The organism is Bacillus timonensis, from assembly GCF_004799755.1.
In the GTDB taxonomy this organism is placed as follows: Bacteria; Bacillota; Bacilli; order Bacillales; family Bacillaceae_L; genus Ferdinandcohnia; species Ferdinandcohnia timonensis_A.
On record NZ_SLUB01000035.1, the window covers coordinates 1 to 44,972 of the forward strand.

A 44,972-nucleotide genomic window follows, 5' to 3' on the forward strand; every position below is an offset into this window, starting at 1 on the left:
TATTAGCTCCGGTTTCCCGAAGTTATCCCAGTCTTACAGGCAGGTTGCCCACGTGTTACTCACCCGTCCGCCGCTAACCTTTGGGAGCAAGCTCCCTCAGGTTCGCTCGACTTGCATGTATTAGGCACGCCGCCAGCGTTCATCCTGAGCCAGGATCAAACTCTCCAATAAGAGTATTGATTGCTTAAAATACCTTCGGCATTTTTCGCAAAATCCGATGAGGCATTTCAAGAAGCAAAGATCTTGCTCAATAAGTTTGTTACTTAGAATTAACGTTGACGCTTGTATTGTGTTCAGTTTTCAAAGAACTTTTTTTGACTCGCTGTTCATCAGCGACTTTTATAATATAACATCTTTAGAAGTCTATGTCAACACCTTTTAAATGGTGAATCATTTTTTCAAGGCGCTGTAGCAGCGACTTAATTAATATACCAAGTTTAGTTTTTACAGTCAACCTAAATTATTCTGGGATTTTCGACCAATTCCACTGCACTCTCCCACAACCCGACAAATATCGTGAGATCATACTGTCAAAGTTGATCTAAATAAAAAAAGACACCAGATATTTAATCTAGTGTCCCTCGTTTTTTTAAACTAAGAAAATGAAATATAAAATAAAGATGAAGAATAAAGCGTACATGATTGGGTGAATTTCTTTCGCTTTTCCTTTTACCATCATTGTAATTGGATAAAAGATGAAGCCAATCGCAATACCTGTTGCAATACTAGATGTTAATGGCATTGTTACGATTGTTAAGAACGCCGGAACCGCAATCTCGAATTTCTTCCACTCGATATCACCTAAACTTGCAACCATTAGAACACCAACGATGATTAATGCTGGCGAAGTAACGGCTGGTGTTACCACTCCTAATAGCGGAGAAAAGAATAAGGCTAATAAGAATAATACTGCTGTTACAACTGAAGCAAATCCTGATCTTGCACCTGCAGCAACACCTGCTGTTGATTCAACGTAAGATGTAGTTGAAGATGTTCCTAAGATGGCTCCGATTACTGTACCGGTTGAATCTGAAACCAATGCTCTTCCCGCACGTGGAAGTTTATTGTTTTTCATAATTCCCGCTTGGTTTGCTACCCCAACTAATGTTCCTGCTGTATCAAAGAAATCTACAAACATAAATGTAAGGATAACAACCAACATATCCATATTGAAGATTTCTCCGAAGTGCGTAAATGCCACTCCGAATGTTGGTGCTAAACTTGGTACTGAGCTCACAACCTTGTCTGGAGCATCAATTAAACTGAAAAGCATCCCAACAATTGCTGTAATAACCATACCGATAAATACTGCACCGTTAATCTTACGAACCATTAGAATGACTGTAATTACAACACCAAAAACGGCTAATAATGTGTTACCATTTGATAAGTCGCCTAACGCTACTAAAGTAGCAGGATCAGCAATTACAATATTTGCATTTTTAAGACCAATAAATGTAATAAATAATCCAATCCCTGCACCAACTGCTAATTTTAAGTTTTGCGGGATGGCATCGATAATTTTTTCACGAATTCGAGTTAATGTTAGAAGAACTAATACGATACCTGATACTAAAACGCCTGATAACGCTGTTTGCCACGAAATTCCCATTCCTAGTACAACTGAGTAAGCAAAGAATGCATTAAGCCCCATACCTGGCGCTAAGGCTACAGGATATTTCGCAACGACACCCATGATCAATGTACCGAGCGCTGCGGCAAGAGCTGTTGCAACGAACACTGCGTTTGCATCCATTCTTAATGCATCAGGAAAATCTGTTACATCACTTAATGATAAAATTGATGGGTTAACAAATAAAATATAAGCCATCGATAAGAATGTTGTGATTCCACCGATAATTTCTCGTCTATAAGAAGTTCCAAGCTCATCGAATTGAAAATACTTTTTCATATGATTCCCTCTCCCTTTGATCCGTATTGTCGTAAAAGAATTGAGTAACTTATAGAATAAGCGCACAAAAGCGCCCCAGAGAAGCCTCTGAAGCGCTTGACGTTAAGGATAACGATAGAAAAGAAGAATCAAGTTAATAGACTCTCTTCATTATCTGTTATACCTCGTAGTCAAGCTAATTTACGGTAGCCTGGTAGAAACTTTTGGGCCATATCCCCAAGATTATACGACGTATTTCAACAAAATCTTTATTTCGATTTTATTATATGACAATGTACCTAGAGAGTCAATAAAATAAACGAACATTATTTCATTTTTATTTTATATTGTTCGTAATTATTCCCACTCGATTGTTGCTGGTGGTTTACTTGTAATATCATACACAACTCTGTTTACGTGACTAACCTCATTCACGATTCTTGTAGAAATAACTTCGAGAACATCCCAAGGAATACGAGCCCAGTCTGATGTCATTCCATCAATTGATGTAACAGCACGAATTCCAATTGTGTAATCATAAGTTCTTGCATCTCCCATTACTCCGACACTACGGATATCTGGAAGGACGGTAAAGTATTGCCAAATTTCGCGCTCAAGACCGGCTTTTCTAATTTCTTCTCGTAGGATGAAATCTGATTCACGAACAATCTCCAGTTTATCCTCTGTTATCTCACCTAACACGCGAATTCCTAGCCCAGGTCCTGGGAATGGTTGACGCCAAACGATTTCATCAGGAATACCTAACTCAGTACCTAATGCACGAACCTCATCCTTAAATAAAGTATTAAGTGGTTCGATTAATTGAAACTGCATATCTTCTGGAAGTCCACCAACATTGTGATGTGATTTGATGGTTTGTGCTGTTGCTGTTCCACTTTCAATAATATCTGTATAAAGAGTTCCTTGTGCAAGATAATCAATTCCTTCTAGCTTGGCAGCTTCATCATCAAACACATAGATAAACTCATTACCAATGATTTTACGTTTTTGCTCTGGATCACTTACGCCTTTTAGCTTAGATAAGAAGCGGTCCTTCGCATCGATTTTAATTACATTCATATGGAAACCTTCACTAAAGGTCTTCATCACACTTTCAGCTTCTCCCTTACGAAGAAGACCGTGGTCAACGAACATACATGTTAATTGATCACCGATTGCTTTATGAATCAATACAGCAACAACGGAAGAATCTACACCCCCGCTAAGTGCGCAGAGAACCTTTTTATCACCAACAGTTTGGCGGATTTTTTCCATTTCAATTTCAATGAAGTTTTCCATGGACCAGCTTTCTGAACATCCGCAAACTCCGAATACAAAGTTTTTTAGAAGATCATTTCCATAGACTGAATGACGGACCTCTGGATGGAACTGAACTCCATATAAGTTACGCTCTGAATCGCTCATAGCTGAAATGGGACAAGATGGGCTTACCGCATCGACAGTAAAGCCTGCTGGTGTTTCAACAACTAAATCGCCATGGCTCATCCACACCACTTGTTCACTTGGGATATCTGAAAAAAGAGCAGATTCGTTTTGAACATTAATGGTTGCTTTTCCGTACTCACGATTATGTGCCTTTTCTACTCGGCCTCCAAAGTGTTGTGTCATCAACTGCATTCCGTAGCAAATACCTAATACCGGCACGCCTAAATCGAAAATTCTCTCATCACATCTAAATGAGTTTTCATCATAGACACTATTTGGTCCACCAGATAAAATGATTCCCTTCGGCTGCATCGCCTTGATTTCTTCGACTGTTAACGTATGTGGGTGAAGCTCACTATAGACGCCAAACTCACGAATCCTTCTTGTGATTAATTGATTGTATTGGCTTCCGAAATCTAAAACAACGATCATTTCTTGAACGTTATTCACAAAATCACCTCGTTATATTTTTTAATATATCCATCTGATATTATGCAAATCAAATTCGCCTTGGCGAATTTGCGCCCAGATTTTTAGGCTCACACGAGGTGGGTCACAAAGACGTTGCCACAGGATGTGGCGCCATTAGTCTTTGATCCTAAGCTCGAAAACTTACCTTTGAAAATCTGTGGCATCCGCCGGAGGCTTTTTTTTACCTTTATTTTAGTTTGGTACTAAATAAAGGTAAAAAAATAGAATCCTACCTATAAAAGGCAGAATTCTAGTTCACGTACACAAATAGAATAGCTGCCTTCATAGTCAAACCATTTACGGTGGTCTGGTAGAAACTTTCGAACCATATTATCGAGGATATACGAAGGTATTTCTATTGAATTTGTGATAATTTTATCAAGCAGGTATCTATTGGTCAAGATGATATCCTTTTAATTAAATTTTCCCATAATTCGACGGACATTGACCATTCCTTATAGGCGTTGTCTTTACGGTATAAAGCTCGTTCATAGCTTCGTGTTAATTGTTCCATTTCATGCCCTTTGTAAAAGCGATCCACTTGAATCGAATATTCCCTCAAGGTTTGACCGTCTTTTCTTGGGAGGCCGACACGTTCCAGTTGTTTTAGCAACGCATGATAGGCTTTAAAATACACCTCTTCGCCTTTGGCGTTTTTGTACATCCAAATATAAAGATATGGCATCCATTTTTTTCGTGTCTTGAAAAAGACATATGCGATCAAGAAAAGGCTCAAAAAGACAATCAGTACATATTTCCATGAGAAGGCGTCTCCTAGTTTTTCAAAGATGCTGTTGTCCGTGTCTTCTGAAACAGGTGCGGCCACCGTTTCTTTCGCCTCTTTTTCCTCAGGAATTTCCATTGGTGTTGTTTGTGGTGTTTGACTATTTTCATTTCCAGTCATCGTTAAATCATAGGAAAATAGATTAGCGTTACTAAATCCCTTGGTTGGCTCAAATGGTACCCAACCAAACTCTGGAAAATAAACCTCAACCCAAGAGTGGGCGTTATTGTTCGTGATTTCATAGGTGTTTACTTCGACACGCTCACCCTCCGTATAGCCTTTAACCCATCTGGCCGGAATATCAGCCGCTCGCAATAAAACAACCATTGAAGTAGAAAAATTATCACAATAGCCCACTTTTGTATCAAATAAGAACTGGTCTACATAATCTTCGTCAGTTCCTGGGATGGCGACATTTTGGGTATCATACGCAAACCCATTTAACTGAAAGTAATTTTCGATCGCCTTCACTTTGTCATACCGGTTTGTATGTGAACTTGTGATTTCTACAGCAAGTTCTTTTACACGTTCAGGGAGGTTATCCGGTAATTGCATGTACCTTTCTCTAAAAAGGTCAATCTGCTCAATCCTCCCCGGCTCCGTGACCTCTTTTAAGTGGTTAATATAGTATTTCGGATACTCATAACGAAGTGAATAGCGATCCAATTTAACTACATCATTGCCTCTATAGGTCGAGATTTTTTCGGATAATGTATTGGCACTAAAATGGATATCAGGATCTGCCTCTACAGATGTCAATCCTAATGGATATACGATATGTGAATATTTTAGATCCATTTGAATATCAGCATCAAATTCCTCTACTTCTGTTTTTTCCTCATACCACTTTAAAGATGTATTCTCATCATAAAAAATGTCTTTTTCCGGTTGCCCTGATAATCTCCAGCCCTTCCCGGTATAAGTATCCTTGGTTTCCACTCGCCAATAATGACGTTTTTCAGTTTTTGCTGTAAAGACGACTGTATCATCAGCAATAAAGGGGCCGCCTAAATTTTGGTCATTCGTACCATAGCCTATTTTCTTTACCCCGTTAATCGAACCATTGGCATTCTCCTGTCCATATCCCTTTAAAAATGGAACCGGGTCTGGCCATTGAGGTGAAGCCTTCGGGGAGACGTATCCAATAAATGTAGAAAACAGAATAAAAACAGCTAAAGGAACTGCCCATTTTTTACCTATGCTTACATGCTTAGTAAGTTCCTTGTCCTTTAAACGCTCAAATTGCAGGATTCCGAGCATGAAGAAACCGATTAACACAGTTCGAACGATTGCCATTTGGGCATTATATGGGCTGAAAGTATCGATTACCGTGATATAAATGATAGTCAACACGAAAAACAAAAGGATTCTTTTTTGATGAGTAAACCAATAATGGAGGAGATAACTCATTAACCAAAGCAAAATGCTAAAGAGAAGCGTCCGAAAAATCGGCGTCATTCCCCACCAATTCGCTTGGAACATGAGCCCGATATTTTTTATAATATCTGCAACAAGTTCACCCAACCATGTAATATCTAAAAAATCTTCCTTAAAATAGAGCGAATGAATCATATACACGATTAGAAAAACCTTAATAAATGCACCGAGCAAAAACGGCACACGTAAAAATAACAATAGAAAGCATGCCCCAATAAAAATGACAAACCCGGCTGTCTCCTGTGTATCTGTCACGGTTTTAAGCGGTCGCAGCCATTCCCACAATAAAAAAAAGCCAAATACATTCAATAATAGGTTCCGAATATCACGTTGTGCTGGAATTTTAGGCTTCATGATTTTCTCACCTCATGGAAAATGTCTGCAAAATGCCCTTCATATACGACTTTTGCAAATACATTGTGCTTTCGAATGGCTCCAAGGACACTAATTTCATCCTGTGTTAGTTGAGTACCTTTTTCTTTTATGACAAACATTTGCAGATCTGCATTTCGCATTGAAAATCTGCCTACTAAATGAATCGTATCATCGCTTAGTTCACTTGTAACAAGCATGAAGGTTACCGGCTGATAGACTTTTTTCATTTCTGACTCCACAATTTGTGAGAAAGGTAGTGGACTATCGTCTTTTACCTTTGCTAAGTGGTAATAGATCACTTGTTGCTGGGATTCGCCATCCTTTAAAGGAAAAACCGTTTGATCCTCTCCAATCGAGATAAATGCGACCTGGGCCCCTTTTCTCAAAATAGCTTTTGTAAGGGAGGCTGTAAAGGTGACAATCTGTTCAAAATGAGTCGACTTTGTTCGATCCATGAATAAAACAACGTCATGGCTTTGCTGCTGCTCGAATTCCTTCGTCATAATATTATTTCGTCTTGCTGATGCCTTCCAATCAATCCATGAAAAACGATCCCCTGGAGTATAGTCTCTGACACCCACTGCTATTGCTGTATCCCGCTGTAACCTTACAATTGAAGAGGTCATCCCTTGTTCAAACCGGCTTTCAAGCTGTCGGTATACCAAATCTACGTACTGTGGATATACTAGAAACTGGTCACGAACAGGTGCGATCGTTTCCTTTTCTATCAGTCCGAACAAATCTCCCGTCTTGATGCGAATACCTTCTAATAAATGCTCTCCCCTTGAGATTGAATCGAATTCGTATTTATAGGTCAATTCTCTTTTAAACCACGGAAAAAGAAGGACTTTTGACTGCTTGGATTGCTCATATTTTTTAAATTGTGGTGGCAAAAGCTCCTCAATAATTATGTACATTAATGGAAACGGGGCCTTTCGCTTAATCACAATCGTTGCTTCAAATTTTTCCCCTGCCACATATTCAGTTTGGTTCATATGACGAACCAATTTGAAATCCTTAAGGGGATAGATCGTTAAAGCAAAGGAATATAACCCGAACGGGATGAAACTATAAAATAGAAACCAGCTGACAAACCCACCTTGAAACATCGCATATACAAAAGTTGCTACAATGAGAAGGAAGATATTTACGAGCTTACCTGTTTCCTTTAGCTTTCGAAATAGTTTCCTCATCAACGATTCAACGACCTTTGCACAGGAATCGGCGTTCTTTCAATAATTTTCGTCACTACCTTCTCGGTCGTCATTCCTTCGAATCTTGCTTCCGATTTTAAAATGAGTCGATGTGGCAGAACATAAGGTGCAAGGTATTGGATATCATCTGGAATCACAAAATCCCTGCCGTGAATCAAAGCATACGCCTGTGCCGCCTTCATTAATGCGATTGAGCCACGCGGACTAGCCCCTAGATAAACCGAACTATGCTCTCTCGTACGGCTAACTAAATCTACGATATATTCTTTAATGGTTTGGTCAACATAGACTGCCCTTACTTCCTTTTGCAGGTCTATTAATTCTTCAAGATTAATGACTGCTTCAAGGTGTTCAATCGGCTTAGACTTTTCGGCTCGATTTAAAACTTCAATTTCCTCATTTGCGGACGGATAGCCCATTTTCATTTTTAATAGAAAACGGTCGAGCTGTGCTTCTGGAAGTGGATATGTCCCTTCATATTCAATCGGGTTTTGTGTGGCCATGACAAAGAATGGCTTTGGTAATGGTCTTGTTACTCCATCAACCGTGATGCTACTTTCTTCCATCCCTTCTAGTAAGGCAGATTGTGTCTTCGGAGATGTTCGGTTGATTTCATCCGCTAGTACAATATGACCTATAATCGGGCCTGGTCTGAATTCAAACTGGAGTTCTTTTGGATTATAAATAGACGTTCCAGTTACATCCGATGGTAATAGGTCGGGCGTAAACTGAATTCGTTTAAATTCCGCACTCACTGATTTCGCAAGGGAACGCACCATCATCGTCTTCCCTACACCTGGCACATCTTCTAGTAAAACATGTCCTTCCGCTAATAATGCAACCAAGCTTAGTGTGGCTACATCTCTTTTTCCGATCATAACTTTTTCGATATTTTCGATAACTCTTCCTAAAACTGGATGTAACGTGTCAAGCTGCGCCATTTTCCGTCCCCCTAAAAACTCGTATCTCTTACAATATACGTAACTATTATACTATTCACACACTAATTATAAAAGCGAATATAGGCGATTCCTAAATTCAATAAACATCGTTCGATACGTTTTGATAGCTGCACAGTTAATCAGAAAAAGACCCAGATTATTAAAACAATCTGAGCCAGAGTATGCTTGTATTCTATTAAACGAGACTAGAAAGCACATGGACCCTTAGGATGATACCTACTAGTCGTTGGTCTTCATCGACAACAGCTAACGGAAACTTAGTTTCCAATGCCTTCGGAATGATGTCTTGGATATATTCATCCTTTGAAACGGTAAATATATCGTCTCGAATTACATCGGGCAGTGTCTTTTTATCCTTGATCCCATCAATGCAATCGTCAATGGTCACAATTCCCTCTAAGCGTCTATGCTTGTTCACGACGAATACACTTGAGATCCCATTCTTCTGCATTTCTTTTACCGCTACTTGTAAACTGTCCTTTAACGAAATCAAAGCATTCGATTGAATCATAACGTGCTCTGCTTGTAAAATTTTAGAGCGGTCGATATCTTTTATAAACTCCGAGATATAATCATTCGCAGGAGTTTCAATAATTTCCTCCGGTGTACCGATTTGCTCGACTACCCCGTCCTTCATTACCGCAACACGGTCTCCTAGTTTGAAAGCTTCATTAATATCATGAGTGATAAAAATAATCGTTTTTTGGAGCTTGTCCTGCAGTTCTAACAGCTCAAGTTGCATTTCTCGACGAATGAGTGGGTCTAGCGCACTAAAAGGTTCATCCATTAGGAGAATGTCAGGGTCATTTGCAAGTGCCCGCGCAAGTCCAACGCGCTGCTGCATCCCACCTGATAGCTCTCCTGGATATTTATCCTCGTATCCTTTTAAACCAACACTTTCAATATTTTTTAACGCTATTTCTCTGCGTTCTTCCTTTGAAACATTTTTTATCTCTAAGCCATATTCCACATTCGCCAAAACCGTACGGTGACTAAATAGCCCAAAGTGCTGAAACACCATGGCGATTTTATCCTGTCTGAACTTCTTCAGCTGGGATGAGTTATAGCGAACAACATCCTCCCCATCTACATAAATAGACCCGGATGTAGGTTTGTTTAGAAGGTTAAAACAGCGAATCAATGTCGACTTACCACTTCCGGATAGTCCCATGATGACAAAGATTTCACCTTTCTTGATTTCCATTGATGCATTGTACACACCAACGGTATGATTGGTTTTTTCTAAGATTTCCTTTTTACTCATTCCTTTTTCAACCATTGGAATGACTGATTTTGGTTTTGAACCAAATATTTTTGATACTTTCTCTATTTTAATTTTCGTTTCCATTATTCTGACCCCCTGTGTTTCTGGAATGAGCTTGCTACTCCTGATGTCAAACGGTCAATAATGATAGCTAGAAAAACGATACTGATACCCGCTTCAAATCCAAGTGCCATATCAATACGGTTAATCGCGATCAGAACCTGTTCACCTAGTCCCTTCGCACCAACCATTGATGCAATAACAACCATCGCAAGTGCCATCATGGTTGTTTGGTTTACCCCTGCCATAATCGTTGGAAGTGCCTGCGGCAATTGAACCTTCGTGAGCATCTGCCATCTTGACGAACCAAATGATTGTGCTGATTCAATCACATCTTTATCCACATTACGAATCGCTAACTCAGTCAATCGGATAACAGGCGGCAACGCATAAATTAACGTTGCAAATACCGCTGAAACATTTCCTAAACTGAAGAAGAAAATCGCAGGGATTAAATAAACGAAACTAGGCATGGTTTGCATCGCATCCAAAATAGGCCTCATGACAATGGAAAATCCTTTACTAAATGCCATCCACACACCAAGGGGAATCCCAATAATGAGGGAAATGAGAACCGATGTTAAGACAATCGCAATCGTGATCATCAATACATCCCATAATCCAAACGTTCCAATTAAAAATATAAAGAAGGCATATAACACACCGGAAAGAACAGATTTAAAACGCCATCCTAAAAGGAAAATAATAATTAAGAAGAGCCACCATGGAATGAAATTAAGAAATCCACTTATTCCATTGATAGTTTGAGAGGAAATTAGATGTATGAAATCAAAAAACCCTTCGAACGTTGTATCAATCCACTTAATAAATTTTTCTACATATTCACCAATAAATTCCCATCGTATTTCTGGAAAACTACCCATAAGCAGGTTACATAATGTAACCATTCACCTCACTTTTTTTGCAAAATCTCCTATTTAAAATAAATTTGTAGTAGCTGGCGAACACCAACTACTACAACAACGGGATTACTCTAATGATTTTTTCACTTTTTCAGCGACATCTTCTGAAACCCAAGAAGTCCAAACATCTTCATGCTCCTTCATCCACCATTCGGCAGCCTCTTCGGCAGATGCATCATTTTCATTCATATATTTAAGAGCTTCTTCTGTTAAGTCGTTACTTGTTTGATAGTTTTTTAGAAACTCCACAACCTCTGGTGCTTGTTCAGGCATGTCCTTGTGGACAGCTACAACAACATCATTTGGTGGGAATGCAGTGCCAAAGTCTTTATTCCATTGTTCTTCGTTATATTCTGGTTCTTCTAAAAGAGTAAGATCATATTTTGCCGTTACCCATGTTGGTGACCAGTAATATCCGACCCATCCTTCGCCTTTTTCATATGCATCAACTAGCGTTGCAACTGCACTTGAATCTGAACCAGGACTAATATAGTTAAATGTATCTCCTAAGCCATATGTGTCAACCTTAACTGACATTGTTTCCCCAACAGCCCATCCTGTAGGAGCACCCACGATAAGACCTTTGCTTGAATCCTCTGGGTCAGGGAATACTTCAGGATACTTCTTCAGGTCCTCAACCGTTTTTAAATCCGGCGCTAACGGCTCGATTCCTCTTTCTTCGTCCCCTTCAATCACATAAGTTGGAACATATAACCCTTGGCTGTTGTCATCAAAGTTAGTAGATACTGTTTCAATATCCCCAGCATCTGTCATTTCTTGATATAGCTCTTTGACATTGTCAGTCCAAACTTCCATATACACATTGATGTCACCTTGACGTAAGCCTTCAAGTGTTGCAGCAGTCGATCCCGCTGTAACATCTGTTTGATAGCCAAATCCTTCCTCTAGGATTCTTTGTGCAATACTGTTATGAAAGCGAATGCTATCCCAACCAGCATCAGCAAGCACAATTTTATCTAATTTTTCTGGTTCTCCATCTCCTGAAGACCCCTCACTACTACATCCAACTAACGCGAGTAGTAAAACGGCTACTAGTATTAATAATTTTCGACTCATTCTTCATTTCTCCCCTTTTTTGTTTCATTTATTAGTAAATGGATTTATTTACTAAAATTTAATAGAATGAACAATTCACCAAAAAATGAATATCCATTCATTTTTTGATACTACGTATTTCTCCAAACTTATACAACAATTGCACGATGTGATTAGATTAATAGAAAGGTGACAATTAATTAATCAGTCAGGTGAAAAATGCAGAAGATATATATAGGCTACATTTTTCGCAAGATTTCGAGGATACTTCTTTTGAACTATTGATCTTGGAGGGAAAAGATATTTGTTGGTTTCACAGTGGTGAACCCAAGGGCTATATTAAAAGTATAGAGGAATAATAAAATCAGGACAAACCTGATAATGTAGCGTATCCCGTGATAAACTAGCATATTTCATGATTTCCAAACCTCAGGTTGCCGAAATTATTTATCCTTCAAAAATCCTCCCATATCCTTTCATATCCTCCAAATATGAAGAAATTTTCAGTATTTTTATCAAAATATGCTATATGTAGTATTTCAATAGGACCTTAGCCCCTTATTTAGTAAGATATGAGCGAACACATGCCAATACGTATGGAAAACATCTCGAAAAATAGCAAAAAACCAGATGTGAGCATCTGGTTTCCATTTTCCTTCTATTAAAAAACTACCTTTTTTTCTTCTGTAAGTATTTTTCGTTGATCACAAGCACTTTTCCATCCTCAGCCGGTCTGTATTTACGAAACTTAAATTTATTTTTTTCAAACAGGATATTCCCAATGATATAAATAGGTAAGATGATAAACAAGTTAATAAGCATTTGAAGCAATAGGTTTAAATCCTTCTCAAATATATAAATCGTAAATACAGCATAAAACGCAAATGACACCATTAATACAATAAGTACATTACATATATGAAAAGCGATCACACTTGTTTTTTCACGAAACATTCGCTCTAGTTCAAGCTTTAAAAAAAGTGTAATAAACACTGAAATCCCTATTGAAATAAGGGTAACAATATATGTAAAAACAGTATGCATATTTGCTAATCCCTCACCCTCATTTTCCTTATCAGTTATAAGCCCAAGAGATTTGATTACCTACCCATATTGTAACACATCAGCTAATGAAAGCAGTTTTATTAATAGAAAAACCTCAGCTTTCTTCATTGAAGAAGGAAACTAAGGTTTTTGTAAGATGAGAGTGTGTAATACCTATTAATGTTTAGAACTGGCTTTAAGTTGCTAGCTGGACTTTATCTGTAACGTCCTATCTGCTATACATTACGACCTAGGCTCGATCGTTGACTGTTTCTTGGGTCCCATCTTTCGTAATTTTTCCAAAAAAATCCAACACATCTTCAAGCTTCATCCCCATGTTTTTAGCTTCGATGATTAATTCTACCCATTCCCCGTCAAGTTCCACTAGATCGCCAATATTTGCCGTTTTAATCTTACTCATCCCCCAATATATAATTAGTTGGTTTCGTGATTTTGTAAGCCATACAAATAGATATCCACTATTTCATTTGCTAGTTGTTGTGGATTTTTTTCATCTGTGAATAATTTCGTGATGGTAAGTCGCTCAATGGCCCCAATTAAGCACTCTGCAACGGTTTGCATTTCTATGTCTTGTCTAAAGTAGTTATCCTGTTGTTCTGCTAGAAGATTCTTAGTGATATGATTTACAATAACTCGCTTAATTTCCTCCGATTCACTTGCGATAAAAAATCCTATCTTCGTCAAATGTCGATGGTCGTTAAAAAATTCAAAGATCCCACTTAGACCTTTAGCTATTTTAGAAGGAAGTATGTTTTTATCCAAATCGGGTTCAAGTCTGCTACTCTGGGTTAGCATGATTAATTTGTTACGAAATGTATGTACGATCTCTTGAAAAATAGCTTCTTTACTTGAGAAGTAGAGATAAAAACTTGGCTGTGTGAGTCCAGCCCTTTTGACAATCGTACTGACCTTTGTTTCATGAAATCCATGCTCTGCGAATTCTTCTGCTGCAACCATAAGGATTGCCTCTTTGCTTTTGATCCCAACTGACCCCTTCTGTCTCCCACGTTGTCCCATGATAATGCCGCCTTTTATCTTTTTTGAAATTATAATACTCACGAGTATTATCTCTTACAAAATACCACCCGGTCAAGTAGCCTATTGCCAGTTTTAACCTACAAAAACTGACAAATTTTCACGAAAAAAAGACTACCTCCTTGAATTCGGGAGGTAGCCCTTAGACTAACAACTAAAATTCGATGTATGTTAGAATAGGCTAAAGCAAACATACACTACAACGAAAAGAGGCGAAATTATGTTTGATAAAATCAAAAGACAACTAAGAAATATTGCACGCGGAAGCAGTAGCAGAAGGCACCGTTACTACGGAGGAAGCAGCAGTAACAGAAGGCATCGTTACTTTGGAGGAAGCAGTAGCAGAGGGCATAAATATAATCCATTGAGTGGCAGTAAACGCTACAAACGAAGAAGCTGGGGGAGCAGTAGCTAATTACCGTTCAATCACTATTTTCAAAAGCTCTAACTGCTTTATAAAGGTCGTGTAAGATTTGCTCAATTGTCGAATACGGTTCAGTTATTCCTAGCAATTTTTTCAATATAGCTTCCGTTTCCTGCCTTAGCGAAAGTTCTTCTGTCCACGGGAGGGCTTTTTTCGTTTTTAAAGGATACGTTGTATAAAGCAAATATAAAAGGATATCCCCTAAATCATAATAGTCTTGGAGTTTCAATTCTTCACTGTTAGTTTCTCTGAATTGAGTCGATTTCACCTGTCTTGCTAAGCCAAAATCGATTAAATATGGCTCATTTTCTTTTATTATGATATTTGGTATCCGCAAATCAAGATGATACATATCATTATTATGAAGGTAATCAACTAATTTAATTATTTTCGCTAAAAATAGTAAAGACTCTTCCTCATTAAACACCTTTTTATTTAGAAAAATTTCGTCCTCGAGGTTTACCCCATCCATATAGCTCATTGCATAAAAATAATGACCTCTTTCCGAAAATTCCCCATAGAACAACGGCATTTGCTTATGTTTCAATCTCTTCATGATCGATATTTCATCTTCAAACAGCTTGATTTCATTCCTATTTTTACGTTTACTTGGTCTTAGTTGCTTTACGACTTTGTACTCCTTATTTTGTAAATCATGACAAAGGTATACGATCCCATAGCTTCCAGTCCCAATCATATCTATAACCTGGTACCGATGATTTAAGATTTCTGCTGCTTTTATAGGTTTATCTACAATAAACTGATACATTCTTCGAATGGGTCGTAACATGATTTACTCCTTTAGCCGTTTTAAGATTTACCATATTGAGTTTCGTTGTCACAAAAAAGTCTATAGAAGAAAAAATGCTTCTCCTATAGACTACTCAAAAAGATAACTTTTTTCTACAAAAGTATTGATATCGTTATTAGCTTTGTTTACACTTATAAACGGCAAAACACTTGGTCGCAACAAGTGTTTTGGGTTGTCGTTTTGGGTCTGTCTTACTGTCCTATTTCAACTTACCAGGTTAGATTGCTAGGATTAGACACCTGAAACTTCAACTTCACCCGTTTCATCCTCTTCATTTGTTTGTGCTTTTATATAATCAATTGTGACGATTGTTTCATCATCTTCATGCTTGATCGTGCAGTTACTATATTCCTTTTTAATATCTGCTACTCGAACAGAATGGCCAATTTCAAATCCAGTGATGTCAATTTCAATAAAATCAGGGAGATCATTCGCTTTTGCTGTGATATCCAATTCGTAAAGAAATTGTTTCGCAACTCCTCCAGATTTCTCTCCAATTGAAGTTCCCTTTAAAATCACACTCACTTTAGTATCGATTTCAGTATCCTCATCAACATGAAGAAAATCGACATGAAGGACATCCTTTGTTACAGGGTTATGTTGGTAATCTCTTAAAATAACATTCTTTGATTTCCCATCAACATGTAGTGAGAAAATACCATTTCTCCCCACACCCTTTATTACCCTTCTTAAATCCACGTTGTTAACCGCAATGGATTCTGTTTGAATATCACTTCCATAAACAACAGCAGGGATTTTCCCATCACTTCTCAATTTTTTCAAAATAGACTTTTTCGTACTATTTCTTTTTTCTGCTACTAACGTATTCATTTTAATTCCACCTTTCTGATTTTTTCTTAGACATTAGTTTTTATAGGAACTATATTCTAAAAAACATTAGAATTAGTTATATCTCTAGTATATCGAATCTATCATTTTATTTCACACTTTTGGCTTACTAAGTGAAGAAATGAGTTCGTTGACAATTTATCTATGCGTTTCCATTCAACTTATAATAAAAAAGGCCTCCCACAAGTTTTATCAACTTATGAGAAGCCCATATAACCTTATAAAATGGTCTACCTTTTTCCTTTGTCATAAATTTCACCCAATGCTCTTGGAGCACGATTGGATTTAGAGAAAAAGATTAATAACAATAACGTTAATACATACGGTAAAATCATGAATAAATCCGTGAAACTACTTGGTAATGCCATTGACTGAGCAATATACGAGCCCCCAGATTTTGCAAAACCAAATAATAGACAAGCCGCTAACGTTGGGAGAATCCGCCAGTTCCCAAAAATCAATGCAGCGATGGCTAAGAATCCATATCCCATATAAATATTAGAAGAAAAGTTAGCTGAAATGGAATAGGCAAAACACATCCCACCTAGACCTGATAGTAGCCCCGATATCAAAACCGCAGAAAATCGAACTTTTGCTACATCTACACCGGCTGCATCAATCGAATGTGGATTTTCCCCGCTCGCTCTTAGACGCATACCGAATTTTGTTTTATATAAAAGATACCAAGCAAAAATAGCAATCACGATGATAATCACTTCGAAGGGATACACATTCGTAAAGACCGCGCCAAGCACAGGTATATTGGCTAAACCTTCAATTGTAAATCGCTCTGATACGCCTAATCGAAACTTGTCCGAAGCTGATCCAAATACGAGTGCATTAATTTGGGTTGTTAAGAAAGTCGTTAAGGCTAGAGCCAAAATATTAATGACCACACCACTGATGACTTGATCAGCCTTAAACTTAATACTTAGAACCGCATGAATAATGGAAAATGCCATTCCACCAATCATTGAAAATAGTAAAGCTACGTAAAATAGATTTTGAATATCTGTACCAGAAGCATTTGCGATTAAAACAGCTGACAGCGCTCCGATGAACGCTCCGAAACCTTGAAATCCTTCAAGTGCCAGATTAGTAATACCACTCTTTTCACTATATATACCGCCTATTGCGATGATAAAAAGAGGCAGAGCAAAGGATAATCCATCAATAATTATTGTATCCATTATGATTCAATCTCCTTTCGTTCCACTTCTTTTTCCTTCAAACGGCTAACTTTATATTTCATGTATGCACCACATGCACTAAACAATAGGATTAATCCGATGATTACAGAAGAAATCTCTTGTCTGATACCCGCCTGTGAACTCATATATGTGCTTCCCTGATCAATGATAGATACTAAAAATGAAGAAAAGATAATACCTATTGGATGAGAGTTTCCTAATAGTGATACAGCAATGGAATCAAAACCGATACTTGATAGCACTTTTGGTTGAATGGAAGCAAAGTAACCTAAATAATAAGTGACACCTGCAAGACCAGCCAAACCTCCCGAAATCGTCATGGCTAAGACTGTGTTTCTTCCGACATTAATACCTGCATATTTTGCTGCATTTCGGTTAGACCCTACTGCTTTAATTTCAAAACCGACCACTGTCTTATCTAAGAAGAACTTTATTAAAATAGCAATAATAATGGCCAACAGAAAGCCTAATGGGATATCCATTTTTAGGTTCGCAATATCGACATTAACTAATGTCAGTCTTGCTTCATCTGAAATATATTTGGATTGTCTTGAAATAGGATCGACATAATACATTTGAATAAAAAAGCTTATGACATATTGAGCAATATAATTTAACATAATCGTTGATACAACTTCATTTATATTAAACTTATATTTGAGCCACCCTACTAATCCTCCCATTAATCCTCCAGCAACAATTCCGATTACTAATACAAGCGGCTTTGCAATGAAAGCATCTAAACCACTGTAACCAACGATAATCGTTGCTAAAAAACCAGAGACAAGCATTTGACCGGAAACTCCAATATTAAATAGCCCCGCTCTAAATGCAACAGCAACCGCTAAGCTGGCAAACACAAGTGGCGTCATCGCATTTAGCAAACTTAAAAAATCCGTTAACATACTCTTGTAGCCTGCATAGGAAGGCTTTGGCATGATCCCTGCCCCTTGAAGTAGATTATAAAATGCTTGTAATGGATTTTTACCAATTAAAAGGATAACAATCGCTGCCGCAATAAAGCTTATCAGGATGGAGACTAACGGAATTGTAATAGGTTGCCATTTCTCATTACTTATAGGTCGAATAAGACGATAACTTAAGTTGTTTTTCATTTTATCTTTACTCATGCTTTGCCCCCATCATATATTCGCCTACTTCATTCGTCGTTAGTGATTCACTACTAGCAATCTTTTGAAGTTGGCCGTTATATATCACTCCTATGGTATCCGCTACATTCATAATTTCATCTAATTCCAATGAAACAAGTAAAATCGCTTTTCCTTGATCACGTTGTTGAATGATCATTTTATGGATGTTCTCAATCGCGCCAATATCTACTCCTCGAGTTGGCTGAACGAAAATCATGAGTGGCGATTGTAATTCGATTTCGCGAGCAATGATGGCTTTTTGCTGATTACCGCCACTCATCGAACGAACTTGTGTCTTATTACCTTGACCACTTCGAATATCAAATTTATCAATCAACTGGCTGCCAAATTGCTCAAATTCCTCCGTTTTCAAGATTCCTTTACTAGCAAATGGCTCCCGATAGTACTGCTTTAATGCTAGATTCGTTGATAAATCAAAATCCAAAACAAGTCCAAAGCTTTGTCTATCTTCAGGGATATATGAGATTCCCGCTACTGTTCTGTTTCTTATACTTTCGTTTGTAATATCCTTACCTTCAAGGAATATTTTCCCACCGCTAACCTTGGTTAAGCCAGCAATGGCATCCGCAATTTCAACCTGTCCATTATCGGCGACTCCAGCAATAGCAAAGATTTCGCCACCGTGTATGGTAAAGGACACATCTTTCACGACTTCAAATCCATCTTCATTTTTAATGGTTAGATGCTCGACCTTCAATACTTCCTCTTTAAACTGAGCAGGTGCTTTTTCAGATTCAAAGCTTACCTCTCTACCAACCATTAATTGAGCCATAAGAGTAACCGATGTTGTCTTTACATCCAACACATCAATTAATTTGCCTTTGTTCAATACTGCACATCGGTCTGCCACTTTTTTAATTTCATCTAATTTATGAGTAATTAAGATGATGGTTTTTCCAGCATCTCGAAGACCCTGGATAATACCGAGTAGGAATTCAATTTCTTGTGGTGTTAGAACTGCAGTTGGTTCATCAAAAATAAGGATTTCGGCTTCACGATAAAGCACCTTTAAAATTTCCACCCTTTGCTGCATGGAGACAGTAAGATCGGCAATCTTTTTCGTCGGATCCACCTCTAAGCCAAAGTTTTTAGATAGCTCTTCAATTTTACGATTGGCATTTCGAAGATCTACATATGGAAAGAGCCCTGCAAATTTTTTAATGGGCTCAACCCCTAGGATAATATTCTCGGTAATCGTATAATCGTAGACTAACTTAAAATGCTGATGGACCATTCCTATGTTAAGCTTCGCTGCATGGTTAGGCGAGCTAATTTGCACCTTTTTTCCACGAATAAAGATTTCTCCCTCATCAGGTTCGTACATCCCGCCTAAAATACTCATTAATGTTGATTTACCTGCACCGTTTTCTCCAAGTAAAGCAAAAATTTCTCCTTTTTTAATACCAATGGATACATCATCATTCGCTACTATTCCAGGAAATCGTTTGGTTATATGTTTCATTTCTACAATATAATCAGACATCGTTCTTCTCCTTTATCACAATAATAGGAAATAAAAGAAGTTCATCATTCACCTAAAATGAGGAAATGATAAACTTCTATTAATTTATTTCGTTATTGTGCTCTTTTAATCTTATAGTCCTGGAAACTCTTCTGGAGTATGATCATTGAAATTAGATGCAGGTACGATTGTACCTTCTTTCACTAATTCGTAAGCCTCATTCATTTTGTTGAGTGTATCCTCTGATAATTGGTGACGACCTTCTTCTTTAATAAAACCAGTTGAATCTGTGTCTGCATAAAGAACGACATTTCCACCTTTAAAAGTTCCATCCTCAACAGTATTTAATGTCTTTTCGATATTCATCGCCATGAATTTTACCGCAGATGTTAATACGATGTTTTCAGAACCATTTACACCGTCATCAAATTGGTCAACGTCTACACCAATTACTTTTACGTCATCTTCAGCTTCCTTAACTGCTGTGAATACCCCATTACCAGTACCACCTGCAGCAACAAAGATGACATCCACACCTTGTTTAATTAACGCATTACCGATCACTTTACCAGTTGCTTCATCTGCAAAAGATCCTGCATAGTTACCACCGACATCGGCACCAGTTACATCCGTTCCTGCATAACCTGATAATTCTACCATTTCAACATTTTTTCCAAAAACCTTATTCACGTAATTCACACCTGATTCAAAGCCAAATTGATAATTTACATTTGACGGATAGGCTATACCATTTACTACCGCTACTTTATTCGATTTTGTTTCAAGTGCTGCAGCCATTCCTGCAAAAAAGCCACTTTCTTGTTCAGCAAAATTCATTGCATAGATATTATCAAAATCTGTTTGGTCACCTACAGGTGCTGGCTCAGAGTCATTTAAAATAAAAATTTTATCAGGGTTTTCTACAGCGATACTCGAGATACCTGCAAATTGAAACCCAGGTGTTACAATCACATCATAGTCTGCCACAATATCAGCTACTGCTTGTACAGCCGCAGCTGGATCACCCGTTTCTTCTTTAACAGCTTTTACTGTTGCTGTTGGATGTTCCTCAATAAAGCTTAAAATTCCGTTATAGTTATCTTCATTAAAACTACCATCATCCACGCCTGAAGGGCTTGTAACAATCGCAATTTTTAATCCTTCTTCACCGTTCTCAGACTTAGCTTCATTTCCATTAGCTGAGTCACTTCCACACGCTGCCATAACCGCAGTCATTAAAGCAATAAATAATATCATTACGATTTTCTTTGTGTTTTTCATCGAAATGATCCTCCTCTGTAAGTCATGTTGTATTTTTTCTGTAAAAATTAAAAAAGCACCGAGATATACCGGTGCTTGACTTGTAGGAAGGTAGATAACAGAAACAGAAATAAAGCATGCGCTTATCTCCATTTTTATATACGCAACCTCGTAGTCAAGCTATTTATGGTAGCTTGGTAGAAACTTTCGGGCCATATCCCCAATATTATACGAGAATAATATTTAATTTTTACTCACTCATAGTAGCATCATAAATTGTACCTGTCAACAAAAAGCGGATGTTTTTTCTAAAATAACATTTAACATTCGGAATTGAGAAGGTTTTCATTTAAAAACAACCATCATATTTTGGAAAATAAAGGTGAGTTCTTGTGTAATACTAATGTTTGCCAAATGAACGTATGCTGTGTTGCGATCAGGATAAAATGTTTCAATCCTGTGATAAATATTAAAAGTGAGCACGTACTGTTTATTTTTCATAAGATTAGCTTTATAATGGGACACTAGGTAATTTTAGGAAAAAATTATACATCTAGCTTAAGGAAGGAGATCGATTATGAAAAAAATGATGTTTACATTAGTAACCGGTCTAATGGCCGTTGTTTTAGCAGCGTGCGGAGGAAATGAAGAAAGTAAAGAAAATAATGCAAAAACAGCAGAAACCGTTCAGCAGGATCAACAACAAAATCAAATCGAAGAAATGCAAAAGAAATTAGAAGCACAGCAAATAGATGAAAAGAAAACTGTGGCCATCGTGAATGATCAAAAAATTTTAGGAAGCGATTATAATAGCGCTTTAGCATCTGTTCAAGGATTCATGCAGCAAATGGGACAAGATCCGACTTCTAAAGAAGCTGCAGAGCAAGCCAAAAACCAGACAATTGACAGCTTAATCGGACAAACTCTTCTTCTTCAGGAAGCAGACAAGAAAAACTATAACGTTTCTAATGAAGAAATTAATAAGCAGATAGACGAAATAAAAAAGCAGTTTAAAACAGATGAAGAATTCGAAGCCGCTCTTAAAAAGTCCGGCATGGATATGAAAACATTTGAAACTCAAATAGCTGACGATCTTAAGCTTAAACAGTACGTAGAAAAAGAAGTACCGGTTGGTGAAATAACCGATGAAGAAATTCAAAAAATGTATGACCAGTTTGCGGAACAAGGAAAGAGTACTGGCCAAGAAGTTCCAAAGCTCGAAGAAGTAAAACCGCAACTCGAACAATCTCTTCAACAACAAAAACAGCAAGAAAAACTTGCTCAGCAGGTTGAAGAGTTAAAGAAAAATGCAAAGATTGATATTAAAATTTAAGATGGTACACACAAAAACGAACAAATCTAGGGTTTGTTAACAAATAAAAGAAGATGACTCTCTACAAAACGTAGTCTCATCTTCTTTTTTGTTGCTTTAAAAACGCATTCTGAATACTTTATTAGTAAGTGGATATAGAAATTTAACCCCTTTTTTCGTTAGCATATCTCCTATAATATGCGAAAGATAGGCTATCGTGGAAATAAGAGCCAAACTGTCCACCCCCGTGCTAACTTGTAACAGATAGGACATATACCACCAATAGGCCAATGCCCAAATCGTATGCGTTAGACCCCGGTGCGGAAACCAACCTGCTCCCCCTATGTATAAGGCAAACATAAACAACCACCACAGTTCATTCGTAAATCCATAATATAGAAGGAATATACTTAAAACGCCCATTAGAATATTTTTCAACGTTTCCTGGCTCTTCAGCGAAAGACCGATAATGACTGCTCCCCACCCAAAAAGCAGAAGTTTATTTTGTTCTGTAAACCATTGTTCATTTAGGAAAGACAAGTGTTTTACATCTAAAAAATATGTTACCAAAGCTAGAACCATTAATAGCACACCGACAAATGCCCCTACTTTTTTAATTAGTTGAGCCGTCTTCGTTACACGTTTATTTAATAGATTATTTCCGTCTAAATCAGGAGCAAGCGAAGCTATTCCTGATGCAACTATAAAGAAAGGTATCGTTGCGAGTGATTGGCTAACAGACGCCACCGCTCCTATCCCTAACCCTATTGTTAAATGCGTTCGACCTTTCATGCTGCCACCTCTTTGTTGTTGACTATTTTTCTACTAGAAGTTATCCAAAAATCAAATTATACCACAAAAAACACTAGAGCTTTTCCTGATATAGATTCTTAATACGTAATCTGATACTAGTGCCGTCACAAAGTATTTATCCTTACATAAGATGGCTTATAAGTAGTAGAAGAGAATGGGAGGAAAAAAATGTGCCTTCAGTCATCAATTTAGGAATATTCAATGTCAATTCTCCCCAACCAAGCTCAGTCGTGCAAGTTGGTGAATTAGTCGTTAATGGTATGGATGCAAACAGAAAACAAAATCTAAACCTTGCTGGTATGTATGGTATCGGCAATGCCAACATTGGAAATCTTAATACGATTACAGATAGCTTTGAAGGAATGGACGGAGTAATTTTTGATCAAGATATTAAACCTAATTTTGGAGGAAATGTCTAAGCTGTTTAAAATATAGACTTATACTATCTAAAAAACAACAAACCCTTTTATTAACCAAGGGTTTGTTGCTTTTTTATATTGTTATGAAGGTTTTGGTTTTTCTCTTGTTCTTGTTGCTTTTTTGATGTTGGACTTTGCTCGTATTTAGATAGCGATGCTTTCATATGAGCAAGGTTATTCTTATCACCATGAATATTTCCAAGTCCCTGGTTATGCTGTTTACTATTTTGAAAGTCTTCAATAAAATTGTTACCAATGCTAAAGCACGAGGCACTTTCAATGACGCCAATTTTAATCGTTCCAATCTGGAAAGTTGGAGATAAAATAGCTGATTCCATTATTTTATTCCTCCTCCCATTCTAGAACATCCTTAACCCATTCATTGTTTATCACTGAATTTTCCTTTCCGGATAAGTCTCCAACGATTTCTGTAATCACTTTATTTGTACGAAAATTTTTATGTGTATTCGTTTCCCCAAGAAAAAAACCTGAAGAATCACCAAGACTCGTTATTGTAATGTCCCCCAGCTTTAATTTGAGCATTTTATCCATTTCTCCTTTTACTTGATTGTTATCTTATTGCACGGCAGCCATTTGAAACGTATAGGGTTATTGCCCACTTTTCTTATGTAAGATATTCTAATTTCTAGTGGAATGTCACTCTCTTTTTTTGGGTCATATCACCATCATCATTCCTTAAACATACAGTACAATAAACGAATTAGATTCGATTAAACGTGGTGAACATTAGATGATAAGCTCCAAACATATTAACTTTACCGGCGATATACATGTACAAACGATGCAAAGGCAATCAGGTATATTTATTGGAGAGCGGAACTCAGCGTTCGGCTGGAGTGCACATGGAAAAGAGAATCGGGTGATTGGAAGTATTAGTGGTCAGTCTAATCTGCTTCTTCACAATACGCTAATTTTAAATGATCCTGATATTGTAGATACCCCCATTGATGACCGTGACATAAATTTGCACGTTGAACAACCAAACGACAATCATACAACGAATCTTACCCTTGAAAGCGTAAACGTTAATGCAATGACGAATAATAACTCCTTGAGTATTGGAAAGGGACATATAAATGGAATGGATGGTAATAACAAAAATAATTATTCGATAGGTAATCTATATGGGCATGAAAATCAGATTAGACATAATGTCAATTACGTAGATGACCAGGATGGAGTGGATGGAATTATCAATGACCAAGACATTAAAATTACAAATATCGAAAATGATGAATCTATGTGAAGATCATTGAAGTTTGCAAATCATTTATCTAAGGATCATTTCGGAAGCGATAACCCTTAGAGGTTTTCACAATCTCTTCCTTAGGGGCGGATGTTTCTGATAAAGTTTCTTTTTTCAGCAAATTACTATTCACTTTTAGATCAAGTGATTCAGCCAAATCGCCCTTACTCATAATATTGTTTCCGATCATCAACTTTCCGCTTAACTCGTCAATATCAAGATTATCTAACTGAAAGGTAAGGTTTTCCAGATGTTCAATTTGAACATGTTCAATCTGAATTGATTTTGCTTCACTTCCCTTTTCTTTCTGCTCTAATAACTCAATAATTCGATCTAATTTTGTTAATAACAGAGGGTTTATTTGTTTTTCTTTTTGTTTTTTTATAAAAGAAAAGTATTTAAACATAATTTCCCCCCTATATATAAATGGATTTGACCATAATGACATCTATACTTGCCTTAAGGAATGTTATTGCATTTATACAAACTTTATGCGTTTGCATTTGCAGTTAGTATATAAATCCGAGGGAGATTCGTAAATTCCGATTGTTTTCCGTTTGCATTTGGAAAGAACGTACGGCATCTAACTAGAGGATTCGTAAAAAGACCTTTTATCAGGATGAAAGGTCTTTTAGATTAAGAGTCTAAAGGAAAGTGTGAGCAATATCATTGCTAATAAATTTGAATGCTGTCGAACAAGCATGTAAAAACACGTCAACTTTTTAAAAAACTTTCTTCTAAAATTTTTTGTACTACTTCATCAATAGATAAGTTCGTTGTATTTAATTCAACAGCATCTTCCGCTTTAACAAGTGGTGCTACCTCTCGTTTGGAATCCATTAAATCTCTTTTTTCAATTTCGCTTTTTAATTCTTCCAAATCAGTGGAGATGCCCTTTTGAATGTTTTCCTTCTGTCTTCGCTTGGCTCGTTCCTCAACGCTTGCTACTAGAAATATTTTGACTTCTGCATTTGGTAGCACATATGTACCGATGTCTCTTCCATCCATAACTACACCACGGTTTTCTGCAAGAGTTTGCTGGCGTTTTACCATCTCTTCACGAATACTTGGATGTTTCGCTACAAAGGGAACATGGGCCGTAACCTTTTTGGAGCGAATTTCATTCGTTACATCAACTTCATCGAGTAAAACAATTTGCTCCTTTTCTTTTTGACTTAGTTCTATTTCGGTATGTAATAATAAATGAAGCAGGCGTTCCTCATCCTCTAAATCAATGTTATGATTTAATGCATTCAATGTTAACGCACGATACATGGCTCCAGTATCTATATAAGTATAGGAAAGTATTGCTGCAATAAGTTTTGCTACGGTACTCTTCCCAGCCCCTGCAGGTCCATCGATGGCGATGGCGATGTTCTTTTTTTCTTCCATAAATAGGTTTCATTCCTTTCAGAGAAGAATCGACAAATTCTATGGATGGTTAATTTTTCTCACCTAAAAGTTCAGGAACTGTAACAAACTCATAGCCCTGTGCTCGTAATTCGTCAATAATTTTTGGCAGTGCCTCTACCGTTTCAAATGGTCCTTCTGCGTGGTAGTTATGCATTAGAACAATCCCGCCTGGAGTAACAGTTTCCTTTACATTTGAAACAATTTTCTCCGCCGACACCCCGCTCCAGTCCTTTGTATCTGCTGACCACTGGATTGTAAGGTAGCCTTCATCTTTCAGTAGCTCTATCTGTCGATTTTCAATTTCTCCAAATGGCGGACGAAATAATTTAGTTGTTTCTCCTGTTAATATTTCAATTTGTTCGGAAGTGAAATGCACAGTTTGATTTAATTGCTCGTCCGTCAACCTAGTAATATGCGGATGTTCCCAAGTATGATTTCCTATCGCATGTCCTTCTTGGTGAATTTGTTTAAGTTGTTCTGGATACTCCTCGACCCTCTTACCTATTACAAAAAAGGTTGCCTTCACATTTTTTTCCTTTAAGATTTCTAAAACTTTTGGAGTATACATATTTTCAGGACCATCATCAAATGTAAGAGCGATTCTTTTTTCACTAGAATCTGTATCCCCCATAAAAGCTCCTTGATTTTTTATTGGAAGGTTAATCGCCTGTCCCGGAAAAATCGTATACGGAGGTGCGATTTGTGGGTTTGCATGTTTTAACTCGGACTCAGAGATTCCCAGATTGCTAGCAATTATAAATAGGGTTTCCCCTTCTTTTACTTCGTGCATGTTTGGATTTCCGTTACTTTCCTCCTTTTGATCTTTTTGATCCTTTTGTGCCTTTTCCATACTAAAAACAGATGATTGCAATTTATTCAGGCCAACATTGTCGCTTTTGTCAAACATTAAAAGCCAAGCTAAGATTAACACCGCTATAATGAATAGTATTGAAATGGACACTTTCTTCATCATGTTGTTCCCTCCAATCCTACTTTATTGATTACTTATTCGCTTAATTGTCTCTTCTAGGGTTAATACCTCTTTCGAATATGGATCTCTATATAGTGGATACAGAATATAGGCACCTGCAAATAATTCCTCAACGGTTAGCTTTCTTTTTCGTCTTCTAATTAGCTGCCGATCATCTGTTAATCCCCAGCCAGAATAAAAGGGTGCCCCTAAAGTCGTTACGGGGATACCCCTTAATAAAGCTTCAAACCCTGAAAGAGAAGTAATGGTATACACATGATCAATGGTTTGAAGAGAGTCAACTAAACTAAGAGGTTCTTCAATTATTTTAGCTAAATGCTTCACTTCAACTGGATTTGATTGCTTTTGCCTTCTGCCTGTTAATACATCAGGGTGTGGCTTGTAAATAATTTCAGCATCGGGATTTTCCTTGTATGCAATTCGAACCAGGTCATTATTTGTCCACTTTTTTATGCTTCCTTTAAGAATGGAAGCATCATCTTCAACTTGACCAATCACAAGAATTCTTTTTTTAATCTTTTTTCCATAGATATCATGGATATCTCTCAAATCAATGTGATTGTATTTACTAATACCAAGGTTAATTAACAGTCCAATGCACTGCTTTGCTTGCAATAATAATGTTTGATCCTCTTTAAAAGGATAGTTGTTTAAGATTTCTTCTAAATCACTAGGCTGGGATGCATCGAAATACATCCCCTTTTTATCTATACATATTGAAAATGGAGGTGTATGCATAGAACCTAGTCCTTTTGAACGAACAAACCCATCCTCTATTCTCTGAACAGGAATATCATTGGTTTTCGCATATTTTAGTAAATCATCATCATGATTAAATCCCCAAATCATAAATACTTTAGTTGGATATTTCTCTATCTCGAATCGCAGAAACTTAAGCTTATAATCAAAAGGAACAAAACGAATGTCATAATGATCTAGGTATGCAGATAGATACGATTGTTTCCACTTTGATACATGAAAAAGAAAGGCAACAGGTTTGTTCGTTTTTTTAAGCGGCCTTATTTTCCAATAGACAACTGTTAAATAAGCTAAAATTACTTTGACTATTTTTTTAATCTTTCGTTTGAATTCTTTCATTTTTTTATCCATCTGATTCGACTTTTTTAATCATTTCTTAAGCTAATTGTAAGTTTTCTTCTTTAAGTATATTTTTAAGAACAGATCTTTCTTTTGGATTATCGCAGGTATACCCTAAAATATTTTCACTGTTAATGGGACCTTGGATTTTATAAATCCAATATAGAATTAACATTTCAGTACTAGGTTTAGCATTAAGTTTCTTAACTAATTCTATATAGATCTGATGTGGCGCAGTCTGTACAGGTTTTCCTGCATCTATAAAATCAACAATAAGGTCCATACCACTTTGATTCGTATGTTCTAGATTTGCACCATTGATAAGGACTAGATCAAACTGATTAACATTTCTTCTGCCGCACTTATCATAATTTGGCTCTTTCATCCATACATTTGTTTTTGTACCATAATCAAGGGATTTCGGATATTCAATAGAGTAATTATCTAAACGAATGACTAATTTTCTATTATTTACCCATTCACCTTTACCTATATCTGCTATGGAGGCATGGTTTCCTACAATGCAAATATCACCATTCGCATCTCTGACCATTTGTTCAAACGTGCCTGCAAATTCCTTTAACTTCCTATAATTAAAGTTCTCCATATCTGAACCTTCTATTAAATCAGGGCGTCTTTCATATACCATAGACGTTAACGAAAGATATCTAATTTGGTTAACAATTTCACTATCCAGCATGATTGCTCTTTCTACAAAGCCAAGTGCCTGATTGTAAAACCCAGCATCGTTCTTAATAGCTGCTAGTAGCATCAATTCCTCTGCAGATAAGCCTGCTACCTTTCTTTCTAATCTGCCTGCTAAGTTCAAGCACTCTTTTGTTAATCCTTCGTTCTCCCAAACGTATTTCGTTAAAAGTATCTGGAAATGATGATCATTCGTCATGTTTATTGCCTCATAGAGATATGCTTTTGTTTCTTCGGAAGATCGATTTCCACTTTTTATGTTTACATCAGCAATCTTATAGCATACATTGGCTTTCATAGCATAATCTTTAGTCATTTGAAGAACATCTTTGTAATAATCAATACTCCGATCATAATCATGCTTAAATTCACTTAATTGAGCTAATTTTAAGTAATGGTCTTGGACATTTACTTCTAATTCAATCGCCTTATTAATTAAAGTTTCTAAGTCGGCTATTGCTATTTCATTTCTGCTTTCGTCTACTTCACTCATCATATGATTTATTTTAGATAAAAGAAGTTCATCTATTGTTTGTTCACAATCAATTAATTTGTTCGTTTCAAGACTAATATATCTTGGATACAATAAATAGGCGCCAGCAAATAATTGTTCAATGGTAAGTTTTCTGGTGCGCCGGTCATTCTTTTGTCTGTCATCTGTTAGGCCCCATCCCGCATAAAAAGGCGAGCCAAAGCATGTTACACTAATTCCTCTAATTAAAGCCTCAAATCCTGATAAGGAAGTAATCGTGTAAACATGGTCGATTGTTTTAAGAGAGTCTACTAGACTTAACGGATCTGTAACAACTTTTGAAATATGGGATACAGCCATTGGATCTGACACCATATTCCGATGACCAGTTAATACATCTGGATGTGGTTTATAGATTATTTCTGCATCTGGATTTTCCCGATAGGCTGCCCATACCAGATCATTATTGGTTATTTCTCGATTACAACCATATTTAATAGAAGCGTCTTCTTCCACCTGACCGATAACTAAAATACGTTTTTTCGTTTTCTTTCCGTAAATTTTTTCGATATCTGTTGGACCCACATGATTATATTTACTGATTCCAGTATATATTAGTTTTTCCATGTTTCTTTTAGCGGTTTCTATTAGTTCTGGGTCACTTTCAAAATCATAGGTTTGCAAAATATGTTCCAGTTGGGATGGCCCACGGGAATCAAAATAAAGTGTTTTTTCATCCGCAACAATAGACATTGGCAAATTATGACCTGCACCCAAACCAAGAGAACGAACGAAACCATCTTCAGCTCGAAGTAATTTAATCCCTTTTTCCTCTGCATATTCACGAATTTCATCTAATTCCTTAAATCCCCAAACTATAAATACGAAGTCAGTTTTGTCAATCATGAATGGCAGCAGTTTATCTAAATCGGCTTTTCCAAATACAAATGCTGTTCGATATTCTGGAAAGAAATGACTCATGTGTTCTCGTTTCCATGGGTTAAAGCCAAACATAAATGCAATTGGTTTATCTGTGTCTTTCCAATTACCCCCAACTTCTTCATATGGTTTCTTCATTTTCTTTCGTTTTTCTAACAGCTTTTCTTTGAATACCTCTTCTTCTTGAGCCCGTATCGATTTGATTTTTTCTACCAATTCATTAATCGCTTCCTCACAATCAACTAATTCGTTCGTTTCCAAGCTCATATATTTTGGATATAATAAATAGGCGCCGGCAAATAATTCCTCAATCGTTAACTTTCTTGTACGACGAGTATTTTTTTGTCTATCATCAGTAAGACCCCATCCTGCATAGAATGGCATACCAAAGCAAGTTACATCAATTCCTCTCATTAATGCTTCGAATCCTGACAAGGAAGTAATGGTGTAGACATGGTCAATCGTTTGAAGGGCATCGACCAGACTTAAAGGTTCGGTAACAACTTTTGCGATATGTGCTACATCTTTTGGATTTGAAACGATATCTCGATGTCCAGTTAATACATCAGGATGAGGCTTGTAAATAATTTCTGCATCTGGGTTTTCATTATAAGCGGCCCATACCAAATCATTATTGGTTATTTCTCGATCACATCCGTATTTAATGGATGCATCTTCTTCTACCTGACCAATGACTAAGATACGCTTTTTTGTTTTCTCCCCATAAATTTTCTTTACGTTGATTGGACCGACATGATTATATTTACTAACACGTGTATGTATAAGTTTTTCTATATTGGCTTTTGCCTTTTCTATTAACTCTGGATGTTTTTTAAAGTCATAGGTTTGAAGAATCATTTCTAATTCAGATGGTTCCTGAGAATTGAAATATAGACCTTGTTTATCTGCAACGATGGACATAGGTAAGCTGTGTCCTGCACCAAGATCGACTGATCGAACAAAGCCATCTTCCGTTCGAATCAGCTTAATTCCTTTTTCTTCTGCATACTCTCTAATTTCATCTGGTTCTTTATAGCCCCAAACGATAAATACTATATTTTCGTTTTCAAAATAGGGCTTTAAACGTTTTAAAGTAGCACTTCCAAACACAAAGGCCGTTCGAAATTCTGGAAAGAAATGCTTGATATGTTCTCGTTTCCACGGATTAAAACCAAACATAAAGGCAATTGGTTTATCAGACTTTTCCCAATTAACTCCAACTTCTTCAAATGGCTTTTTTTTCATTTTCTTCGTTCCCTCAGCTAGTTTTTGTATGTTTTCTTGTTCGTCTTTAGGTCGTTCCAATTTAATTTGTTCTGTAAGTTCATCAATTGCTTGTTCGCAATCAATTAGTTCGTTCGTTTGCAAGCTAATATAACGAGGATACAGTAAGTAGGCACCAGCAAATAATTCCTCAATCGTCAAATTCCTTGTACGACGGTTATTTTGTTGCCTGTCATCTGTTAAACCCCACCCTGCATAAAACGGCAACCCGAAGCATGTTACAGGAATTCCTCTAATCAATGCTTCAAATCCCGATAAGGAAGTAATGGTATATACATGATCTATTGTTTTAAGAGAGTCTACTAAACTTAATGGTTCTGTAACAACTTTTGAAATATGAGATACAGCCATTGGATCGGATACCATATTCCGATGACCATTTAGTACATCTGGATGCGGTTTATAGATAATTTCTGCATCCGGATTTTCACGATAGGCTTCCCATACCAGGTCATTATTGGTTATTTCTCGATCACAACCATATTTAATAGAAGCATCTTCTTCCACCTGACCAATAACTAATATACGTTTTTTCGTTTTCTTTCCGTATATTTTGTCTATATCAGCTGGACCCACATGGTTATATTTACTAACCCCAAGCTCTATTAATCTTTCCATATTTGCCGTTGCTCTACTTAATAAATCCGGATGACTTTGGAAATCATAGGTTTGAAGAATCATTTCTAGCTCAGAAGGTTCTTTGGAATGAAAATAAAGGTACTTTTCATCGATCACGATAGACATGGGTAAACTGTGGCCTGCACCTAGATCGACTGAGCGAACAAAGCCATCTTCCGTTCGAATTAACTTTATTTTTTTCTTTTTTGCATACTCTCTAATTTCATCAGGTTCCTTATAGCCCCAAACAATAAACACCATATGATTTTTATTTTTGGAGAAATATGGCGATAAACGATATAAATCCGCACTTCCGAAAACAAAAGCTGTTCGATATTCAGGGAAGAAATGACTAATATGTTCTCGTTTCCAAGGATTAAAACCAAACATGAATGCAATTGGCTTCTCTGAAGAATTCCAATTGGTTCCTACTTCTTCAAATGGCTTTTTTTGAGTAGTTTTATTTTTAGGTTTATACAGATTTAGTTGTGAGAGTGCCTTTTTGATGGTTCTTTTTGTTTTTTTCTTCAACTTCATTTTCAATCCTTTCCACAATCTCATTCTGATATATGTTCAGCGCTGAATCTACATCCCCAAAATACACTACTTCCCCCTTGTCTAGTACTATTGCTTTTTCACACACTGCACGTACCTGATGTTCACTATGAGAAACAAAAACAATCGTTTTCCCTTTAAGGTAACTTCTTATTGCACGCAATGCCTTTTTTCTAAACCGTTTATCCCCTACTGCTAATACTTCATCTAATAAAACAATGTCCGTATTAACATGAATCGCTATTGAGAAACCTAACCTTATTTTCATTCCTGAAGAGTATGTTTTAATTGGTTTATCGATATGATTTTCCAACTCAGAAAATGCGATAATATCATCGAGGATATTATCAATCTCCTTTTCTTTTAATCCAAGTACAACTCCATTTATATAGATGTTTTCCCGACCAGATAATTCCTTTTGAAACCCGGCACCTAATTCAATGAGTCCACCAATTTTGCCATTAACATTAACTTCTCCTTCTGTCGGTGAAGTGACACCTAAAATGACTTTCAATAATGTACTTTTACCAGAGCCATTATCACCTAAAATGGCAACAGATTCCCCTTTATCAATAGTTAAAGAGATATCTTTTAAAGACCAGTTTCCTTTATTTTTTTTCTTTCTTAAAAGCAATTTATCTCTAAGACTAAATAATCTAGTTGGATTCCCTTGATACAATTTTCCAACTCCATCTAATCTGATAGCAATATCCTCCATTTACCCTCACCCTTAAACAACATCTGCAAAATTTTTTTCTAATTTTGAAAACGTAATAGACCCTACAATTAAGATTACGATACTAAAAATAAAGGAATAACCTAAAAGTGTCATATCGGGAGGCTGGTTATGCAGTAAGGCTTGCCTGTACCCATCAAATATTCCAGTTAATGGATTATACGCCATAATCAATTGAAATTGTGATGGAATGGTGTGATAGGAATACATGATAGGTGACAGATATCGCCCTAAACGTAAAATGATTGGCGTTACTAAACCAACATCACGAACATAGGCGTTTGTAGAGGATAGTAACAACATTAATCCCAGCGTCATGATTATTTGAATAAGCAGAATTGGAATTGCATATAAAGCATTAATACCTGGTACAATGTTGTAATACCATAAAACAAGAATTAACCCGATTAACGTGACTCCAAAATTTATCGTTTCTGACAACAATTTAATAAAAACTAATGCTGGACGGTAAAAATTCCTCTGCCTGATTAAACCAGCGTTACTCACAATAACTTTCGACGAGGCACTTACCGCCTTATTGAAGTACATCCAGGGCAACAATGCTACAAATAAAAATGGAGCATAGGGTAACCCTTCACTTGGCAGCCTTACAAAAACGGAAAAGACGATAGTAAGAACTATTAATAACCCCATCGGTTCAATCAGAATCCAAAGTTTTCCGAGCAGTGACTGTTTATACTTAGATATAATCTCCCTTTTTGAGAGTGTTTTTATAAAATCTCTATTATTCCAAATTCCAGAAATTGGTTTACCCATAATCAAAGCACCTTAATCATTCATTTTTTCAGTATGTTAAAAGTATTTCACTCTAACCTTTACAAGATGTTGCAAGTCCAAAATAGTTTTTGAGTTGATTAGTGAACCACTTCAGCTGATCTTCGTTTATTTGCTTTTCTGTCTTCACCTTCTGCTGTGTAGCCTGCTCAATTAATGGGAGACCTTTCACATCCATACCTTGTTCCCTCGGAATAACATGCACATGAAGATGCCGTACAGCCTCACTAATTGTAACGGCATAAAGCCTGTCCACATGCAGTATTTCAATTAGTGCTGCTTCCACATTTTTTATTAGAATACCCAATTCGTATATTTCATCATTTGTAAATTGGGCCCAATTTTCAACATGTCTCTTTGGTTCAATATAGACATATCCTAAAATTTGAGAAGCTAGCGGACCTGGTGTAATCACCCAATTCTTACTCTCATATATTGTATCTGTCGGATATCGATGTTTTTCGCAAATTGGACAATCCACTGGTCCCCACTCCTCTTGTTTTATTGGATAACTCTTACCTTACCAGCTAAGTAATCTTCGATTAATAGTTGATAATTTTCTTGGACAGAGAGGATCTGGTCGATAATTTCACGCACCGCACCCTCTCCACCATTTTCATTCGCCACATATTTCGCATTTTCTTTGACAATAGGTACAGCATTGTTTGGCGCGCAAGGTAACCCGACCTCTTTCAAAATTGGAAGATCGTTAATGTCATCCCCTATATAGCAGATTTGCTCAAGATCTATCCCTAAATCATTCTTAATTTCCCAAAGAACATCGATTTTATCGTGAATTCCTTGGTAGAGATAATCGATTCTTAATTCATTTGCTCTTTTCGTTACTGCATTCGATTTTCTTCCCGTAATAATAGCCGTTTTTATTCCTGTATAATGTGCCAGACTGATTCCCATTCCGTCTTGTGCATTGAATGCCTTATACTCTTCACCGTCTGAACCAATGTATAGTTTTCCATCAGTTAATACACCATCAACATCTAGTACAATTAATTTAATATCCATTTATAAGCCCCTTACACTCCTAGTGTCATGAGGTCCCGCACTTGAACCATTGCAATCGGACGATTTGCAAGATCCACGACTGGTAAGACATTTACCTCATTTTTTTCCATAAGTTGGACAGCTTCTTCTGCTAATGCGCCTTGTTGAATCGAGATAGGTTTTGGATTAAGCAACTCTGCTACATCCATATCAAAAACTGTATTCGATTTCGCAAGCGCACGACGAATGTCACCGTCTGTTAGAATGCCTATTAGTTTACCTTCTTTATTAATAACGGATACTCCGCCCAGTCCTTGTGCGGTCATTTGGAATAGTGCTTCTTTTACAGTTGCTGTTTCAAACACGACTGGATTATGTTTAGTATCTTCTATGACATCATTTACAGTTAGTAGTAATTTTCTACCTAATGAACCAGCAGGGTGAAATAATGCAAAGTCTTCTTTTTTAAATCCTCTAGCTTCCAATAGTGCAATCGCTAGCGCATCACCCAATGCAAGAGTAACAGTAGTACTTGATGTAGGAGCTAACCCTAAAGGACATGCTTCTTGAACATTTCCAATACTGAGAACAATATCAGACTTTAAAGCCAATGTAGAATAAGGCTTTTTCGTGATTGAAATAATCTTGGCACCAATCTTCTTAATCGATGGCAGCATTTGCAGTACTTCATCTGATTCTCCGCTATTAGAGATAGCAAGCAATAAATCATCTGACGTGACCATTCCTAAATCGCCATGCAAGCCTTCAGCTGGATGCAAGAATAGGGACGGTGTACCTGTGCTCGCCATCGTCGCATTTATTTTTCTTCCAATAATTCCAGATTTACCAATGCCGGTAATAATTAATCTACCCTTACATTCCAAAATAAGATCAATGGCGTTTTCAATAGATTGCCCGACACTGTCATGCAGTTCCAGGATGGCATACGCTTCTTTTTCCAAGACTTCCTTTACAGTAGTTAAATAATCTACTTTTGGTTCTACTGATTGCAGCATTAAATCCAGCCCCTTTTGGTTTTGTTTTAAATACTAACTTTGCTTGGCTTCATTAAACGATCAATTTCAACAATTGGTTTTAACACTTCTTCTAGTTGATCAAGTTTGACCATGTTTGGTCCATCCGATTTCGCTTCGGCTGGGTTTGGATGTACTTCCATAAAGAGTGCGTCTACACCTACTGCTGCTGCAGCTCTGGACAGATGAGGAACATACTCGCTCTTTCCACCAGTAGATGTACCATTACCTCCAGGAATTTGTACACTATGTGTGGCATCAAAAACAACTGGTGCACCTAGCGCTCGCATTTCAATTAATGAACGCATGTCCACAACTAGGTTGTTATAGCCAAAAGTGGACCCTCTTTCAGTCAATAAGATATTCTCATTGGCTGATTCTCGTAATTTATTCACCACATTTTTCATATCCCATGGTGCAAGAAATTGACCTTTTTTAACGTTGACGATTTTTCCAGTTTTTGCAGCGGCAACTAATAAATCGGTTTGGCGGCAGAGAAACGCGGGGATTTGTAAAATATCTAGAACTTCTGCAGCTCTTTCAGCCTGGGATGGGTCATGAATATCAGAGGTTACTGGAACATCGAAAGTTTCTTTTACTTTTGCTAAGATTTCTAATCCTCTATCCATCCCTGGCCCTCTGAATGAATGGATGGAAGAACGATTTGCTTTATCATAAGAAGCCTTAAAAATAAATGGAATGTTTAACTTGGTTGTAATTTCTTTAAGTTGTGCAGCGGTTTCCATGATTACAGTTTCACTTTCGATTACGCAAGGTCCTGCGATTAATACAAATGGGTTGTTCCCTCCAAAGATGATGTTTTCGTTTAGTTTTACAGTGTTAGACATGTTGTAATCCTCCTAAAATTTTCTCTACTTTTTCAATATCTTCTGGTGTGTCGACACCGACTACCTGATAAGATGTTTCTACGACTTTAATTGGATATCCGTTATCTAAAAGGCGGTGCTGTTCTAGTACCTCTACTTCTTCAAGATTTGATGGTGGCAATTGAACAAATTCATTAATCACTGCTTTTGGATAACCGTATATCCCAAGGTGCTTATAATAAGTTGTTTCTTTATTTGCGCGATTGAATGGAATCGCGGATCTTGAAAAATATAGGGCAAACCCTTGATTATTTGTAACTACTTTTACAACATTTGGGTCAGACACATCATCTATATTTTCAATCGGTGTTTTTGCCGTAACGACAGCATCAGGCGCTTCTTTCGCTGCTTCTACAAGAGCGTCCACTAACTCAGATGGAATTAAAGGCTCGTCCCCTTGAATATTCACATAAAAATCGCCTTTTACTTTGTTTGTTACCTCGGCTATACGGTCAGAACCTGTTTCATGGTCGGTTCTAGTCATAACGGCATTGCCACCAAAACTTTCTACCGTTTCTTTTATTTTTTCATGGTCAGTTGCTACGACAACTTCATCTAGCAACCTACTCTCTGCAACTTGCTCGTAAACTCGTTGAATCATAGGCTTCCCGTTAATTAAAGCTAATGGTTTACCTGGAAATCTAGTAGAACCATATCTTGCTGGAATAACGCCAATTACTTTCATCTCTTACATGCACCTCATTTACATCATTGTTCTATAGAGAGATTCGTTCAGCTATATTTTCTGCTGTAATTCTACTCCTTGTATGAATGGTTCCTTCTATTTGATTATGAAACCTCAAATAAAAAAGAAATTTATCGATTCTCTTCGTGTTTACTTGTGATTCCAGCACTTTAGTTAGAACCTCACTTAGCTTATTTAGTGTATGGCATCTAGTTGCAATCCCATCGATATTATAAGAAGCCTCTCCTAACGTAATTACTTTTTTATGCAGGGCTAAAGCTTCGATCCCAACAGTTGAATTAATAGTCACTACAGCTAAAGCACGTCCAATCAGTTGCTTAATATCATACTTTTGGATAAAGATTATATTTTTATTTTCCTTGAATCTTCTTTTTAACTTCCTGTAGTTATTACGGCTCATATCTTCGGGATGTTCTTTAATGATAATTTTAATATGTCGTTTTTGTGCGACATTCACCTCCTTTAATGCTGCTAGAACGATTTCTACCAATTGCTCCATGTTTTTTATTTTTGGCGAATTATAGAGTATTTGCGTATCTCTTGCTACTTGAAATGGCAGGAAAATATATTCATTTGGCCATTCGAACTTATTTTCTCTTCGTAATTTATAGAAAATCTTAAATACGAAATATTTAATGGCTTGCCATAATGTAATATGCGAATACAGTTTAGGACAAAGCTTAACTAGATTCCCAATCATATTAATAGCTTTAATCATCGCTACTCCAAGTAGGTTTTCACTTATCTTATTTTCCAGCCCACTATTTTCAGGCTTAAACAAGTAATTTCTTAATCTGTTAGTATCAATTTCTAATGAATCATAAAACGCAGCATCCCTTGGTATGGAACTATCGGCATTAATTCCTTTTTCATCACATGTAATCGTATATGGCCGAAAGAGACCATCTTCAAAAATGAATATTTTCAATCCCCTTTTTTCTGCAATCACTTTTGACACTTGATCTATCCAATGATATCCGTTGAAAAGGCAAATCACATCAATCCCATTCTCCTCAATGTACTTATCAATCAGATACATATAACGTTTGTACATCTGCAGTTCTTTTTCTGTAGTGTCCTTATTTAGGATACTTTTTTTATACGTAATATTATAAATTTTCAAACTTAGTAGTTTATCATCCGTTATTGAATACTCTTTTTGTGATATATATAAAGGAGCAAAGATCGTTCTTATGTTACCTTTAAACAAAAGTTCGCCTAATTCGAATTTCATTTGAAAACATTGATGACCTTTTCGATTAAGTTCATTAGCGATATCAATAAAAAATCCTTTGTTTCGGTTACCTCTTAAAAATAAATAATTGGCCACTGAATCGATCAACTACTTTCTAAACCGGAGCTTCCACTGCCTTATTAAGTTAGGGTTGCAACGCGAATCATTTGTTCAAAACTTCCTTAGTAAACTTAAAAACTATTTTTCCAAATGGTTATTCAATTCATCAGAGAGTTCCTTTATCTTTTCTTCATCAGGAAAATAGTAATACGTTTTATTCTTCTCTCCCTCTGTTCCAACGATTTCATGTTCTTCCACATGATTAAGAGCAGCTTGGTAATTTTTCTGGATATCCCACATTTCTTCTAGTCCCAAGTTTGTTCTGACATTGTCTTCAATTGCTCTAATAATGTCCCTGAAATTCGAAATTGATGTTGTTATACCAGGTACAGTTCTTGCTTTATCGGCAATTTCTTGAAGCACTTGTCGCTGTCTCTCTTGACGGCCAAAATCGCCTCTTGGATCTTGCTTCCTCATTCGTGCATAATGTAATGCTTTCTCACCATGCATATCAATGGGACCTTTTTCATAAGTAAAGCCTTTATATTTAAATTCAAACGCGTTATCTACTTTAATTCCGCCAATAGCATCAACTAGATCAACTAATCCCCGCTTATCCGCTCTTATAAAGTAATCAACTGGCACCCCTATTAGACTTTCTACCGTATTGATTGTCATTTTCGTACCACCATAGGCATAAGAAGCATTTATTTTATCCTTCTTACCATAGTTTGCGATTGGCACATACGTATCACGCGGAATACTCACTATATGTGTGGTTTGTTTTTTAGGATTTAAGGTTACAAGAATGAGTGAGTCGGCTCGTCGGTTTGGGTCCTCTGGGCCTCCAGGATCGTCAATTCCCATTAACAAGATGGTTATCGGATCTCCTTCTTTTAAATTGATGCTAGCTAGTCTTTTCTGAGTTTGTTGATCATCCACCTCTTCTTGAATATTTGTAATTGCAGATGTGAATACCTTCCATGCATAACTGCCAGATGCAACAACTAATACACCACATGAAGTTAATACAATTAGCAGAATTTTTTTTAGCTTGTCTTTATTCATCTAATCCTCACCTAAAGTTGCAATATGTAATCAGCTTTCAATCGTAAACTATGAAGCTATATCTGATTCCGATTCATAGTTTCTACCAGTCCTAGCGACTTTTACCCAATCTCTGTTAAAGAAATAAGCAACACTTCCGTACATCACAAAATACATGATCACAAATCTGTGAATTGTAACGTCATAGATAATTGTCATTAATAGACGGGACCAACTCTTCTTTTCAAAAGTAAAGCCATAGCGCTTTACCTGCCTAATGGCTGATAAATCATATAAGAAGTTAAATACAATGATGTATAACAAATAAAGAACAACAAAGCTAAGTAATGAAACGGAGAAATCCCCGATGGCCAAATAAATGACAATGCCTGCTGTAACATAAGATGCTAGAACAGCAACTACAAATGATTCAACAATGTAGAAGAAGGAAACAGACTTTGTAAACATCGTGCTTAACAGAAATGGAAAGAATTGAACGAGACAGTCGATATATCCTTTTTGCCAGCGGAGTCTCTGCTTATATAAATCTTTCCAGGTTTCTGGTAACTCCGTATAACTAATTGCATCAGAAACCAGTACAATCTTCTTTTTTTTGTTTTCTTTTCTTGTTATGTACTTTTGAATTTTTAATGTAATGTCAATATCTTCACCAACCGAAGATCGATAGCCTCCGACCTCCACAAGCAGTTTCTTATTAAAGATACCGAAAGCCCCAGAAATAATGGCTAATCCCTGAAAACGTGCAAGGGAAACTTTTGTTACATAAAAAGCTTTCAAAAAATCAAGCATTTGAACACGTAAAAGCATATTAACCTTAAGTGAAAGCTTGCTTAATGGATTTTCTGTTTTGGTTTGTAGTACATGTACCATACCACCTGCTGCAACAACATCCTCATCAGCAAATTTATTGTTAACAGCAGTTAACGCAGACTCTGTTAACACTGTATCCGCATCTAATGTAACTATCAGTTCTTTTGATGAATATTCAATACCAGCATTTAACGCATCCGCTTTTCCGCCATTCAGTTTATTCACAACATAGATATTGGGATAAATCTTAGATTGGAAAGTACTTTCAACTAGGTTATGCGGCAGGGAATTATTAGAAGTTTTCCAGCAAGGTTCTAACTTTAAATACTCATGCAATAGACGAAACGTATGGTCAGTCGAACCATCATTGATATAAATCACTTCAAAGTTTTGGTAGGACAATGACTTCATACTGTTAATAGAGGTTTTAATAATTCCTGCCTCGTTGTAACAAGGGATTAAGATGCTTATTCCTTTCTGTGTTGTTGGGTTGTGCTTTTTGTTTTCTCCCTGAACACTAAAAATAGGTAAACAGTGGAAAATATGGAGTACAGGGAAAAACAAACATAACACGAATAAAATTTCCAGATAGAATTCCAAGAATCGGTTCCCCTTTCTACATTCGTTTATTGAACAAATTTATTTTTTGAATACAACCTTCTCATTTACGAAATATTCCAATTACTCACGATATATTTACGTACATAATTCATTCTACTTTTTGAATATTTTTATCCAGACAATCATGCGTTGAAAAAATAGAATAGTATGCCGAAAATTGCCCACGCCTTCTCTCGGTTCCTATCACAATAAAACATTTGTCGAAATATGACTCCTCTCAAAATAGTATTTCAAGATAAGGTATATTTTACAAGGGGGTAACATAAAAACTATTCATAATACCCACTTATCATTACAACTATATTTCAGTCACTAATCATTCCAGCCTACAATATTTTACATTTATAACGATTTAGTAATTTAAAGGAACTTAGACTACAGATAATTTACATTATCGAAATATTTGTCTATTTTTAGAAAAAATTGTGTGTTTCAAAACGAAAATTATAGGGTTTTTCAATGTTATCGTCCGAAAATTGCAAGTATAAAATACATAGTCTTTTAGAACTGAATTTGACCTGGAGTGGTGCATATAGTACCTCTCTTTTGCAGAACAGTTGTTGAAATATCTGGCTTTCTGGCTCTAGTTCTATACGCGCAGAGGTTCAAAATCAAATCATTTTGGGACTATTTATGAGTGTTGCATTTGTTTTTTCAACCCTCTTTACTATTTTTTTACAAAATACAATCATTTAGATATAAAGTATGATAGATTCATATTATTTGTACCTTAAGTAAGATTTACTAAAGCTTTCTCTTAAAATATAATGTTACTAATTAAAAAGGAGGATAGTACTTCATGATCTTACAAGAAACCATAAAAGGATTAACCTTTAATATTTACGGTAAAAACAATAATCTGGATGCGAACATTGACAAGGTCACATTTAGGCAAACGGAGATTAAAATAACGGGATCCAATAATAAAATTACGATTGGGGATGAGGCTCAACTGCAAAACCTCCTTATACATATTCGAGGTTCAAATAATGAAATACATATTGGAGCAGAATCTCATTTAATCGGTCATATGCTTTTAAAAGGAAAAAGACAATCGATCAAAATTGGGGATCGAACTACGTTTAAAAATGTATATTTACTATCTCAAGAAAATAAAAACATAGAAATTGGATCAGATTGTATGTTGTCATATGATATAGCCATTCGTACAACGGACGCACACTCAGTCATAAACCTAGAAACGAATGAAAGAACGAACCATGCAGATCACGTTAAGATCGGAAATCACGTGTGGATTGCAGCTAATTGCTTAATTTCTAAAGGTGTCACCATTTCTGATGACTGCATTATTGGTGCACGATCAGTCGTAACTAAACCATTCACTGAACCTCATTGCACTATAGCTGGATCCCCAGCTAAAGTTATCAAAAGAGGGACAAGTTGGACTAGAGAAAGATTATAAGACCATAAAAGGTCTTTTTTCTTTATTATCTAGAGAACGCAATTACTGAATCAGTTATCTTTTGCATTCTCTCCATTCACTTCTAAACTGTCCTGATGTTGACTTTATACATGCTTATTAATTTTTATCAAAGGTGGTACTAATATGACTCTTAAAGAAGAACTACTGAAAAGAGGAGTATGGCTAAACGATGATTCTAACATTACTAAACAATCACGTCTCTCTATAGAGCCTCCAATCCGACTTTTAAATACCCAAGTCTCATATGGAAATATTGGCGCATTTACAAATATTCGTGGTGGTGTGGTTCGAACGGTTAAGAGTATTGGAAGATTCACGACCATAGCACCTGGCGTTACAATTGGAATGGGTGAGCACCCTATTCACTATTTAAGCAGTCACACTTTCCAATATGATAAATCGTTTGGATTTAATTTTTGGGATGAAGCGAAACGATTTAAAACAAAAGTAAACTATAAAATACCAAAGGAAAACCCTGTGATAGGAAGTGACGTATGGATTGGTGCAAATGTCACCATTCTTAAAGGGGTTACGATAGGTGATGGAGCTGTTATTGCTGCAGGAGCTGTTGTTACAAAGGATGTAGAGCCCTACTCAATCGTTGGAGGAGTTCCAGCTAAATTCATTAAGTATCGTTTTGATGAAGATACAATTAAACGTCTATTAGAAATAAAATGGTGGAATTACATGCTTGACTCTCTAGAAGGGCTGGACTTTTCCGATATAGAATCTGCTTTGCTTGAACTTGAGAACAGGAAGGCAAAAGGCTTACTTACTAAAAGAAAAAGACAGTTGGTTAAAATTAAGGATAGGGAAATTATTACTGAGCAGGTAGCCTCCTCGACCCAGTAACTATACACAGTGACACCAAATGCTTCGGAATGATTGTATTCAGGGTATGATGGCACATCCGAAAAAAAAGGCAAGAGTACCCACTTAACGGGTTCCGATTCAGGGTACAAAACAGTAAATCACAATAACGTTTTTAGCGTGAATTCACAAACGAATTCACGCTTTAATTTTCTTGTTTTAGTAACGTTTGGATACAGTTTTTATAAAAAAATAATTAAAACTCACATCAGTTTTTTGGGAGTGTGGCAATACTTATTGTACAGTGAGAATGTTCTTGTGAAAATAGGTGCGTTATTGTCGGTGAATTGCTTTTCGGTCCAAAGTTGAAGATGCAACAGCGTGTTTGCTGAATGAAGTAAATTCTAATATTAAAGGAGTTACTCGACTTCAGACATAACTAAGATGTTTTGGCTTTCCCTTGTCAGAAGATGCTTCGACTTCAGACATAACTAAGATGTTTTGGCTTTCCTTTGTCAGAAGATGCTTCGACTTCAGACACAACCGAGATGTTTTGGCTTTCCTTTGTCAGAAGATGCATCGCCTTCGGAAACAACCGCGATGTTTTGGCTTTCCTTTGTCCGAAGATGCTTCGACTTCAGACATAACTGAGATTTTTTGGCTTTCTTTTGTCAGAAGATGCTTCGACTTCGGACATAACTAAGATG

Annotated in this window: 41 protein-coding genes, 1 rRNA gene and 3 riboswitches; of the genes, 6 read left to right on the top strand and 36 right to left on the bottom strand. The window is 36.6% G+C overall.

Annotation, left to right across the window (positions count from 1 at the left end; genetic code table 11):
- The 12 genes from E1I69_RS16460 to E1I69_RS16515 all read right to left on the bottom strand — a co-directional run.
- Positions 1 to 171: ribosomal RNA gene (locus E1I69_RS16460) — 16S ribosomal RNA — on the bottom strand; the annotation flags it as partial.
- 418 nt (positions 172 to 589) lie between these two features.
- On the bottom strand, positions 590 to 1,912 hold the full coding sequence (locus E1I69_RS16465; protein WP_136380660.1) for an NCS2 family permease: 1,323 nt from the start codon (positions 1,910 to 1,912) through the stop codon (positions 590 to 592).
- Positions 1,913 to 2,059: 147 nt separating this feature from the next.
- A riboswitch (purine riboswitch) is annotated at positions 2,060 to 2,162 on the bottom strand.
- 86 nt (positions 2,163 to 2,248) lie between these two features.
- A complete protein-coding gene (guaA, locus tag E1I69_RS16470; protein WP_136380695.1) occupies positions 2,249 to 3,769 on the bottom strand; it encodes a glutamine-hydrolyzing GMP synthase in 1,521 nt (506 codons plus the stop codon).
- Positions 3,770 to 4,073: 304 nt separating this feature from the next.
- Positions 4,074 to 4,175, bottom strand: a riboswitch (purine riboswitch).
- Positions 4,176 to 4,205: 30 nt separating this feature from the next.
- Positions 4,206 to 6,383: a transglutaminaseTgpA domain-containing protein gene (locus tag E1I69_RS16475; RefSeq protein WP_136380661.1), complete on the bottom strand. Its 2,178-nt coding sequence runs from the start codon at positions 6,381 to 6,383 to the stop codon at positions 4,206 to 4,208.
- A complete protein-coding gene (locus E1I69_RS16480) occupies positions 6,380 to 7,597 on the bottom strand; it encodes a DUF58 domain-containing protein (protein WP_136380662.1) in 1,218 nt (405 codons plus the stop codon). Before E1I69_RS16480 ends, E1I69_RS16475 begins: the two co-directional genes overlap by 4 nt.
- Positions 7,597 to 8,559, bottom strand: a complete 963-nt coding sequence (locus E1I69_RS16485) for an AAA family ATPase (protein ID WP_136380663.1) — start codon at positions 8,557 to 8,559, stop codon at positions 7,597 to 7,599. Before E1I69_RS16485 ends, E1I69_RS16480 begins: the two co-directional genes overlap by 1 nt.
- 196 nt (positions 8,560 to 8,755) lie before the next feature.
- Complete coding sequence (locus tag E1I69_RS16490) at positions 8,756 to 9,928, bottom strand: quaternary amine ABC transporter ATP-binding protein (protein ID WP_136380664.1); 1,173 nt, start codon at positions 9,926 to 9,928, stop codon at positions 8,756 to 8,758.
- On the bottom strand, positions 9,928 to 10,788 hold the full coding sequence (locus tag E1I69_RS16495) for an ABC transporter permease (RefSeq protein ID WP_136380665.1): 861 nt from the start codon (positions 10,786 to 10,788) through the stop codon (positions 9,928 to 9,930). The genes E1I69_RS16490 and E1I69_RS16495 overlap by 1 nt, the downstream gene beginning before the upstream one ends.
- A gap of 105 nt (positions 10,789 to 10,893) precedes the next feature.
- Positions 10,894 to 11,904, bottom strand: a complete 1,011-nt coding sequence (locus E1I69_RS16500; protein ID WP_136380666.1) for an ABC transporter substrate-binding protein — start codon at positions 11,902 to 11,904, stop codon at positions 10,894 to 10,896.
- A gap of 648 nt (positions 11,905 to 12,552) precedes the next feature.
- Entirely contained in the window at positions 12,553 to 12,927 is a 375-nt protein-coding gene (locus tag E1I69_RS16505) for a hypothetical protein (RefSeq protein ID WP_136380667.1), read from the bottom strand.
- Positions 12,928 to 13,177: 250 nt separating this feature from the next.
- Positions 13,178 to 13,348 (bottom strand): anti-repressor SinI family protein, encoded by a 171-nt coding sequence (locus tag E1I69_RS16510; protein WP_242634622.1) that lies wholly within the window; start codon positions 13,346 to 13,348, stop codon positions 13,178 to 13,180.
- Positions 13,349 to 13,362: 14 nt separating this feature from the next.
- Positions 13,363 to 14,007 carry a TetR/AcrR family transcriptional regulator gene (locus E1I69_RS16515; protein WP_242634623.1) on the bottom strand — a complete coding sequence of 215 codons (645 nt, stop codon included), beginning with the start codon at positions 14,005 to 14,007 and terminating at the stop codon, positions 13,363 to 13,365.
- A gap of 196 nt (positions 14,008 to 14,203) precedes the next feature.
- Here E1I69_RS16515 and E1I69_RS16520 point away from each other — a divergent pair, with 196 nt between their 5' ends.
- Positions 14,204 to 14,398 (top strand): hypothetical protein, encoded by a 195-nt coding sequence (locus tag E1I69_RS16520; protein WP_136380668.1) that lies wholly within the window; start codon positions 14,204 to 14,206, stop codon positions 14,396 to 14,398.
- 7 nt (positions 14,399 to 14,405) lie between these two features.
- On the opposite strand, the gene E1I69_RS16525 is transcribed toward E1I69_RS16520, so the two are convergent.
- The 6 genes from E1I69_RS16525 to E1I69_RS16550 form a co-directional block, all read right to left on the bottom strand.
- A complete protein-coding gene (locus tag E1I69_RS16525) occupies positions 14,406 to 15,197 on the bottom strand; it encodes a serine/threonine protein kinase (protein ID WP_136380669.1) in 792 nt (263 codons plus the stop codon).
- 252 nt (positions 15,198 to 15,449) lie between these two features.
- Positions 15,450 to 16,049: a 50S ribosomal protein L25 gene (locus E1I69_RS16530; protein ID WP_136380670.1), complete on the bottom strand. Its 600-nt coding sequence runs from the start codon at positions 16,047 to 16,049 to the stop codon at positions 15,450 to 15,452.
- 248 nt (positions 16,050 to 16,297) lie between these two features.
- Positions 16,298 to 17,257: an ABC transporter permease gene (locus E1I69_RS16535; protein ID WP_136380671.1), complete on the bottom strand. Its 960-nt coding sequence runs from the start codon at positions 17,255 to 17,257 to the stop codon at positions 16,298 to 16,300.
- Positions 17,257 to 18,408, bottom strand: a complete 1,152-nt coding sequence (locus E1I69_RS16540) for an ABC transporter permease (protein WP_207308561.1) — start codon at positions 18,406 to 18,408, stop codon at positions 17,257 to 17,259. Before E1I69_RS16540 ends, E1I69_RS16535 begins: the two co-directional genes overlap by 1 nt.
- A complete protein-coding gene (locus tag E1I69_RS16545; RefSeq protein ID WP_136380672.1) occupies positions 18,401 to 19,933 on the bottom strand; it encodes an ABC transporter ATP-binding protein in 1,533 nt (510 codons plus the stop codon). Before E1I69_RS16545 ends, E1I69_RS16540 begins: the two co-directional genes overlap by 8 nt.
- Positions 19,934 to 20,044: 111 nt before the next feature.
- The gene (locus tag E1I69_RS16550; RefSeq protein WP_136380673.1) at positions 20,045 to 21,193 is read right to left on the bottom strand and encodes a BMP family lipoprotein; all 1,149 of its coding nucleotides are present in this window, start codon (positions 21,191 to 21,193) and stop codon (positions 20,045 to 20,047) included.
- A 131-nt stretch (positions 21,194 to 21,324) separates the two neighbouring features.
- Positions 21,325 to 21,426: riboswitch (purine riboswitch) on the bottom strand.
- Between the two features lie 323 nt (positions 21,427 to 21,749).
- On the opposite strand from E1I69_RS16550, the gene E1I69_RS16555 reads away from it, so the two are divergent.
- Positions 21,750 to 22,505: a SurA N-terminal domain-containing protein gene (locus E1I69_RS16555; protein WP_136380674.1), complete on the top strand. Its 756-nt coding sequence runs from the start codon at positions 21,750 to 21,752 to the stop codon at positions 22,503 to 22,505.
- Positions 22,506 to 22,601: 96 nt separating this feature from the next.
- On the opposite strand, the gene E1I69_RS16560 is transcribed toward E1I69_RS16555, so the two are convergent.
- Positions 22,602 to 23,276 carry a metal-dependent hydrolase gene (locus E1I69_RS16560; protein ID WP_136380675.1) on the bottom strand — a complete coding sequence of 225 codons (675 nt, stop codon included), beginning with the start codon at positions 23,274 to 23,276 and terminating at the stop codon, positions 22,602 to 22,604.
- A gap of 191 nt (positions 23,277 to 23,467) precedes the next feature.
- Between E1I69_RS16560 and E1I69_RS16565 the strand changes: the two genes are divergently transcribed.
- The gene (locus E1I69_RS16565) at positions 23,468 to 23,716 is read left to right on the top strand and encodes a hypothetical protein (protein WP_116354357.1); all 249 of its coding nucleotides are present in this window, start codon (positions 23,468 to 23,470) and stop codon (positions 23,714 to 23,716) included.
- A gap of 50 nt (positions 23,717 to 23,766) precedes the next feature.
- Here the strand turns inward: E1I69_RS16565 and E1I69_RS16570 are convergent, their stop codons facing one another.
- Complete coding sequence (locus E1I69_RS16570) at positions 23,767 to 24,054, bottom strand: hypothetical protein (RefSeq protein WP_136380676.1); 288 nt, start codon at positions 24,052 to 24,054, stop codon at positions 23,767 to 23,769.
- Between the two features lie 4 nt (positions 24,055 to 24,058).
- Positions 24,059 to 24,259, bottom strand: a complete 201-nt coding sequence (locus E1I69_RS16575; RefSeq protein WP_136380677.1) for a hypothetical protein — start codon at positions 24,257 to 24,259, stop codon at positions 24,059 to 24,061.
- Positions 24,260 to 24,467: 208 nt separating this feature from the next.
- Here E1I69_RS16575 and E1I69_RS16580 point away from each other — a divergent pair, with 208 nt between their 5' ends.
- Entirely contained in the window at positions 24,468 to 24,983 is a 516-nt protein-coding gene (locus tag E1I69_RS16580) for a hypothetical protein (protein WP_136380678.1), read from the top strand.
- Positions 24,984 to 25,011: 28 nt separating this feature from the next.
- Here the strand turns inward: E1I69_RS16580 and E1I69_RS16585 are convergent, their stop codons facing one another.
- The 15 genes from E1I69_RS16585 to E1I69_RS16655 form a co-directional block, all read right to left on the bottom strand.
- Entirely contained in the window at positions 25,012 to 25,389 is a 378-nt protein-coding gene (locus tag E1I69_RS16585) for a hypothetical protein (protein WP_136380679.1), read from the bottom strand.
- A 308-nt stretch (positions 25,390 to 25,697) separates the two neighbouring features.
- Entirely contained in the window at positions 25,698 to 26,375 is a 678-nt protein-coding gene (gene cmk, locus E1I69_RS16590) for a (d)CMP kinase (protein WP_136380680.1), read from the bottom strand.
- Between the two features lie 49 nt (positions 26,376 to 26,424).
- Positions 26,425 to 27,369 carry a polysaccharide deacetylase family protein gene (locus tag E1I69_RS16595; RefSeq protein WP_136380681.1) on the bottom strand — a complete coding sequence of 315 codons (945 nt, stop codon included), beginning with the start codon at positions 27,367 to 27,369 and terminating at the stop codon, positions 26,425 to 26,427.
- 21 nt (positions 27,370 to 27,390) lie between these two features.
- Positions 27,391 to 28,485: a capsular polysaccharide biosynthesis protein gene (locus E1I69_RS16600; protein WP_136380699.1), complete on the bottom strand. Its 1,095-nt coding sequence runs from the start codon at positions 28,483 to 28,485 to the stop codon at positions 27,391 to 27,393.
- A gap of 37 nt (positions 28,486 to 28,522) precedes the next feature.
- Complete coding sequence (locus E1I69_RS16605; RefSeq protein WP_161974920.1) at positions 28,523 to 33,040, bottom strand: capsular polysaccharide biosynthesis protein; 4,518 nt, start codon at positions 33,038 to 33,040, stop codon at positions 28,523 to 28,525.
- Positions 32,976 to 33,737 (bottom strand): ABC transporter ATP-binding protein, encoded by a 762-nt coding sequence (locus E1I69_RS16610; protein WP_242634624.1) that lies wholly within the window; start codon positions 33,735 to 33,737, stop codon positions 32,976 to 32,978. Before E1I69_RS16610 ends, E1I69_RS16605 begins: the two co-directional genes overlap by 65 nt.
- Before the next feature lie 51 nt (positions 33,738 to 33,788).
- The gene (locus E1I69_RS16615) at positions 33,789 to 34,571 is read right to left on the bottom strand and encodes an ABC transporter permease (protein ID WP_136380684.1); all 783 of its coding nucleotides are present in this window, start codon (positions 34,569 to 34,571) and stop codon (positions 33,789 to 33,791) included.
- Positions 34,572 to 34,623: 52 nt separating this feature from the next.
- Entirely contained in the window at positions 34,624 to 35,070 is a 447-nt protein-coding gene (locus E1I69_RS16620) for an HIT family protein (protein WP_136380685.1), read from the bottom strand.
- A 20-nt stretch (positions 35,071 to 35,090) separates the two neighbouring features.
- Positions 35,091 to 35,612 (bottom strand): KdsC family phosphatase, encoded by a 522-nt coding sequence (locus tag E1I69_RS16625; protein ID WP_136380686.1) that lies wholly within the window; start codon positions 35,610 to 35,612, stop codon positions 35,091 to 35,093.
- An 11-nt stretch (positions 35,613 to 35,623) separates the two neighbouring features.
- Entirely contained in the window at positions 35,624 to 36,607 is a 984-nt protein-coding gene (locus tag E1I69_RS16630) for a KpsF/GutQ family sugar-phosphate isomerase (RefSeq protein ID WP_136380687.1), read from the bottom strand.
- A gap of 26 nt (positions 36,608 to 36,633) precedes the next feature.
- Positions 36,634 to 37,473, bottom strand: a complete 840-nt coding sequence (kdsA, locus tag E1I69_RS16635) for a 3-deoxy-8-phosphooctulonate synthase (protein WP_136380688.1) — start codon at positions 37,471 to 37,473, stop codon at positions 36,634 to 36,636.
- On the bottom strand, positions 37,466 to 38,197 hold the full coding sequence (kdsB, locus tag E1I69_RS16640; protein ID WP_136380689.1) for a 3-deoxy-manno-octulosonate cytidylyltransferase: 732 nt from the start codon (positions 38,195 to 38,197) through the stop codon (positions 37,466 to 37,468). The genes kdsA and kdsB overlap by 8 nt, the downstream gene beginning before the upstream one ends.
- A gap of 31 nt (positions 38,198 to 38,228) precedes the next feature.
- Entirely contained in the window at positions 38,229 to 39,548 is a 1,320-nt protein-coding gene (locus tag E1I69_RS16645) for a hypothetical protein (RefSeq protein ID WP_161974921.1), read from the bottom strand.
- 102 nt (positions 39,549 to 39,650) lie between these two features.
- The gene (locus E1I69_RS16650) at positions 39,651 to 40,580 is read right to left on the bottom strand and encodes an LCP family protein (protein WP_136380691.1); all 930 of its coding nucleotides are present in this window, start codon (positions 40,578 to 40,580) and stop codon (positions 39,651 to 39,653) included.
- Positions 40,581 to 40,628: 48 nt separating this feature from the next.
- On the bottom strand, positions 40,629 to 41,990 hold the full coding sequence (locus E1I69_RS16655; protein ID WP_161974922.1) for a glycosyltransferase family 2 protein: 1,362 nt from the start codon (positions 41,988 to 41,990) through the stop codon (positions 40,629 to 40,631).
- Positions 41,991 to 42,810: 820 nt separating this feature from the next.
- On the opposite strand from E1I69_RS16655, the gene E1I69_RS16660 reads away from it, so the two are divergent.
- Together E1I69_RS16660 and E1I69_RS25290 are read left to right on the top strand one after the other, a co-directional pair.
- Positions 42,811 to 43,434 carry an acyltransferase gene (locus E1I69_RS16660; RefSeq protein WP_136380693.1) on the top strand — a complete coding sequence of 208 codons (624 nt, stop codon included), beginning with the start codon at positions 42,811 to 42,813 and terminating at the stop codon, positions 43,432 to 43,434.
- Between the two features lie 144 nt (positions 43,435 to 43,578).
- Positions 43,579 to 44,307, top strand: coding sequence for a CatB-related O-acetyltransferase (locus tag E1I69_RS25290; RefSeq protein ID WP_136380694.1), 729 nt, complete (start codon positions 43,579 to 43,581; stop codon positions 44,305 to 44,307).
- The last annotated feature ends 665 nt before the right edge of the window (positions 44,308 to 44,972 follow it).

What these genes read in the sequence shown, in the direction of transcription:
- E1I69_RS16545 (WP_136380672.1), bottom strand. Translation starts at nt 19,933, where the DNA reads ATGTCTGATTATATTGTAGAAATGAAACATATAACCAAACGATTTCCT.
- E1I69_RS16575 (WP_136380677.1), bottom strand. Translation starts at nt 24,259, where the DNA reads ATGCTCAAATTAAAGCTGGGGGACATTACAATAACGAGTCTTGGTGAT.
- E1I69_RS16485 (WP_136380663.1), bottom strand. Translation starts at nt 8,559, where the DNA reads ATGGCGCAGCTTGACACGTTACATCCAGTTTTAGGAAGAGTTATCGAA.
- E1I69_RS16585 (WP_136380679.1), bottom strand. Translation starts at nt 25,389, where the DNA reads ATGTTTAAATACTTTTCTTTTATAAAAAAACAAAAAGAAAAACAAATA.
- E1I69_RS16495 (WP_136380665.1), bottom strand. Translation starts at nt 10,788, where the DNA reads ATGGGTAGTTTTCCAGAAATACGATGGGAATTTATTGGTGAATATGTA.
- E1I69_RS16650 (WP_136380691.1), bottom strand. Translation starts at nt 40,580, where the DNA reads ATGAATAAAGACAAGCTAAAAAAAATTCTGCTAATTGTATTAACTTCA.
- E1I69_RS16580 (WP_136380678.1), top strand. Translation starts at nt 24,468, where the DNA reads ATGATAAGCTCCAAACATATTAACTTTACCGGCGATATACATGTACAA.
- E1I69_RS16555 (WP_136380674.1), top strand. Translation starts at nt 21,750, where the DNA reads ATGAAAAAAATGATGTTTACATTAGTAACCGGTCTAATGGCCGTTGTT.
- E1I69_RS16530 (WP_136380670.1), bottom strand. Translation starts at nt 16,049, where the DNA reads ATGAATACGTTAGTAGCAGAAAAAAGAAATAGTACGAAAAAGTCTATT.
- kdsB (WP_136380689.1), bottom strand. Translation starts at nt 38,197, where the DNA reads ATGAAAGTAATTGGCGTTATTCCAGCAAGATATGGTTCTACTAGATTT.
- E1I69_RS16605 (WP_161974920.1), bottom strand. Translation starts at nt 33,040, where the DNA reads ATGAAGTTGAAGAAAAAAACAAAAAGAACCATCAAAAAGGCACTCTCA.
- E1I69_RS16500 (WP_136380666.1), bottom strand. Translation starts at nt 11,904, where the DNA reads ATGAGTCGAAAATTATTAATACTAGTAGCCGTTTTACTACTCGCGTTA.
- E1I69_RS16595 (WP_136380681.1), bottom strand. Translation starts at nt 27,369, where the DNA reads ATGATGAAGAAAGTGTCCATTTCAATACTATTCATTATAGCGGTGTTA.
- guaA (WP_136380695.1), bottom strand. Translation starts at nt 3,769, where the DNA reads ATGATCGTTGTTTTAGATTTCGGAAGCCAATACAATCAATTAATCACA.
- cmk (WP_136380680.1), bottom strand. Translation starts at nt 26,375, where the DNA reads ATGGAAGAAAAAAAGAACATCGCCATCGCCATCGATGGACCTGCAGGG.
- E1I69_RS16510 (WP_242634622.1), bottom strand. Translation starts at nt 13,348, where the DNA reads ATGAGTAAGATTAAAACGGCAAATATTGGCGATCTAGTGGAACTTGAC.
- E1I69_RS25290 (WP_136380694.1), top strand. Translation starts at nt 43,579, where the DNA reads ATGACTCTTAAAGAAGAACTACTGAAAAGAGGAGTATGGCTAAACGAT.
- E1I69_RS16535 (WP_136380671.1), bottom strand. Translation starts at nt 17,257, where the DNA reads ATGGATACAATAATTATTGATGGATTATCCTTTGCTCTGCCTCTTTTT.
- E1I69_RS16630 (WP_136380687.1), bottom strand. Translation starts at nt 36,607, where the DNA reads ATGCTGCAATCAGTAGAACCAAAAGTAGATTATTTAACTACTGTAAAG.
- E1I69_RS16525 (WP_136380669.1), bottom strand. Translation starts at nt 15,197, where the DNA reads ATGTTACGACCCATTCGAAGAATGTATCAGTTTATTGTAGATAAACCT.
- E1I69_RS16480 (WP_136380662.1), bottom strand. Translation starts at nt 7,597, where the DNA reads ATGAGGAAACTATTTCGAAAGCTAAAGGAAACAGGTAAGCTCGTAAAT.
- E1I69_RS16600 (WP_136380699.1), bottom strand. Translation starts at nt 28,485, where the DNA reads ATGAAAGAATTCAAACGAAAGATTAAAAAAATAGTCAAAGTAATTTTA.
- E1I69_RS16505 (WP_136380667.1), bottom strand. Translation starts at nt 12,927, where the DNA reads ATGCATACTGTTTTTACATATATTGTTACCCTTATTTCAATAGGGATT.
- E1I69_RS16615 (WP_136380684.1), bottom strand. Translation starts at nt 34,571, where the DNA reads ATGGGTAAACCAATTTCTGGAATTTGGAATAATAGAGATTTTATAAAA.
- E1I69_RS16560 (WP_136380675.1), bottom strand. Translation starts at nt 23,276, where the DNA reads ATGAAAGGTCGAACGCATTTAACAATAGGGTTAGGGATAGGAGCGGTG.
- E1I69_RS16490 (WP_136380664.1), bottom strand. Translation starts at nt 9,928, where the DNA reads ATGGAAACGAAAATTAAAATAGAGAAAGTATCAAAAATATTTGGTTCA.
- E1I69_RS16465 (WP_136380660.1), bottom strand. Translation starts at nt 1,912, where the DNA reads ATGAAAAAGTATTTTCAATTCGATGAGCTTGGAACTTCTTATAGACGA.
- E1I69_RS16550 (WP_136380673.1), bottom strand. Translation starts at nt 21,193, where the DNA reads ATGAAAAACACAAAGAAAATCGTAATGATATTATTTATTGCTTTAATG.
- E1I69_RS16625 (WP_136380686.1), bottom strand. Translation starts at nt 35,612, where the DNA reads ATGGATATTAAATTAATTGTACTAGATGTTGATGGTGTATTAACTGAT.
- E1I69_RS16540 (WP_207308561.1), bottom strand. Translation starts at nt 18,408, where the DNA reads ATGAGTAAAGATAAAATGAAAAACAACTTAAGTTATCGTCTTATTCGA.
- E1I69_RS16475 (WP_136380661.1), bottom strand. Translation starts at nt 6,383, where the DNA reads ATGAAGCCTAAAATTCCAGCACAACGTGATATTCGGAACCTATTATTG.
- E1I69_RS16520 (WP_136380668.1), top strand. Translation starts at nt 14,204, where the DNA reads ATGTTTGATAAAATCAAAAGACAACTAAGAAATATTGCACGCGGAAGC.
- E1I69_RS16660 (WP_136380693.1), top strand. Translation starts at nt 42,811, where the DNA reads ATGATCTTACAAGAAACCATAAAAGGATTAACCTTTAATATTTACGGT.
- E1I69_RS16570 (WP_136380676.1), bottom strand. Translation starts at nt 24,054, where the DNA reads ATGGAATCAGCTATTTTATCTCCAACTTTCCAGATTGGAACGATTAAA.
- kdsA (WP_136380688.1), bottom strand. Translation starts at nt 37,473, where the DNA reads ATGTCTAACACTGTAAAACTAAACGAAAACATCATCTTTGGAGGGAAC.